Annotated in this window: 45 protein-coding genes, 13 tRNA genes and 6 pseudogenes (2 of these 64 running past the window's edge); 21 read left to right on the top strand and 43 right to left on the bottom strand. The window is 57.4% G+C overall.

Features of this window, described 5'->3' with window-relative positions; genetic code table 11:
• On the top strand, positions 1-433 hold the 3' portion of the coding sequence (locus M0R89_RS22550; protein ID WP_248653048.1) for a nucleotidyltransferase family protein. Its footprint begins 263 nt before the window's first position; only the last 433 of its 696 coding nucleotides appear in the window; its start codon lies beyond the left edge, outside the window; its stop codon occupies positions 431-433.
• An 84-nt stretch (positions 434-517) separates the two neighbouring features.
• Here M0R89_RS22550 and M0R89_RS22545 read toward each other — a convergent pair whose 3' ends face one another.
• The 5 genes from M0R89_RS22545 to M0R89_RS22525 all read right to left on the bottom strand — a co-directional run bounded on the left by M0R89_RS22545 (position 518) and on the right by M0R89_RS22525 (position 3,739).
• On the bottom strand, positions 518-871 hold the full coding sequence (locus tag M0R89_RS22545; protein WP_248653047.1) for a hypothetical protein: 354 nt from the start codon (positions 869-871) through the stop codon (positions 518-520).
• 76 nt (positions 872-947) lie between these two features.
• A complete protein-coding gene (locus tag M0R89_RS22540) occupies positions 948-1,382 on the bottom strand; it encodes a TRAM domain-containing protein (RefSeq protein ID WP_248653046.1) in 435 nt (144 codons plus the stop codon).
• Between the two features lie 58 nt (positions 1,383-1,440).
• Positions 1,441-2,007: a hypothetical protein gene (locus tag M0R89_RS22535; protein WP_248653045.1), complete on the bottom strand. Its 567-nt coding sequence runs from the start codon at positions 2,005-2,007 to the stop codon at positions 1,441-1,443.
• Between the two features lie 91 nt (positions 2,008-2,098).
• A complete protein-coding gene (locus M0R89_RS22530) occupies positions 2,099-2,731 on the bottom strand; it encodes a hypothetical protein (protein WP_248653044.1) in 633 nt (210 codons plus the stop codon).
• Between the two features lie 339 nt (positions 2,732-3,070).
• Complete coding sequence (locus M0R89_RS22525) at positions 3,071-3,739, bottom strand: hypothetical protein (RefSeq protein ID WP_248653043.1); 669 nt, start codon at positions 3,737-3,739, stop codon at positions 3,071-3,073.
• Positions 3,740-3,851: 112 nt separating this feature from the next.
• Between M0R89_RS22525 and M0R89_RS22520 the strand changes: the two genes are divergently transcribed.
• Positions 3,852-5,276: a hypothetical protein gene (locus tag M0R89_RS22520; protein ID WP_248653042.1), complete on the top strand. Its 1,425-nt coding sequence runs from the start codon at positions 3,852-3,854 to the stop codon at positions 5,274-5,276.
• On the top strand, positions 5,273-6,691 hold the full coding sequence (locus M0R89_RS22515; RefSeq protein ID WP_248653041.1) for an argonaute/piwi family protein: 1,419 nt from the start codon (positions 5,273-5,275) through the stop codon (positions 6,689-6,691). The genes M0R89_RS22520 and M0R89_RS22515 overlap by 4 nt, the downstream gene beginning before the upstream one ends.
• 17 nt (positions 6,692-6,708) lie before the next feature.
• Here the strand turns inward: M0R89_RS22515 and M0R89_RS22510 are convergent, their stop codons facing one another.
• Positions 6,709-7,272: a hypothetical protein gene (locus M0R89_RS22510; RefSeq protein ID WP_248653040.1), complete on the bottom strand. Its 564-nt coding sequence runs from the start codon at positions 7,270-7,272 to the stop codon at positions 6,709-6,711.
• Positions 7,273-7,490: 218 nt separating this feature from the next.
• Between M0R89_RS22510 and M0R89_RS23360 the strand changes: the two genes are divergently transcribed.
• From M0R89_RS23360 to M0R89_RS22485, 6 genes are all read left to right on the top strand, one after another.
• Positions 7,491-7,625, top strand: coding sequence for a hypothetical protein (locus tag M0R89_RS23360; RefSeq protein WP_006169676.1), 135 nt, complete (start codon positions 7,491-7,493; stop codon positions 7,623-7,625).
• Positions 7,622-10,912, top strand: coding sequence for an ATP-binding protein (locus M0R89_RS22505; RefSeq protein WP_248653039.1), 3,291 nt, complete (start codon positions 7,622-7,624; stop codon positions 10,910-10,912). Before M0R89_RS23360 ends, M0R89_RS22505 begins: the two co-directional genes overlap by 4 nt.
• A complete protein-coding gene (locus M0R89_RS22500; RefSeq protein ID WP_248653038.1) occupies positions 10,909-11,526 on the top strand; it encodes a DUF7680 family protein in 618 nt (205 codons plus the stop codon). Before M0R89_RS22505 ends, M0R89_RS22500 begins: the two co-directional genes overlap by 4 nt.
• Before the next feature lie 8 nt (positions 11,527-11,534).
• On the top strand, positions 11,535-14,390 hold the full coding sequence (locus M0R89_RS22495) for a DUF1156 domain-containing protein (RefSeq protein ID WP_248653037.1): 2,856 nt from the start codon (positions 11,535-11,537) through the stop codon (positions 14,388-14,390).
• Complete coding sequence (locus tag M0R89_RS22490) at positions 14,390-18,028, top strand: DEAD/DEAH box helicase (RefSeq protein WP_248653036.1); 3,639 nt, start codon at positions 14,390-14,392, stop codon at positions 18,026-18,028. Before M0R89_RS22495 ends, M0R89_RS22490 begins: the two co-directional genes overlap by 1 nt.
• A gap of 179 nt (positions 18,029-18,207) precedes the next feature.
• Positions 18,208-19,236 (top strand): Cdc6/Cdc18 family protein, encoded by a 1,029-nt coding sequence (locus M0R89_RS22485; RefSeq protein WP_248653035.1) that lies wholly within the window; start codon positions 18,208-18,210, stop codon positions 19,234-19,236.
• A gap of 18 nt (positions 19,237-19,254) precedes the next feature.
• Here M0R89_RS22485 and M0R89_RS22480 read toward each other — a convergent pair whose 3' ends face one another.
• Positions 19,255-19,941, bottom strand: coding sequence for an SOS response-associated peptidase (locus M0R89_RS22480; protein WP_248653034.1), 687 nt, complete (start codon positions 19,939-19,941; stop codon positions 19,255-19,257).
• 301 nt (positions 19,942-20,242) lie between these two features.
• Here M0R89_RS22480 and M0R89_RS22475 point away from each other — a divergent pair, with 301 nt between their 5' ends.
• The 5 genes from M0R89_RS22475 (at position 20,243) to M0R89_RS22455 (ending at position 28,326) form a co-directional block, all read left to right on the top strand.
• Positions 20,243-22,156 carry a DUF262 domain-containing protein gene (locus tag M0R89_RS22475; RefSeq protein ID WP_248653033.1) on the top strand — a complete coding sequence of 638 codons (1,914 nt, stop codon included), beginning with the start codon at positions 20,243-20,245 and terminating at the stop codon, positions 22,154-22,156.
• 279 nt (positions 22,157-22,435) lie between these two features.
• Entirely contained in the window at positions 22,436-23,386 is a 951-nt protein-coding gene (locus tag M0R89_RS22470; RefSeq protein ID WP_248653032.1) for a hypothetical protein, read from the top strand.
• Between the two features lie 2 nt (positions 23,387-23,388).
• Positions 23,389-23,694: a DUF8156 family protein gene (locus tag M0R89_RS22465; RefSeq protein WP_248653031.1), complete on the top strand. Its 306-nt coding sequence runs from the start codon at positions 23,389-23,391 to the stop codon at positions 23,692-23,694.
• 2 nt (positions 23,695-23,696) lie between these two features.
• Entirely contained in the window at positions 23,697-25,862 is a 2,166-nt protein-coding gene (locus tag M0R89_RS22460) for a type B DNA-directed DNA polymerase (RefSeq protein ID WP_248653030.1), read from the top strand.
• A 1,186-nt stretch (positions 25,863-27,048) separates the two neighbouring features.
• Positions 27,049-28,326, top strand: coding sequence for a Cdc6/Cdc18 family protein (locus M0R89_RS22455; RefSeq protein WP_092635370.1), 1,278 nt, complete (start codon positions 27,049-27,051; stop codon positions 28,324-28,326).
• Positions 28,327-28,680: 354 nt separating this feature from the next.
• Here the strand turns inward: M0R89_RS22455 and M0R89_RS22450 are convergent, their stop codons facing one another.
• The 18 genes from M0R89_RS22450 to M0R89_RS22365 form a co-directional block, all read right to left on the bottom strand.
• Complete coding sequence (locus M0R89_RS22450) at positions 28,681-29,004, bottom strand: DUF6788 family protein (protein ID WP_158832337.1); 324 nt, start codon at positions 29,002-29,004, stop codon at positions 28,681-28,683.
• A gap of 204 nt (positions 29,005-29,208) precedes the next feature.
• Positions 29,209-29,883, bottom strand: a complete 675-nt coding sequence (locus tag M0R89_RS22445) for a MarR family transcriptional regulator (protein WP_248653029.1) — start codon at positions 29,881-29,883, stop codon at positions 29,209-29,211.
• Between the two features lie 71 nt (positions 29,884-29,954).
• Complete coding sequence (locus tag M0R89_RS22440; protein ID WP_248653028.1) at positions 29,955-30,248, bottom strand: hypothetical protein; 294 nt, start codon at positions 30,246-30,248, stop codon at positions 29,955-29,957.
• Between the two features lie 59 nt (positions 30,249-30,307).
• Positions 30,308-30,380 (bottom strand) — tRNA-Gly (locus M0R89_RS22435).
• A 27-nt stretch (positions 30,381-30,407) separates the two neighbouring features.
• Entirely contained in the window at positions 30,408-31,937 is a 1,530-nt protein-coding gene (locus tag M0R89_RS22430; protein WP_248653027.1) for a TROVE domain-containing protein, read from the bottom strand.
• A 113-nt stretch (positions 31,938-32,050) separates the two neighbouring features.
• Positions 32,051-32,125 (bottom strand) — tRNA-Arg (locus M0R89_RS22425).
• A gap of 425 nt (positions 32,126-32,550) precedes the next feature.
• A tRNA-Glu gene (locus M0R89_RS22420) sits at positions 32,551-32,626 on the bottom strand.
• Positions 32,627-32,673: 47 nt separating this feature from the next.
• Positions 32,674-33,078, bottom strand: coding sequence for a hypothetical protein (locus M0R89_RS22415; RefSeq protein ID WP_158832329.1), 405 nt, complete (start codon positions 33,076-33,078; stop codon positions 32,674-32,676).
• A gap of 12 nt (positions 33,079-33,090) precedes the next feature.
• Positions 33,091-33,161, bottom strand: a tRNA-Met gene (locus M0R89_RS22410).
• 105 nt (positions 33,162-33,266) lie between these two features.
• Positions 33,267-33,339, bottom strand: a tRNA-Glu gene (locus tag M0R89_RS22405).
• Between the two features lie 34 nt (positions 33,340-33,373).
• Positions 33,374-33,500, bottom strand: a tRNA-Thr gene (locus M0R89_RS22400).
• Between the two features lie 4 nt (positions 33,501-33,504).
• A tRNA-Tyr gene (locus M0R89_RS22395) sits at positions 33,505-33,575 on the bottom strand.
• A 4-nt stretch (positions 33,576-33,579) separates the two neighbouring features.
• Positions 33,580-33,662, bottom strand: a tRNA-Leu gene (locus tag M0R89_RS22390).
• 42 nt (positions 33,663-33,704) lie between these two features.
• Positions 33,705-33,786, bottom strand: a tRNA-Leu gene (locus M0R89_RS22385).
• Between the two features lie 502 nt (positions 33,787-34,288).
• A tRNA-Ser gene (locus tag M0R89_RS22380) sits at positions 34,289-34,375 on the bottom strand.
• 4 nt (positions 34,376-34,379) lie between these two features.
• Positions 34,380-34,452: transfer RNA gene (locus M0R89_RS22375), tRNA-Pro, on the bottom strand.
• A gap of 250 nt (positions 34,453-34,702) precedes the next feature.
• Positions 34,703-34,776, bottom strand: a tRNA-Asp gene (locus M0R89_RS22370).
• Positions 34,777-34,779: 3 nt separating this feature from the next.
• Positions 34,780-34,855 (bottom strand) — tRNA-Gln (locus M0R89_RS22365).
• A 724-nt stretch (positions 34,856-35,579) separates the two neighbouring features.
• Between M0R89_RS22365 and M0R89_RS22360 the strand changes: the two genes are divergently transcribed.
• On the top strand, positions 35,580-36,200 hold the full coding sequence (locus M0R89_RS22360; RefSeq protein WP_248653026.1) for a hypothetical protein: 621 nt from the start codon (positions 35,580-35,582) through the stop codon (positions 36,198-36,200).
• A 390-nt stretch (positions 36,201-36,590) separates the two neighbouring features.
• Here M0R89_RS22360 and M0R89_RS22355 read toward each other — a convergent pair whose 3' ends face one another.
• From M0R89_RS22355 to M0R89_RS22340, 4 genes and pseudogenes are all read right to left on the bottom strand, one after another.
• Positions 36,591-37,379 carry a DUF8172 family protein gene (locus M0R89_RS22355; protein ID WP_465261930.1) on the bottom strand — a complete coding sequence of 263 codons (789 nt, stop codon included), beginning with the start codon at positions 37,377-37,379 and terminating at the stop codon, positions 36,591-36,593.
• A gap of 150 nt (positions 37,380-37,529) precedes the next feature.
• Positions 37,530-37,925: pseudogene (locus M0R89_RS22350) on the bottom strand (type IV toxin-antitoxin system AbiEi family antitoxin domain-containing protein); the annotation flags it as partial.
• Positions 37,926-38,025: 100 nt separating this feature from the next.
• Positions 38,026-38,433 carry a MarR family transcriptional regulator gene (locus M0R89_RS22345; RefSeq protein ID WP_248653024.1) on the bottom strand — a complete coding sequence of 136 codons (408 nt, stop codon included), beginning with the start codon at positions 38,431-38,433 and terminating at the stop codon, positions 38,026-38,028.
• A 110-nt stretch (positions 38,434-38,543) separates the two neighbouring features.
• Positions 38,544-39,338 (bottom strand): DUF8170 family protein, encoded by a 795-nt coding sequence (locus tag M0R89_RS22340; RefSeq protein ID WP_248653023.1) that lies wholly within the window; start codon positions 39,336-39,338, stop codon positions 38,544-38,546.
• Positions 39,339-39,453: 115 nt separating this feature from the next.
• On the opposite strand from M0R89_RS22340, the gene M0R89_RS22335 reads away from it, so the two are divergent.
• Positions 39,454-39,942 carry a helix-turn-helix domain-containing protein gene (locus tag M0R89_RS22335; RefSeq protein ID WP_248653022.1) on the top strand — a complete coding sequence of 163 codons (489 nt, stop codon included), beginning with the start codon at positions 39,454-39,456 and terminating at the stop codon, positions 39,940-39,942.
• Positions 39,943-40,006: 64 nt separating this feature from the next.
• On the opposite strand, the gene M0R89_RS22330 is transcribed toward M0R89_RS22335, so the two are convergent.
• On the bottom strand, positions 40,007-40,837 hold the full coding sequence (locus tag M0R89_RS22330) for a type IV toxin-antitoxin system AbiEi family antitoxin domain-containing protein (protein ID WP_248653021.1): 831 nt from the start codon (positions 40,835-40,837) through the stop codon (positions 40,007-40,009).
• A gap of 386 nt (positions 40,838-41,223) precedes the next feature.
• Between M0R89_RS22330 and M0R89_RS22325 the strand changes: the two genes are divergently transcribed.
• Positions 41,224-42,663, top strand: a complete 1,440-nt coding sequence (locus M0R89_RS22325) for a hypothetical protein (RefSeq protein ID WP_248653020.1) — start codon at positions 41,224-41,226, stop codon at positions 42,661-42,663.
• Positions 42,664-42,713: 50 nt separating this feature from the next.
• Here the strand turns inward: M0R89_RS22325 and M0R89_RS22320 are convergent, their stop codons facing one another.
• Entirely contained in the window at positions 42,714-43,337 is a 624-nt protein-coding gene (locus tag M0R89_RS22320; protein WP_248653019.1) for a hypothetical protein, read from the bottom strand.
• 223 nt (positions 43,338-43,560) lie between these two features.
• Between M0R89_RS22320 and M0R89_RS22315 the strand changes: the two genes are divergently transcribed.
• Positions 43,561-44,118, top strand: coding sequence for a hypothetical protein (locus M0R89_RS22315; RefSeq protein ID WP_248653018.1), 558 nt, complete (start codon positions 43,561-43,563; stop codon positions 44,116-44,118).
• Between the two features lie 145 nt (positions 44,119-44,263).
• Here M0R89_RS22315 and M0R89_RS22310 read toward each other — a convergent pair whose 3' ends face one another.
• The 5 genes and pseudogenes from M0R89_RS22310 to M0R89_RS22295 form a co-directional block, all read right to left on the bottom strand.
• The gene (locus M0R89_RS22310) at positions 44,264-45,343 is read right to left on the bottom strand and encodes a transcription initiation factor IIB (RefSeq protein WP_248653017.1); all 1,080 of its coding nucleotides are present in this window, start codon (positions 45,341-45,343) and stop codon (positions 44,264-44,266) included.
• Positions 45,344-46,006: 663 nt separating this feature from the next.
• A pseudogene (locus M0R89_RS23660) lies at positions 46,007-46,156 on the bottom strand (hypothetical protein); the annotation flags it as partial.
• A pseudogene (locus M0R89_RS22305) lies at positions 46,142-46,486 on the bottom strand (ribbon-helix-helix protein, CopG family); the annotation flags it as partial. The pseudogenes M0R89_RS23660 and M0R89_RS22305, both read right to left, overlap by 15 nt.
• Positions 46,487-46,577: 91 nt before the next feature.
• The gene (locus tag M0R89_RS22300; protein WP_248653016.1) at positions 46,578-46,907 is read right to left on the bottom strand and encodes a DUF8158 family protein; all 330 of its coding nucleotides are present in this window, start codon (positions 46,905-46,907) and stop codon (positions 46,578-46,580) included.
• Positions 46,908-46,912: 5 nt separating this feature from the next.
• Positions 46,913-47,266, bottom strand: a complete 354-nt coding sequence (locus M0R89_RS22295; RefSeq protein WP_248653015.1) for a DUF8105 family protein — start codon at positions 47,264-47,266, stop codon at positions 46,913-46,915.
• Positions 47,267-48,035: 769 nt separating this feature from the next.
• Here M0R89_RS22295 and M0R89_RS22290 point away from each other — a divergent pair.
• Both M0R89_RS22290 and M0R89_RS22285 read left to right on the top strand, forming a co-directional pair.
• Entirely contained in the window at positions 48,036-48,995 is a 960-nt protein-coding gene (locus M0R89_RS22290) for a hypothetical protein (RefSeq protein WP_248653014.1), read from the top strand.
• Positions 48,996-50,190: 1,195 nt separating this feature from the next.
• The gene (locus tag M0R89_RS22285; protein WP_248653013.1) at positions 50,191-51,690 is read left to right on the top strand and encodes a Cdc6/Cdc18 family protein; all 1,500 of its coding nucleotides are present in this window, start codon (positions 50,191-50,193) and stop codon (positions 51,688-51,690) included.
• 411 nt (positions 51,691-52,101) lie between these two features.
• Here M0R89_RS22285 and M0R89_RS22280 read toward each other — a convergent pair whose 3' ends face one another.
• A complete protein-coding gene (locus M0R89_RS22280; RefSeq protein WP_121564767.1) occupies positions 52,102-52,428 on the bottom strand; it encodes a DUF6788 family protein in 327 nt (108 codons plus the stop codon).
• Between the two features lie 139 nt (positions 52,429-52,567).
• Between M0R89_RS22280 and M0R89_RS22275 the strand changes: the two genes are divergently transcribed.
• Entirely contained in the window at positions 52,568-53,491 is a 924-nt protein-coding gene (locus M0R89_RS22275; protein ID WP_248653012.1) for a helix-turn-helix transcriptional regulator, read from the top strand.
• 37 nt (positions 53,492-53,528) lie between these two features.
• Here M0R89_RS22275 and M0R89_RS22270 read toward each other — a convergent pair whose 3' ends face one another.
• The 6 genes and pseudogenes from M0R89_RS22270 to M0R89_RS22245 form a co-directional block, all read right to left on the bottom strand.
• The gene (locus tag M0R89_RS22270) at positions 53,529-53,963 is read right to left on the bottom strand and encodes a PIN domain-containing protein (protein ID WP_248653011.1); all 435 of its coding nucleotides are present in this window, start codon (positions 53,961-53,963) and stop codon (positions 53,529-53,531) included.
• On the bottom strand, positions 53,964-54,215 hold the full coding sequence (locus M0R89_RS22265; protein ID WP_248653010.1) for an AbrB/MazE/SpoVT family DNA-binding domain-containing protein: 252 nt from the start codon (positions 54,213-54,215) through the stop codon (positions 53,964-53,966).
• Positions 54,216-54,289: 74 nt separating this feature from the next.
• Positions 54,290-54,697: pseudogene (locus tag M0R89_RS22260) on the bottom strand (hypothetical protein); the annotation flags it as partial.
• Between the two features lie 47 nt (positions 54,698-54,744).
• Positions 54,745-56,085, bottom strand: coding sequence for an RNA-guided endonuclease InsQ/TnpB family protein (locus tag M0R89_RS22255; protein ID WP_248653009.1), 1,341 nt, complete (start codon positions 56,083-56,085; stop codon positions 54,745-54,747).
• Between the two features lie 170 nt (positions 56,086-56,255).
• Positions 56,256-56,675: pseudogene (locus M0R89_RS22250) on the bottom strand (hypothetical protein); the annotation flags it as partial.
• Positions 56,676-56,949: 274 nt separating this feature from the next.
• A pseudogene (locus M0R89_RS22245) lies at positions 56,950-57,671 on the bottom strand (MFS transporter) (it continues 587 nt past the right edge of the window).

Genomic DNA, 57,671 nt, shown 5'->3' with positions numbered 1-57,671 from the left:
GCCGCAACAGCCGATCGGCTTCGATCTCCTGGTGAACGGACTCGGGTGTCGCCAGACGGAGGCACAGTGGTCGTTCGACTACCTGTACGACCACAGCCACCAACAGGAGGTGAGCGGAGGTACAGTGACGACCACAGCCAGAGTCATCGATGGGGCAGTCCTCGTCGCGGCAAAGCTCCATAGCGGCCGTGAAACAGACCTCCGGGATGTCCTGGCAGTAGCAGAAGAAATCGATCTCGACACTGTCACGCCTCACCTTCGGCGAGGGGACGACGATGCGCTACGGGAGCAGCTTGAGCGTGGACTGGAGATCATAGAGAGCGATGAACTCAAGCACGGGTATCGGAGTGACTTCGGGGCCTCAGCAGTCTCAGAAGAAACGGTCACCGCTCTCCAAGAGTATCTGTCTGTACAGATTAACCACCTGAGCTGAAGCGGTCGGGACCCCCTTGATCGGAAATGAAGATAGGGTCCTTCAGCGGTGTTTACAGTCAGTCAAAAAATTGGAGGGGCGGTGTCAGTCGACCGTCGCTAACACACGGACATCCGTAGCTGAGTGTCGTTCCCGTTCAGTACGAGCACCATGCTCGCGGAGGAACTCATCAATACGGTCGGCAAGGGACTCCGCGTCCTCTCTATCAACGTGGACGATCAGCGTCGGATGTTCCTCGTCGCTGTTCTCAATCACGAGCGAGACATCCTTGAATTCGTCCGGCTGTCTATACGCCTCAAACTCATCGGCGACCTGGTTGGCCAGGTCGTCGAGTACCTCAATCGGTTCCTTTGTCATAGATTGTATTTCGGCTTTGGAAGGTTGTGCCATCGCGAGCGCGTGAAGAAAACGTGACGTGACTTTCAGAACCACCTCCATCAGACAAACGCGAACGGAGCCTTCTCACACCGCTGGTTTACCGAGAAGAAGACCGATCCACAGAAGGGACAATGGGTTAGAGTGCTCGCGGATCGCTATCGACGATGCTCGCAAACGCGACGTTCTCCTGAACTTGTTCGATTTCGACTGTTGGCTCGTCGCCGGGTTGAGCGCCGGGAACGATCACGACGTAACCCCGTTCGACTTTCGCAATACCGTCTCCCTGATCACCGACGGTTTCGATTGTCACGTCGCGCACTTCTCCCTCATCAACAGGAGGACCAGATGAATCATGGCTCGTGCTCCCCTGAGAGGCGGGATGCCGTGGGCCCTGTGGAGATGTTGATTCAGCTTCGGAGGATGAATCAAGAAGAGCGATGCGGTACGTTTCATCAACAGTCAGCGCCCCATGCTTGATCTCACTCGGAGGAATCTCGATGACGAATGTGCCATCCTCCTCCTTAATTTTCGCAGTGAAAAGCGAACACAGGGAGTCTGAGATTTCTACCATAGCTGGGTTTTGATACTGGATACAATTAATCGGTCTCTTTGAGAAGGAGCGAACTAGATCAGCTGTCCTCAGTTGGTTCTTCCCAAGGAATGTCTCGCTTATGGACTACAGCGAGCTTCGAGTCGTCATCATCTTCTATTGCACTGAGACCACGCTGGACAAGAGTGTGAACCTGTCCAGCAGACTCCGGGAACGAAAATTGGTCATCCTCCGCGTCAGCACGGAGTTCCAGATAATGGAGGTACAACCTGAACCTCGTATCTGCTCCGATAGGCCACCAAATCGTCCCTATCTGCTCATCTACCTGATTGTCCCAATGCTCTATGAGTTCACGGATATCGTCGACGAGCTCCTCCCCGGAGGTGCGAAGGCGGAGGGAGTATTCCCGATCCCGCTCCATATCTTCGATTATATCCTGAAGGAAAGGCTCAGCCTCCAAGGCGGTAGGTGAGGTCTGATCCGCTTCTAGAAGGTGTTCTAACGCCCGAATTTCTTCACGCCGAGCGGCTACAGCGTATGCGACATTGTACTTGTCCTCGGGGAAGATTTCGTGCTGACTCGGTTGCTGTGCCTGAGGATCAGTATCCCCGGTGGATGAGCTAAATAAGGTCTCAAAGAGTCCCATACGCTTCGTCCGGACGGCACCCATAAGTACTTCCTGTCAGAGTGGACCTCAGCTCCGGCGACAGTGTACCTTCTAACCAGTCGTTGCGTAATCAGAAGATTTCGTGTGAATCCTGACCGACTTGGGAACGAGTATGAAACTCATCCAAAATATAGAGGATTGTAACATCAAATAATGACGTCAGTTGTTGCTGATATCGGACGATGTCTTTCTTATCTCCGGTCACAACACGGTGAAGCACATCGCGTTCTGCAAGCCCTATTGCGTCAAGAAGCCACTGAGAGTCTACAGGAGGAATCCGGGACTCTTGAATTCCGATGTGCTCCTTGACTAGACCGCGAGCGCGCTCCTGATCGTCATAAGTTGACGACATGACGTGGACAGCATCCATTAGTGCGTCTTTCCGCTCCTTTGCGTCGTGGAGAACACGATCTCGAAGATCTTCGACACACCGTTTTGCATTCCGTGGGGTGATTTCACGCGAGGAGAAGTAGTTCTGGAAGTGCCGAACAAAGTGTGGCTTGGCCTGACTTCGAACCTCAATATTATCGAAGAAAATCTCTAAGATACTCTCAAAGGAAAGCCCATCGTAGCGCTGTAAATCGATTTCTCGATTGTACATTGGGATATTATCCTCGACATTCTCTTGAAAGTCTTCAAGAACGGTCCCGAACACGCCATCGGTATCGTCAGGGTCAACTTGTAGCTGATCGGGGTCGGACACAACTCGAGGCGCTCCTTGTGGACGGCTGCAATACTCGTAGATTACAAACTCACTCGTGAAGAGCGTGTTATGACCGTCTAGGATACGCTCTGCTTCTACGGCCCACCGGTCGTGAGAAAACGTGAGTCCAATGAGGACGTTAGTGTCTACGAAGTATCGAGTCATTGGCCCGGATGGAGATCTTCGTGCGCAATTCCCCGGCGTTCAAGAATCGGAGCAACAAGTTCGTCAGCTGCACTCCGTTCAGATTCGAGTTCAGTCGCTAATCCAGAAAATTTCGCATCAAGGTCTTCCTCTTCGAATTCGTTAAGTTTCTGGATCGCAGAACTCCGAGCCTCCTCAAACGAGGATACCGAGGTTCCCACGGACCTCTTCCGGAGACATTCCCTGGGCATGCCGTTGAGCAAGCTCGAGTGCAAAGATACGCCAGAACGTTACATTCACCGTCATCAATCTGGAGGGATCAGGAGAATGCGAATGGAGTTCTCGAGTGACCGCGTTATACCACTTGATTAGTGGTCGATCGTACTCCGGAAATCGGTCGTTTGGAAATGATTCAAAAGTGTCGTGGACGGAGCTGAGTACCGATTCTCTGCTTGGGTCAACCTCAAAGAAATCGTGGTACTCCGTATGTAACGTTCGTATTTTCTTATCTAACTCCCGAAAATCCCGCTGGACCTGATACGGCGCATCATCATACATTCTGTCTGTGAGCCATTCTAACCCATGTTCGTAATATTCAGAGAGAGCGTCTGAGACAACAGAACGCAGGCGATCTTCAAGTTCGGGCTCATTAATACTGGCTGAGGGGACAGTCGAGGGCGTGGCTGGAGAGACGGTACCAAAGAGATACCAATAATACGGGATCGAGATATCCAGATTTCGCTCGGCAGATTTGACGTCAATACGATAGAGGAGCTTGTGAAGCGACTTTTTCGGTAACGCATCCGCGGTCCCACGTTCACGATTGAGGAGACGCAGAGTCGTTCCCAAGTCCTCGCGGTTCATTATCTCCATTATATACCGCTCGTTTTATAGAAGTACCGTCGGATCCCAGTAGACTATCCAACGACTGAGGGAAAAGTAATTCACACGAGACTTCCTTGTAACGAGATACAACGTGCCCATCTACAATCTATATAAAGAGCGGGAAGGGACGGCGAGACGCGGGGAGGACTATAAGGAAGTCGTCATCGAGTACATGGAAGGGCTGAATTACATGGTCGAACGGGATTCAGCCTTCCACTCTACGCTTGACGATATTCAGTTTGTGAACAAAGCTACGGGCGATAAAGTGGTAGCCGAGGCAAAAGCGTATTCCACAGGCCTCAGCCCGAACGATTTTAGAGACGAATTGGCCCGGTATTTCCTCGAATATATCAAACAACCCCAACCCCATCGGTTTGATTTCTATATTTTTACGGAGACACTTTCTAATGACCAGCTTTGGAAAGCCCTGTTCGATCGTGATGTCACCGATAATCAGAAACTGGTCGACTTCTACGAAAAACTCAAAGACAGCGTCAACGATGAGGTCGTAGATCGGCTAGATGATACTGATGTAGATGAGTTCCGAGATTTTGCTATCGATACCCATGTTTTCGTAGGTACATACGATGACCTCCGTCAACAAGCTCATCAACTCGAGAAAACAGAACGGTTCCAGTACGAACCATATCTTCATTCGTATGAACCGGTTTCTGAGGAAACAGAATATGCGACGAATCTGTTTCAGGTAACCCGCTACCCGGAGACACTGTACATCATAGAGACGACAGAGGAAGCCGAATCTACTCGCGTCTATAATTACAACAACGAAGCGTTCCCCATCAAGCTTCACGAGCGGAAATTATATTCACTCGTTCATCCGGACCATCTTCCGGGGTCTACTCGTCATTACATACACGAGGACCGTTTCGAAACACGAGAGTTCGAGGAGTTCCTCCGAACGCGGGCTCAAGAAGAGGAGCGTGAAAACATCGTAAGGTCCCTTCTCAGAGGGATTTTCACTCTCGTTGCAAGAGATAACGATTGTCTCATCGACCGTGAGAAGGGAACAACCGTATACCCGGAACTAGACCGCAGACAGCACGGTACCGAACGAAAACTAGGTCGATCATGGGTTGCAAAGGAGTTAGACTCCTACCCCGATGTCATCCACCGCGGTGTCAAAGTACGAGTACGGCGCTATGCGGGAGAATACTACTACGTTCTGCTACCCACACAGGTTTTCACTTCAGATGGTCGTCGACCTGTAACAGGCGAGCGTAAATCACGGCTCCAAAACGACTTCTCGCCAAATCGTTTCCACGCCCAGAATAGTAAGTACGACCGCCAGCTGCGTGTCTGGGAAGAGTTGCTGATGTCGGATCAGACCCAGCTTGACCGGTTTATGGGTGAAAAGATACCCGTCGTAAAGGAACTCGAAGTAACCAGAGTTGACTCGCTGTCCCTCAATGTCCGCCCGCCCAGAGACGGAGACGAACGTGATGAGCTCATCGAGTCAGCTTCTGATCTCGAAAACACAGGTGGAATTGAACAATGACGCCCCAAGATACCCCGTTCACGCTTCGTCACCTCGAGGAGCCAGAGATTCAGTTTGAAGGAGGTACTGAAACCTCTCCCAAACGAGGCCTTATCAGATATGGTCCACGGCTCTATGAGGAAGGACACCATACAATCAAACTCGGGATTATCGGCGATCGAGATTCGATCCGCCGGTTGACCGAACTACTTCATGATATGGAGGTCGGGATCCATCCAGGAACAAGTGATAATCCGTGGCAGGTTCCCTATCCCGGGCTAGGTAAGAGTTCCCCGCTCAATCTCTCTATTAATGCAAAAAAGGGCTGGAGACGCCAAATTCGTCGACGAGACATCCAATCTGTTACGAGTAAATCGACCCCCAGAGATCGGATGGAGCGATTCCTGAAGCTAGTGCGGAAAGACATCGAGATAATCGAACGGGATTCCGTTCAGCCGAACGCAATCATCGTCTGTATTCCGCAAGAAGTGATGGACGCGTGTACTCCTGAGAACCAGGACCATGCGCGAATCCAGTCGGAAGGTTCTGACCTGCGAAATCGAATCAAGCTGATTGGGATGGAGGCTCGAATCCCCACACAGCTGATTAAGCCATCCACACTTGCGATCCGTACTGGCCGACAGCGAGCATCTCGGGCCTGGAATCTCACAGTTGGACTTCTATACAAGTCTCAACGAGGGCATCCCTGGAAAACTCGGCAGATCGAAGATGGGCACTGCTACGCAGGGCTCTCGTTCTACAGAGAGCGAGACGAAGGAGATGATGTGATTCGAGCTGCTCTTGCTCACGTCTTTCACGGACGGGACCATATTATCCTTCAGAGCGATCCACTCCCGGATATCACCGAGGACGAGAATGGATCTCCCCACCTCTCATATGAGGCGGCTAGACAGGTAGGTGAGCAGATTCTGGAATACTACGAAGCTCAGAAAGGGACACGTCCCAGCCGGTTCGTCCTTCATAAGCCATCTGTCTTCTGGGAAGAAGAACGTGAAGGGTTGCTTGATGCCACAGACGGTGTTCGCGATTTAGATCTAGTCTGGGTTCGTAGGCGGCCAAAGGTCAGATTGTTCCCACCTACGGATTATCCCGCCATGCGGGGAACCCTCCTGAGCGTCCCTGATGACGACGTCCACTATCTCTACACATCCGGATATGTCCCGGAAGAGACGACCTATCAGGGGAGTGGAGTACCATCGCCGATTGAGATCCGACCTGACGAGATTTGTGAGACACCCTCGTTAGAGATCTGTAAGGAAATTCTCTTTTTCACAAAACTCGACTGGAATACATCGGACTACGCAATTCGGATGCCAGCAACCGTGAGTGTTGCAAAGCGTGTCGGTACAATCCTCTCTGAAGTAGATACTGAGTCCATTTCAGAGGTTCGGCCACAGTATTTCTACTATATGTGAATCGGTGAGTGAGAGACTTATTCGTCTGAATCAGAGATCGGATCTAGCTGATAACCAGCGGACCGCAGAAATTTGCGGATATGCTCAACTTCCTGCTTCTCCACAGGGGAACTCGTCCCGAGTAGTTCTTCAATTACCTGCTCTCCATCCTCACAGAGAGTAATTGATTCATTGAAGGGGGTGTTCTCAAGTGGATCTCGTCGCTCATCAATCACGATCGGCTGCCACCCGCCCTGGTACTGGTATCGGTAGAGGGTGATAGTGCGGACGGTGTCTTCGTCGACGAAGAAGCTCGTTTGTTCGCGTTTGCTGGCGACCGCGATCTTCCCGCTGTCGAGATCCGCAGCAAAGTCCTCGAAATTGTGGAACTCAGCAGGAACCGGCCCATCGACGACGTGAGTGATAACTCCCGGCCAAGTAAACCCATAGACACGCTCGAAGAAGCTGACACCATTGTCGTTGGGAGAATCAAACACGAGGAGAAGATCGCCCTGCTGGAGTTCTGTACCGTCTACGCTGATATGCGATGAATATGGATAAGCGTCGCCGTCGTCGAGGACTTCGATATCGGGCTTCGGCATATTGTCCGAGTCTGATCGGAGCTACAAAGAGATGGCTAATAGTTGGCGGATTGGATGTCAGATTGGCCAGAGGGGCATATCATAGTCGAACTCCAGACCTGTTACACTAAACTCCTCTTTAAAATACCAAATGACTAAGTCAACTGTCTGTATACACCCTGATAACCTACTATGCAGGAAACTCAGGGAAGTGGACATTTCGTGATACAATTATGCCGATGATACGGGTACAGGACTGGACGAAAGAACAGCTAGAGGAGATCAAGGACGAGGAAGACCACACGTCCCTCGATTCAGTAATCAAGACGCTCCTCAAAGAACGCGCCAACGAAACTACCTCTACAAACGAATGAGCGATACGCCCACAACCACCGGCACGACGAATCGACCGCCGAGTATTTTCGACTCTTGCGAACCTCGCCAGGACGTTCTCACCGGCGAACTCGCCGAGGACCAATTCGCGGCTAGCCTCGCGGACGTCGCCCACAGCGACGACGCTCCTAATGTCTACGCTGACCCTCGACTCTTCTTCGAGAAAACCTACCCCACTAGCGGTCTTCAGGAGCTTCTCACTCGTCTCGCAACCCGTTTCGTCGGCGCACATAACGACGACTACACCGGTACGAACGGCATTCTCCGACTCGACACGAGCTTCGGTGGCGGGAAAACCCACAACCAGATCGCCGCGTATCACCTCGCAGAATCGCCGAGTGCTGTCCCCGATCTGTCTGACTTCATCCTCGACCAAGACATCGCCGATGAGTATACTGACGCCGCTGCACTTGGTCTCGACGTCAACTCAGCCGTCTTCGTGGGCACACACGTCGACGCCGAGGACGCTCGCTCGAACTACGACGACCCTGACGCCCCCGCGACGAAGACGATGTGGGGCGAAATGGCCTACCAGCTGTTCGGGCGGGAAGGCTACGAGTTCCTGCGCGAAAACGACGAGAACCGAACGCCTCCAGGAACGACCAAACTCGAGCGGCTCTTCGAGCGGAACGATAATCCATCGCTCATCCTCATCGACGAGATCGCCGCATATCTCGAGCAAGCTGCCGCTGTCGAAATCGGAGATTCGACGCTCGCGAAGCAGACGAATACCTTCCTGATGTCGCTGCTGTCCGCGACGCAGAACAACGACAAGGTCACTGTTGTCCTCAGTATCGCGGACACCGCCTTCGCCGACCAAGCCGAAGACGTCCGTGGTCTCGTCTCCGAGACCATCTCTGAGTTCAACAGTATCAGCGACCGTGTCGAGGGCTCCATTACGCCGACGGAGGACAACGAAATTGCCGCTGTCCTGCGACACCGCTTGTTCGAGAGCGTCGCGGAAGATGGGCGCGATGCAACTGTTGATGCCTACATGTCCCTCTACACGGGTGATCGTGACTCCTTCCCCGACAGTGCGACGAACCCGGAACACCGAGACCGCCTCGAAGACAGCTACCCGATTCATCCGACGGTCATCGATACACTCACAGAGGAACTGGACTCCCTCCCGTCGTTCCAGCGCACTCGTGGTGCGCTCAAGCTCCTCTCCCGCGCAGTCTACCGCCTCTGGCAGCACCAGAGCGACTACCAAGAACGCCACTTCGTTCGTCTGTTCGATATGCATCCCTCCGATGGGGACGTTCGTTCGACGCTTCTCCGGCTGTTCTCGTCGGTCGACATGGACTTCGAGGCCGCGATCAAAGCCGACATCTTCTCGGAAGATGGCACGGCGAACGCAGAGGAAGAGGACCGGAATTGGGTCAAGAACGGACACCCCCCACTCGGAACACATCTGACGACGGCAATCCTCTGGAAAAGCATCGTGAAGGGCGCCGACGGGCGCGGCACTACACGCCGGCCTCTTCGACACGCGATCGCCAACACCGAAGTCGAGCTAGCGCACTACGACGACGCGCTCAATAACCTCCTTGGAGAGGGACGTCGGTCTGCGTGTTTCTACCTGCACGGAGACAACGGTGAGAAGATCCAGTTCAAGTCAGAGCCGAACCTCACGAAACTCATCGATTCCGTCGTCGAGCAACTGCAAGACGGGCTCGCCCGTCGGCATCTCGAGGAAGCCCTCGACGAGGCGCTCGGTCAGGGTAGTCTGAATGTAATTGTCGGGCCGGAAGAGCCACACGAAATCCCGGATACGGCCGACGAAGCGCATCTGTGCGTGATGGACTTCGATACGGTCACCATCACGGACTACGAGACCGTCCCCGAGGCAATCCAAACGCTGTTCAAGAATACAGCATCGTCGAGTGGCGGGCAGAAGACGCCACGGGTGTTCAAGAACAACGTCGTCTTCCTCGCCGCGAGCGCGAACGACGTGTCCGACGCAAAGCGGACCGCAGAGCGCGTCGCTGCCATCAAACACATCCAGAATAACCTCGGCGACCAGTACGAGCTCAACACCGAACAGCAGGACAAGCTCGGTGAACGCCTCGATAGCGCGAAGGGCACGCTCGATCAGGACATCAAAAAGGCGTATACGCATCTCTACTTCCCGACTGGAGATGGCCTGGCTCATCGGAACGTCACCACCGACAGCACCATCCATCAGAGTGTCATCGAGAAGCTCGATGAAGCAGGCGCGATCATCCCCGAAGGAGAGGACGCCTACGGTGTTGACTGGTTCGAGGCGACGATCTGGAACGTCGGCTCGGCCTCGATGACAACGAGAGCAATCGAAGAACAGTTCGGGAAACGCCAGGATGCTGAGATTCTCCTGTCACCTATCCCACTGCGAAAGACGATCGCCCAGCTCGTCCGTGAAGACGGGTACGCCTACTGGGACGAGGAGCAGAAGACCGGGTACTACACGCCCGAGACGACCCTCACGGCAACCGATCACGAGCTCGACGACGCGAAGAATCTGCACGCGGGGCTCAGCTATCAGGACGTGAAGCTCTCGCAGTCGCACACACTCTACACCTCGCTCGATGAGCTGGTCGACGACGTCGGGAGTGAAATCGACTGGGAGGAACCCGACGAAGACGAAGAGCAAGAGGACGAGACTACTGACGATGATGAGGAGACTGGCGGCAGTAGTGGCGGCGGTTCAGGTGGCGATGACGACCCTGAGCCGTTCAGTAAACTCATCGAAGTTCGCACCTCTGAGCCCGCACACGTCTCTCGGGCCCTGCAGGAAATGCGGGCTGACATCGCGGATGAGCTTACCAGCGCTCGCGAGGAATACGACGGACACCCTGACGAACTGACGCCCATCGTCGAAGGCGTCTGGATCCATCTGGACGGGGCTGATGCGTGGAAGGGCGCGTGGTTCACTGCGAACAAACTCAGCAACGATGAGGATTTCGCAGAGGACACGACGATGGACTTCGATTATGAGGCCAACGACGGAGCCGACTCGAAATCGGAGTTCGAAGTCGATTTCAATGGACGCCCAGAGGTCTTCGCAAGCCACCTCCGATTCAACATGGAGCCGGAAGATCTCGCGAATCCGGATGGCGGTCGTACCGCTGAAGCCGAGTTCGCGATTGAGTTCGACGAGGGCGATGATCGCCTCTATGGCGATACGTTCGACGCCCTGGACGAACTCCTCGCTGTCGACAACGCGTTCACCGTCACGATGCACACGCAAATCCGTCTGATCGAATCCAGCGAGGTGACCCAAGTATGAGTCAGGGGATCGCCGAGGGGAATTCGTTCGCCTTCACTACCGGCGCGTACGGGAATCGACCGACGTTCGTGTTGACGCGCGATCGGGTCGACGACCAGCACGAAATCACGCTCTACGAGCTGGCGCCCCGCGATATCGCGACGGCCCGACGAGAACGGTTTGAGAGAGCCCAAAAAGCAGTAAGCGTCTCAGTACGCGAACTGGAGGAGGCCATTATCGGCGACCGTTCCCCGTCCGAACTCCCCGGGGCAGATGACGCGGCGTACGATTGGGATGACTGGTGTGCGATTCATATCGCGACGTTACGCGGCGGGGCGTTCAACGAGGTGAGTTTCCTCATCGAATCCACCTTCCGGGAGCTGAGTCTTGATCCCGAGACCGTCTGTACAGGAGACCCAGCAAGCGTGAGTCTTCCCGAAGCGGCCGGTGTTCGGCTCTCGATCGCGTTCCGTGCGATGAAGCCGATGCGACGTCGAGACCGTCTCCGTGAAGTCGCAAAGGGAATCGACCAGATGAGTCTGGGTGAATGCTACTACTGGCACGCCAAGGCTCGCTCGCCGTCGTCACCCAGCGGTACGAAAGCACTTCGCGTCCTACTCGCCGACCACATCTAAAGCTACCAATGTCTGAGAAATCATTCCTGGACGAAGCAGAGGTTCCTGAGAACGTTGCAATCGAGTCGAAACTTCCCCTCAATGCAATCGACATTGAGAGTCAGAAAGATATGGAATCTGGGCGTTATCACGCGCTTCGGAGCCTCCACAAATGGTTTGCTGCCCGACCTACACCAGCAGTCAGGCTAGCTGTACTGGCCTCGGTGTACCCTGGTGAGATTGACTCTGATGAGCTCCTCCGTCTTATGAAAATAGGACCGAAGCAGCTGAACACCGGTATTGCCGACTATGTTGAGAAGAAATTCACGGAAAAGAAGGGCAGTGGCACTCTCGACGACCATTACGGGTATCCGAATCCAAATACACAGTCTCCGACGGACACCGAAATCGAGAAGCTCCAGTCTAAGCTTCGAGAAGGGTGGGGTGGAGAGCTCCCCACAATCCTTGATCCAACCGCAGGGCGGGGAATCATCCCGTTTGAGGCCATTCGATATGGGATTCCGGCGAAAGCGAACGAGCTGAATCCTGTTCCTTCACTTATTCTAAAAGCGGGACTAGAGTACGCACCCAAAGTCGGGTCACTTGACCCGGATATTCGCGAATGGCGGGACAAAATCCTCGAAACTGCCAGAGAGAATATTGAGCCCTACTATCCCACAGAAGAGCCCGGTCGCCAGATCCTCAATTCGGCGATGACGTATATCATTCAATGCGATTCATGTGGGGGGGAAATCCCGCTAGTCTCCAAATGGTGGTTGAATAAGGAATCGGACGGTGGGGATGCCATTAAGCCGATCTACGAGGATGGGACGGTGAAATACACCCACGTTCGAGTCGAGAACGAGCCGGAATATGACCCAGAAGAGGCCCCTCTAAGGGGACGGAGTGCCGAATGCCCTCACTGTGACGTCGTAAACGAAAAGGAAGACATTCGGAAGAAGATTCACGATGGCGAATTCGAGTACAGCATCTACGGAGTGAATTACGAGACAGAAAACGGAAAACGCGGCTACCGTGCTGGAGGAGAAGTTGATAAAAAAGGAATGCAGAAGGCCGCGGAAAGAGTCGAAAGTGACTTCGATCTTTTAACATTCCTAAGTGAACCGGTAGATGTGAGTAGTCGTACAAACGACCCAGCCATTTATGGGATGCACGAATGGCGGGATATATTCACCCCACGCCAACTGGTTGTCCAGTATGAATTCGTGAATGCGTTCCATAAGCAGAAGTCTGAAATCCAAGACAGTTACGATTCTGACCGTTCAGAAGCTATACTGACAGTTCTTGCCCTTGCCGGAAGTCGAGCAATGAATTATAATACAAGGCTCAACCAGTGGCGAGACTCGAGAGGCTACGGGAGCCACATCTTCACAGATAATACACTCATTCTAAAGCGGATGACTGTAGACAACAATCTATCCGCCCCTCGTAGAGGGTATCATAAGCACTCTGAGCACGTGTTTGACGCCTATGAGAAACTGGTCTCGTATCTTCCAGATTCGGAAGGTGCAGAAGTTTTATCGACTGATGCGGGGCAGCTAACTACCAAATTAGAACCTGGTTCGGTTGATGCAGCAATTGTTGATCCGCCGTATTACAGCAGTATTATGTACGCAGAACTTTCGGACGTCTTCTATGTCATCCAGAAGGAATATTTGGAAGACATCCACCCAGAGATCTACAGTTCTAATCTGACCGATAAAGATAATGAGGCAGTAGCTAACCCTTATCGATTTGAGGAGATTGCTGACGACGAACAGTCAAAGAAGGAACTTGCGGACGAACATTACGAGAACAAGATGGAGGAGATCTTCTCAGAGGTACAGGAGCTCCTCAATCCGGGTGGCGTTATGACTGTAATGTTCACTCATCGGGAGATGGACGCCTGGGACACTCTCACATCAGCTCTCATCAGTGCCGGGTTTACCATTACTGCAACACATCCAATCAAGACCGAGATGTCGGACAGGATTAGTATGCAGGGCCACGCAAGTGCAGACAGCTCTATCTTCCTTGTTGCCCGGAAACAAGTGAGTCAGTCGTCAGATCGGACACTTTGGGAAGATGTCCAAGAGGGTATTCGTGAAGCCGCACGAGACCAAGCGGAAGAAATCCTTGACTCGGGATACAATATCTCCAAAACGGATACGGCGATCGCCGCATACGGCCCCACCCTGCAAAAATACGCTGAAGCACACCCTGTCGTGAATAAGAAGGGCGAGGAAATCCGACCCCGAGAGGCACTGGGACAAGCAAGAAAAGCAGTGACTGGTGTTCTCGCTGAACGCTTCCTCAAGACTGAAGGTCTCGATCAGATCGACTCGCTCACCCGTTGGTACATTCTCTCATGGCTTATCTATGAGAACGATACTGTCCCCTATGACGAAGCACGACAACTGGGTGTTGCAGCAAACATAGACATCGATAATATCAAACGTTCAACGAAGATCTGGGGAAAGAGCCAGAAAGACATAATTCTGAAAGACCACGATGAACGAGTTCAGGACATTGTCCTTCTTAAAAGTGACAGTGCTGACAATCCCTCGTCACGAAAGTATCCCGTGAATCCGACCGATATGCGTTTTACCTATATGATCGACGCAGTACATGCAGCGATTCACGTGTACGAGCGGGAGGGTCCCCGTGCTGCTTGGGAATGGCTCTCCGACAGGGACCTCAAATCGAGTCGGGAGTTCGAAGCCACCGTTACAGCTCTTTTAGAGGTACTCCCTACCGAATCCGATATGCGAGAGACCCTCGTGAACCTCGTTTCCGGAGAAACAGGGGACTACCTAGACATAAACCTCGATCACATCGATATGTCGGGGGAAGACAGACAGACGGAGCTCGGTGAACATCAGTAATGACCCTCAGGGACGTCTCGTGGGAGCCGGTGTACGAGAGCGAGTTCCGGACCAACCGGACGCTCATGGAGACGTTCTACCGCCCATTCCTCAACGAGGTCATCCGCTACGACCGGCTCGCCGGCTATCTGAGTCTACGTAGTCTGGCGCACGCTCTCGAAGGGGTTGACTCCCTCCTCGAGACTGATGGAACAGTACGTGTCATCGCTGGAGCGGACCTCCAGAAGCGCGAGAAGGGAGCGATGTTCCCTGATGCAGATGAACCCCTCGAACCGTGGGTTGAGTCCCAGCTCACCATCATCGCGACCCTCCTCGACCGCGGCGACCTCCAAATCAAGGTCGGCGACCCCAAAGGCGGTGACGGACTCTTCCACCCGAAGCTCGGCATCGGTGTCGATCGCGAGGGCAACAAGATCAGCTTCGAGGGGAGTATCAACGAGACGCTCAGTGCGTGGCAGTACAACTACGAACGCTTCAAAGTTCATCGCTCCTGGAGCCGCGGCGAAGCGAAGTACGTCGAGGAAGACGTCTCGACGTTCAACGCACTCTGGAACGGCTTCCACCCCTCTGTCGATGTCTTCGAGCTCGACGAAGCTGCACGCCAGGACCTCATCGACTGGAAGGACACCGATGGAACGCTCGAGGAACACGTCGAGCGGGTCCAGAATCACGACCCCCAGACGACGGTGCCCGAAGACGATACCGCTGGTGTCGTCTCGGTCGCCGGACGAACACCGGGAGGAATCCATCTCGCAGAGGAAATCAGTACTGTCACACCCTGGCCGCATCAGCGAACGATCTCCGATACAGCAGTCAGTATCTACCCGAACAACCTCCTGTTCTGTGACGAGGTGGGACTCGGCAAAACCATCGAAGCAGGCCTGACCCTCTCACGGCTGATGCAGGTCGGAGAGGCTGAGCAGGCGCTGTTTCTGGTTCCTGCAGGGTTGGTTCAGCAGTGGCAGAACGAACTCCTCGACCGCTTCAATATCCACGCCTACTATCACGAACGGTCCTACGACGGTGATTACATGATCGGTCCTCTCGGAGACGGAGAGGACCACCGTATCCCCACATCCGGAGCGGTTGACGCCGATGCCTGGGAGAACACGCCGATTGGTTCGTTCGTTAGGGAGAGAGATGAGCCAACCGTCGTAATCGAGTCGTGGCATACCGCCCGCCGCGAAGGTAATCAGGCACACGTCGCTCCACGCACCGACGAGAGTGTGTGGGATCTCACGGTCGTCGACGAGGCACACAGTGCCCGCGAGGAGACAAAACTCTACGACCTGCTCGGACAAGCCGAGGAGGCCTCCCGGTGTCTCTACGCTCTCACGGCGACTCCCATGCAGCTGAATGTTGGCGAGCTCTACGATCTCCTTCGACTATGCGATCTCCCAGAGGGTTGGGACGACAAGGACCGATTCGTCGAGTTCTTCGAAACACGGCAGGCACTCGAGGACAGCCTCAGCACCGTCGGCTCTCGGTATCAGAATATAGCCGATGGACAGCAACAGGTTCTCCAACAGTTCCAGAAAGAGCTCGATCTGGAGGAGGACGAAGGCCGACCGAGAATTGAACGGGTCGGGAAACTCATTCACGAACATCTCACGTCGAATCCCGGCTACGACGAGCAGGCGAAGGCGCTAGTCGAGGCGACGGACACGGAGTCAATTCAACAGCGGAAAGCCCTCGAGAAACTCGTCGGCGTGCGCGAAACCTCCCCTCGCTTTGACGACCCTCGCTCGCTCATTTTCGACTGTGGGCCAACGGAGTGGAGCGCACTTGTGGAAGCTTCTCAGTGGGCGACACCGGTTCAGTCCCGCATCTTCCGGAATACTCGAGCGGTCTTGGAGCAGTGTCAGGATCTGGGGCTCCTCGACGATACGGTTCCGACTCGGGATGTCGAGACAAAACGTATCGAGCTGGGTGACGCAGCCCCGCTGTACGATCAGGTAGAGCAGTATATTGATGAGACGTATAAGCAATCGCAGAAAGTCCTGACGGGGAAGGAGAAGCTCGCGTTGGGCTTCGTGATGACCACGTATCGTCAGCGCCTGACGAGCAGTCTCCACGCCATCAAGCAGAGCCTCCAGCGCCGGATGGAGAAGCTCGACGAGAAGGTTGAGGACATGACCGAGGAGGTCTCCGAGCTTAGTAGGGACGCCGGAGTGACGGAAGCGACCATCGACGAGGCGATCGGCCAAGCATCCCTCGACGCCTATCAGCCAAGTAGTCGTGGTGCCGCCGACGTGATTCAGGCGGAGCGGACGGCCCTCCAAGAGTTCGTGGACGATCTCAGGCAAGCCCACACCGACCCGAAGGTAGCGCAGCTGCGCCGCGACATTCGCTCACTCCGTCAGAGCGCCCGTGATAACATTATCATCTTCACGCAGTATCACGACACCCTCGAGCATATCCGTGAGACGCTGACAGACACGCATCCAAACGTCGGTACGTACAGTGGTGGTGGCGGGATGCAGTACGACGAAACTACCGGAGAGTGGGTGAACGTCGGTAAAGAGGCGATCAAGCGCGATTTCACTGACGGCGATACCAATATCCTGATCTGTACAGACAGCGCGAGTGAGGGGCTGAACCTCCAAACTGCGGATGCGCTGATCAATTTCGATTTGCCGTGGAATCCGATGCGGGTTGAACAACGCATCGGTCGAATCGACCGTATTGGCCAGAAGAACGAGGTCGTGAAGATCATCAACTACGCCTACAAGGACAGCATCGACGGCGACATCTACGAGGAACTGGAGGGACGGTTACAGCTGTTCGAGAACGTGGTTGGGCCGATGCGTCCGGTACTGAACAGCATCGAGCAGGACATCAAAGACGCCGTTATGGGTAGTTCCGGGTCGGATGACACCAGAGAGCCAAGTGAGCAAGTCGTCGAAGAAGCGGACTCACGGGCAAAACGTGCCCAGGAGAAAGCCGAGGAGACCGGGCTAGCAGGTGAGCCAGAAGAGGTATCGACGAAAGAGGCGATAATCGAGAGTTCCGGACTTGACGGGTGGGAACCCTATTGCTATCCCGCATTCGATGAGATCGGGACCGGTGATCGGTCGTATGAACCGTTGGTGAGCTTAGAGACGATCGAGACACAGCTTACGCAAAGCGACCGACTCGAAGAGACAGAATGGTCGTTTACTGCCCTCCGGAACCATGACCGCGCCGACGACTTCGAAGATATCGTCGACGATGCATACGTTCTGGAACTGCCGGAGGAGGATGCAGTAGCAATGCCGGAGTCGCTCGGAGAGACAGCTCAGGCAGAGCTTGGAGGGGGTAGCGGTGTTGTTGTGACGTTCAACCCAGAGATTGCTGAGCAGTTCCCGTCGATTCGGCTGCTCCTACCTGGAGATCCACTATTCGAAGCGCTCGTCCGCGAAGCTGCCCCAGCAGAAGTCGATAATGTGGAGTTCGTCTGTGGTCAGCGTGGAGAGAGTGGATCGTCTGTTACCCGAAGTAGTCAGGTCGCCGAAGCCAAACAAGCGACTGTTGTAGAACCAGCTGTAACGATCGAGAGTGTGAAAAATCTCCTCGGTGGGACGAACTCGATCTCAGATATCGACGATGCTGAGCAAACTATCCTGACCTGGTTATCCCAACTTCCAGTTGCAGAGTAGAGGCACTTTCCAGAAGCAGAAGGCTTTCCGGAAGTTTCCGGAAGAACGAATTTTCCACAAACAAAACCGCCGGACATCACCGTGATGGAGGTGGCAATGAAGCCATCAAATGGGGTAATTCCGGAAGCAACCCGGTCACGTTTTTAGTACTAGCCAGAAAACCAGTCTATCAAGTAACGATGATCCGCGATGCTCGCGTTCTCCGCGCCGGGTTCGTCCCTCGGGAAGTTGAGCATCGCGACGCCGAAGTCAACCACCTCTCCAGCGTTCTTGAGCCCATCACGAACGGGGAACCCGCCGACACGGCCATCGTCACTGGACCCAGCGGCGCCGGCAAGACCTGCATCTCGAAGTTTGTCACCGAACGGCTCCGGGAAGAAGTCCTCGACGTCGAAACGACCTACGTCAACTGCTGGCGGAACTACACCCGATTTCGGACGCTCTACCAAATCCTCGACGATCTCGGCGCAACCATCGACATCCACCGCCAGTCGACACCCCACGACGAACTCGTTGATCGCCTCCAGCAGCATGACGGCCCGCGAACCGTCGTCATCCTCGATGAGGTCGACCAGCTCGAAGACCCCAGCGTCATCTACGACCTCCACAGCCTCCCGCAGTTCGCGATCATCTGCATCGCGAACAAGGAAGAGGAGCTGTTCAGCCGCGTCGACGACCGGCTCGTGAGCCGGCTGCGCTCCAGCGAACACGTCCGGATGGACAAGTACCACGACGAGCAGCTGTACGACATTCTGAGTTCGCGGGCGAAGTGGGGGCTCGACGAGGACATCATCACCGACGACCAGCTCTACCGGATCGCCGACGCGGCCGCTGGCGACGCCCGCCTCGCAATCGGCATCCTCCGAACGGCCGCCGGCAAGGCAGATCGCGAGAACCACGAGCGCATCACCGACGACATTCTCCTGGATGCCGCCGAGGATGCCCGGGCGCAGATTAAGCAGAAGAGCCTCGATTCACTCACCCCCCATCAGCGCGTCGTCTACGACATCGTTCGCGAGCACGGCCCGGTCGGGCCGAGCGAGATTCACGAGCGCTATACCGAGGACGTCGATGACCCACGGACGAAGCGGACTATCCGCACGTACCTCTCGAAGATGGAGCAGTACAACCTCCTCGAGGCGGAGGGGACGAGTCGGGATCGAGAGTACTCACCCGTCGATTCGGCAGCGGCGTCGCCGATGCAGTGACCGTAACCCCGCCACCGATCAGGAACTGAACTCGCCGAGGCCCGATTGCTCGTGGTCTAGCGGCTCGATGACCTGGGGATCGTCGTTGCCTGGGTTGTTGACCCGCGTCGAAATCTCGTAGGCGTCCAGATCGTCCTTCGGATACGGCTGGCACAGTTCCTTGCGAGTGTCCCGGTCTGCGGCGAGCCAGTCGGACTCAGCGTCCTTTGGGAGGACGACCGGCATCCGGTCGTGGATTGAGTTCATCAGGTCGTTTGGCTCCGTCGTAAGGATCGTGACGCACGAGATCGTCTCGTCGGCGCCCTCCCAGACGTCCCAGAGCCCCGCCATCGCGAAGGCAGGGTCGTCCTCGCGGTGAATCCGGTAGGGCTGTTTCGACCCGCCGTTTGGTGATTTCCACTCGTAGAACCCTGACGAGGGGACAAGGCATGGACGTGATTCCCACGCCCGCTCGAAGACGCGTTTCTCGTCGGCAGTCTCGGAGCGAGCGTTGATGATGCCCTCCTCGGGCTCCTCCGCCCAGAACGGAATCAGCCCCCAGTGGTAGGCGTCGATCTCGTCGGAATCCTCGTTCGTGATGATGTGGAGGTCGTCGCCAGGAGCGATGTTGTACCGGGGTGTGTACCCGCCGTCTGCGACGACCTCGGCGTCGAAGCGAGCCTCGAGGTCTGCTTGGTCGATGAAGAGCGAGTTCCGGCCACACATACTAGAGAGTTCAGAGGGAGGCATCTTCAACGTGGTCGCACAGGAACTTCGTGGAACCAACGTGCTTAACCAACATACGCCCCGCCATCCATAGAGTGTTGGTTAACGGAGGTAGTACTAGACAAGTCTGATTCTGGAAACTTCACGGAACCGGACGCACGATCCCAAAATTCGGCGACTAACTCACCCACACCGTAACTTAGCAGCTCAGCTAGGCCTTCGAGTTGATCCGGGGCAGGATACACCCGGAATTCGATGGGCGACGGCAGAGTATAAATACTCATCTTCCGTTCTGGTGACCATGTCCAGACAGGTCTCGGATTATTTGTCTGAAATAAACGACCATATCTTTCTTCCCGGCCTCCAGCGGGAGTTTGTCTGGAATCCCAGGCAGATTGAGGAACTGTTCGATTCATTGATTCGAGACTATCCAATCGGAGCCATAACTGAATGGAGAGTTCGAGCGGCCAATATCAGCGACTACAACTCGTATAATTTCCTGCGGATGTATGTCGCTGATGACTATCGGCCACCGGATCCAGTTTTGGCAGAATACGACCTCTACAATCAGGAGGTTGAAGACAAAGAACCGGAGATTCTGATTATAGACGGCCAGCAGCGCTTGAACTCGCTCTATATCGGTGTCGAGGGCGGGATTACCGTATACAATGGCGGACGAGGGAAGCCCAGTGATCAGCTCCAGTACTGGGAAGGCCAGCGGCTGTGCGTTGACCTATTCGGCCACCCAGAGTACGATCGCGACGATACAGCAGGCGACTACGAGTTTGAGTTCAAATCGACAGGGAAGTTTGGAGGAACGGACGAGACGGGCTATTCCATGACTGGCGACACGCGACACCTGTGGATGCCGGTCGGGGAGTTATGGAACGGAGGCGACGACGGGGGCTCCGGGAACTCCACGGTGCTTGAGGGAAGAGCACTTAGCGAAGTCGTCGATGAATACGTGGACACCGCCGAATTGAGGGCGGACAACGAAACCCGCTACCAGCTGCGCAGTATTTCGATAGCCGTCGCGAGAGACATTACGAGCAACGTTCTACAGGACGATCTCGAAACAGACAGTACGAACAAGGATAGGTCTGAAATTCCCGAGATATTCACGAGGCTGAACATGGAGGGCTCTGATCCGAAGCCCTACCAGCTCCTCCTCTCAAAACTAATGAGTTATTGGCCGTACGCGGAAGAGGAGGGGGAGCGAATCAATCCTCGGGAGGTCATCCAAGATTGGATTGACGAATTTAAACAGAAGTTCCCTGAGTATGAGCAAGAAATCGACCGGAAGCTGTTTCTCCGATATACAGCATACCTAGTCGGAACAGACCTCCTCCGCAGCAATCTTAGCAGTATCGATGAAGATAGAATGGACGAGATGCGCGAGCGGTGGCTGTATAATGAGCCCGTCGTCGCCGGACGGCGATTCGAGTGGTTTCGGTCATCGCTCGAGAAGGCTTTCCAGACAGTAATTGAGAGCGGGATTCGGAGCTCGGTTATGAACACGATGCCCATTTTCGCACTACTTGGCGTGTTCTATTACCAGAATCCGGATGCTGAGGTCTCCGACGCGAACCGCGAGAGTGTTTTCCAGTTCGTCGCAAGAGCCCTCTTGCTGAACAAGTACTACCAGGTTCTGACCTACGGCAAGTGCCGCAACTGGATGCGATACCTTCGCGAATGGGAACCAGAACCCAACGAGCCCATCGTTTTCCCAGGAGAGGAGCTATTTGAATCGGAGAACATCAGCCCATCTGCTGAAGATATCCGTCGAGTCGTAGCCAACGCTCGTTACGAGAGCAGCCCAGGAGAGCCTGTATTTACTGACACAGATGTCACGGCAGTACTCGGCCTCATTGAGGAATCATATACGCAATCGACGTCCACCAGTATTGGCGACTACTCGGTTGACCACATCTACCCGAAAAGCAGGGCAGAATCCGTATCTGAATCTATTGGAGAGACTGTTGATCTTAATCGAATCGGGAATCTACAGCTGTTGCCACACGAGATGAACGAAGAAATCAAAAGCGACCAGTGGCCCCACGACTGGTTGGACGACCTCGGCAACGCCGAGTCTGAGCGTATTCAACGTGTAAATCAGTATCCCGATATCGAGCCCACCCCGGAGAACGCACAGGCGTTTATCCAGGCTCGCGAAGAGCAGATTACCGACTACTTGATTGACAAATACGTGAAGTGAAGAGAGAATTGCACGTCGCAGTCCTATAGAATTTTCACAGAAATTAAACTGAGACAACGGGCTACTGAGCTCCTCACGTATTAACCAACAGACCAAGGGAGTATGCATCCAATTGTTGGTTAACGAAGGAGGCGTCTCATATCGGAATTGTTCTCGGAAGTGTACATTCTAACACGAAAACACGCAAACAACGACGCCACTTGTTGTATTCAGATCGGTTCCCTGAAACGCGGAAGTGACACGCCGCGGCTTATCGGAAAGGTGGGCATCTAGTTGAGTATGCCTAAGCACTCTACATCGACGTCGAACCGGTTGGCGGTCGACCAGCCGACACGGGGCGCTGACCGCAATCGGTCCCTCGCTGACCAGGCCGATCCGGCTACGGACGAGATGCTGTTACCGCAGCTCGACGACGGAATCACGCTGCTCGACGTCGAGAGTGGCCGCGGCGTCCCGATCCTGCAGTCGCTCGTGCTCGACCATCTCCTCCTGCACGACGGGCCCGCCTTCTGGGTCGACGCAAACGGCCACGCGACAACGACGACACTCGCCCAGATAGCCCCCAGTCAACGGTTGCTCAACCGAATCCACGTCGCACGCGGATTCACCGCCTACCAGCACTACGGCGCCGTCTGTGATCTCCCGACGGCAGTGAACAAGTCGATCCAAATGTCCACCACCGATGCCGGGGCGGCCGGTCGACGGGCACCAAGTCGCGACAAGGAAACGTCCCCCCACACACCCGCCCTCATCGTCGCGCCGGCCGTCGACGCCCAGTACCGCGCCGACGATACCCTCGGCGAGACTCACGCAAAAACCCTCCAAGCCCGCACCCTTGCCCGGTTAGCGACCTACGCCAAGGGGTACGACATCCCGGTGCTCGTTACGCGAAACGAACAAAACGAATTCACCGAGCCAGTCGCGACGGTCGCCGACCACTACCTCGAGTGCGAGCAGACGCGGATGGGCCCACGGGTCGTCGGCGAGGACTTCGAGACGCTCGTCTATCCCGTCGACGACGGCGCGTACTACCAGACGACGTTCGCGTACTGGCGGCAGCTGCTCGCGGCACGCGCCACGCAGGTCGGCGTGGAACCGACGACGCCGGCCGCGTCGACGCCGACCCCAGAGGGCGTCGGGACAGGCGTCACAGCTGACGGTGAGACGGTGGCGGCCACCGCGGACCCCTTGCTCGATGCGTGGACGGCGAGCGGTACAGGAGGCCGATAGCGATGGGGCGTACGAACCCAACCTACCGAGATGCGCTGCGGGCCATCGAAGAGCGCTGGGCAGAGTTCCGGCGGGCACTGCGGCGTCGCGACCAACCGCGCTTCGACCAGCTGTTCGAGTACGCCCGCAAGCACGCCGACGCGAGCGGGCTGTTGAACCACCAGAACCCGCTGCTGCCGGCGCTGCTCAGCATTGATCTCGAACAGGAGGGCCGCCTCGACGACCACGAGGAACGCCTCGAGGAACTCGAGGCCGCGGTCGCAGCACGTGATGACAAGGAGGCCGCTCCATCAGACTCGGACCCGTGACGATGCCGTTCAGCATCGACTTCCTGGACGACGGCCGCGTCCTGGAGTGGGAGGCAACCGCCGACGGCGCCGTCGCGACCGAGCGCGATGACTACACCCCACGCTTCTACGTGGCCGGTCGCGACCCTGATGCCGACCTCGACCTCACGACACTCCAGTCGGTGTACGACCAGCACCCGGACGTCGTCACGACCGAAATGGTTACGCGACGGCCGGGCTTTCGACGGGCCGAGGAGACCGTTCTCGCGGTCGACGTCGCCCACATCGACCGCGTCACCCCACTCGCCCGGAAAGCGCGTCAGCTGTCGGAGTATCCGGTCGGGGATCTCGCCTGCTTCAACGTCGACTTCTCGCGGGAGTTCCGATACTGTCTAGAGACCGGCGCCGATCCGACACCCGCGAGCGAGCTGTCGACGCTCCGGCTTAGCGTGCCGGTGACCGAAACGAGCAACGACGTCTACGGGGAACTGTCCGTCGCCGGCGACACCGTCACCGGCTCGCCGACGGATATCCTGACCGCCGTCCAGGGGGCGCTCGAAGCACACGATCCGGACGTCCTGGTCTGCTCGACGAGCGAGATCGTCCCTACTCTGTACGAGATGGCGACGGACGCCGGCGTCGACGACTTCTCGCTGAGTCGATGGCCGGACATCGACTTCCAGCAGCTCGCGAGCCGGTCGACGTACTCGAGCTACGGCCGCGTCGGTCACTCACCGGCGCGGTACAACGTGCCCGGCCGGGTGATTATCGACGAGTCGAACACGTTCTTCTACGGGGAGACGAACCTCGACGGCGTCCTCGACCTCGTGTCGCGCTCAAAGAAGCCCGTCCAGGAACTTGCGTGGGCGTCGATCGGGAACGTGCTGACGGCGATCCAGATTTGCGAGGCCCACGACCGTGGCGTCCTCGTGCCATGGAACTCCTGGCGCCACGAGTTCTACAAGCCGATGGGGACGCTCCATGACGCCGACCGCGGCGGGTTCATCTTCGCGCCCGAGGTCGGCCTCCACGAGAACGTCCACGAACTCGACTTCTCCTCGTTGTATCCGAACATCATCTGTACCCGGAACGTCTCACCGGACGTCATCCGGTGTGACTGCCACGGCGACCGCGACGACGTCCCCGGCCTCGGATACTCGATCTGCGACGACCAGGGCTACCTCGTCGACGTGCTACAGCCGATCATCGACGCTCGCGACGAGATCAAGGCGGCCATCCGTCACGAGAAAGAACGGGACGACCCCAACGAGGACCGGCTGGCGGAACTCGAGGGACGGTCGGGAGCGCTAAAGTGGATCCTCGTCGCCTGCTTCGGCTATCAAGGGTTCAGCAACGCGAAGTTCGGCCGCATCGAGTGCCACGAGGCGATCAACGCGTTTGCTCGCGAGATACTACTGACGGCGAAACAGCGGCTGGAAGCCGGCGGCTGGCGGGTCGTCCACGGCATCGTCGACTCCATCTGGGTGACCCCGCATCCCGACGTCGACGACGATGACCGCGAGGACCTCCAGACGCTCGCAACGGAGATCACCGACTGCGTCGAGATTCGACTCGAACACGAAGCTCAGTACGACTGGGTGGCGTTCGTGCCGCAGCGCGAGAGCGACGCCGGCGCGCTGACCAAGTACTTTGGGAAGGTCGCCGGCGACGACGACTTCAAGGTCAGAGGTATCGAAGCCCGACAGCGTTCGACCCCGCCGTTCATCGAGGACGTCCAGCGGGACTGTCTCGAACGGCTCGATGCCACGCGGTCACCGGACACCGTATTTGACTGTCTTCAGGACGCGATCAAGCGCCTCCACGCTGGAACGGTGCCGGTCGAGCAGCTCGTCGAACGGAATCGTGTCTCCAAGCCGCTGGAAGGGTACACGCAGAACACGCAGAACGTGGCGGCGCTGAAGCGGGCTCGGGACCAGGACCTCGCTATCCACCCGGGACAGGACATCGAGTACGTGGTCGTCGACGACGAGAAGAGTTCGCGAGAGCGGGTCGCGTTGGCCCACGAAGAGGTAGAGTCGTACGATGCGTCGTACTACGAGACGCAACTCGTCAGAGCGGTCGAGAGTGTGCTGGCACCGCTTGGCTGGGATCGGACGGAGATTCAACGCGAGATCGAGGAAACTCGGGAAACGGACTTGGCCGCCTTCACCGAGATTGAGAGAGGTTAACCAACACTATCGAGGTATCGGGAGGTTTGTTGGTTAATGCTGAGTGGAGACACGGAAGGGACCTGGAGAGAATACTTCGCCCACACACCCCTCGTCCAGAGTGAAAACCAATCAAGAGAGTGGGGTGAGGTCCACGGGAAACGGGGGTTCTCGTGGGAGAAGCTCAGCAAGAATCACGGTAAGACTGCCTGAGACGAGAGAACACGGAAGAAATGGAACAGCAAACACGAGCAGCGGTTCGAAACCACCCGGACGAATGCCGCCTTCGTCCTCTTTCCTGTGCTGAATGCACTTGGAGAGTGGTAGGGGGTAGGTAGTAATAAAACTTCTAGGTAATACTATGCAGGTTGGTATGTTTGGAGGATCTTCGACTGTGTGACGACTGCTGTTCGAGGGATACTCGTCTCACGTCTTGTGATTTCGGTACTTCCCAGCCGACTCGTCGTGTGGTTCCCGCCCGGTGAGCCGAGGGACTCTCGTAGCGTTTCACTCTGGACGAGGGGTGTGGGGGTTCGATTCCATCGTCCGCGTATTATGAGACGTTGAAGGAACAATCGTCATTCTGACTATTCACCAACCACCGAACCGGCATCAAAGCCAAAATCGGGATTGGTATTTCCCGATCTCCCTCATCAATCGGAATCAAGATACTCGATCCCGACAGTTCCGATTGTACCCTGCTTTACTTCGGCTGGAGATCTGACCTGCGTCTTCACTCTTGACTGGGGGTGCCGACGAACGCTCGTCACCATCATTCGAGATTCACACTCCACTCCAGCTCGTCACACCGGCGCTTTCACTCTGGACGAGGGGTGTCTGCCGTGCGTCAGACATCCAGTGCCGATGTGTCCTCTCATAGAAATGATTGATTCCCCAGTTCGGGAGATACACTCTGGACGGGGGGTGTCGTCTCAACCAAGTACGCTGCTCACCGGATGGAGGGCTATTCACTCTTGACCAGGGGTGTGTCAAACCCGCTCCGGTCCGGCGCTTTCACTCTGGATTGGGGGTGCCGGTTTGCGTCGGTAACTCTTGCTCCGAATCCGATTTCACTCGGGACCGACTCGAACCTTTGTGAGGATGATACGCCAGCGACGAAACATCAGAAGACGACCATAGCCCGATTTACACTCTGGTCGAGGTAGCCAAATCATTAAGTAGGTCCCATCCGCGATATCTGATATTGATGGCTGAGGAACCGTCCCAACTCTCTGACTTCGACGGACGCTACGAGGATCCCGCTGACGATCCCCTCTTTGACTTTGATGAAGACGACCCCGACCGAGCCAACATTTTCGCTCGAAAGGAACTGCTGAAGGTTGGCCACGTCCCTGAAAGCGGCCGTATCGTCGGCCGGGATGGCGAGATCAAGGCCGTTGCTGCTGAACTCAGGCCGATCGTTCGTGGCGATCCGCCCAACAACGTGATTATTTACGGCAAAACGGGAACCGGGAAGTCGCTCGTTGCCCGTCACGTCACCGAACGAGCCCGCCGAGCCGCGGAGTCGAACGGTGTGTCCGTCGGCACGGTCTACGTCGACTGCGCGCAGCACAACACACAGACACGCGTCGCGAGGACGGTAACTCGTTCACTCAACGAGACGGACGAGACTGACTTCGATATTCCACGCGCAGGGATTGGCAGCGGTGAATACTACGACTATCTCTGGGAGATTCTGGATACTGCCTACGAGTCAGTTATCATCATCCTCGACGAGGTGGACCGACTCGATGACGACGATATTCTTATGCAGTTGTCGCGGGCCCGCGAATCGGGGAAAGCTGATTGCCACTTGGGCGTCATCGCAGTCAGTAACAAGATCGAGTATCGCGACCAGCTGAACGAACGCGTCAAGTCCAGTCTTCGCGAGGAGGAGTTTGTCTTCCAACCCTACGACGCGAATCAACTGCGCGAGATTATGAAGCACCGACGGGACGCGTTCCACGATGGCGTTCTCTCGGATGATGTGATCCCGCTGACGGCGGCACTAGCCGCCCAAGAACACGGTGACGCCAGAAAGGCAATCGAAATTCTTCGTCACGCCGGGGAACTAGCCGAGCGAGAAAACGTCGAGACGGTCGTCGAGGAACACGTTCGCGATGCCCAGGAGTGGGCCGAAATCGATCGGTTCGAGGAGCTGCTACGTGGGTCGACGACCCAGGTCAAATTCATCCTCTATTCGCTCGCGCTGCTCACCGAAGAGAATCCGAACGAGGATGGATTCTCTACCAACCGGATTTACGAACGGTATCAGGCGACGACAGAGAAGGCTGACGCGAAGACTCTCAGCGAGCACCGCGTCTACGAACTGTTGAAAGAGCAGGCGTTCCTCGGTGTCGTTGAATCAACTCGGACTGGTGGTGGCCGGGGTGAAGGCAGTTATCTCGAGCACCGGCTGGTTCAGGACACCGGCATCGTGCTGAAATCTGTCCTCCGGGACAGCCGGTTGGAAGACTTGGCCTAGCTCCCGTTTCGGTCGCTGACCACACCCCTGATCACGAGTGTATCTCCCGATACGTCGGAAACGTGGGGTGGGTGATCCGAGGTCGTCTTGTCCTCCCAATAATCGACTTTGGGCGGGGTGACGAAACGACGGAAACGTGGGGGGTCTGACCCCCTCAATCGTGGCTGCGTTCCCTCCACCGACCTCCAGTTACGACGGAAACGTGGGGTGGGTCTGTTCTCTCCGAGTGTTACCTGTCTGGGCTGACCGGACACATTCACACTGTGGGGTGGGGTTGAATCCATTCACACTGTGGGGTGTGTCCTCTGCTACTAATTGCGCTTGACAAAACCCTCGGCTACGGTTCACCACCCTCTACTCGTCGGGATTGACGGGGCCTTTATACTGGGAACGAACTTTTTCGCCTTCTCGCCACTGCCAGTAGTAGTAGCGGTTGTCGTTAATCTCCTTGATCGTGATCGTGGCCTTCGCCGGGACGTCGTCCGGCAGATCGTCGGGACGTTCTTCGATTTCGCTTTCATCTGAGTCCTTTTCGAGACGTGCCTCGCGAGCTTTGTGCTCAGCTAGCTCTTCAACGTAGCGGGCAACGTGCTGGAGCTGCTCAGAAGAGGACCCGTTGAGCGTATTGACGAGGTCTGTCGGGAGTTCCGCCGGCGGCGTCGGTGGCTCGTAGGACATCAGCGGTCGCCTCGTGTTAACCAACAAAGCGCGCATCGGCATAGATTTGTTGGTTAATAAGATATCGTCCCGTCACGGGCTGAAGAGTATGAATAGCAAACTATTCAAAAATAGCAACCCGGGGACGCCGTCGATGTCAAACCAACGGCAATCAAATAAACCTCACCGTAGCGGAGGTCGAGAACTCAATTGGTGCTGTGAAGATCACGACCATTCTCTCTCTGACTCACGGTAGGAAACGTCGAGATCGAGATCGTCGTACATACGATTGAGCATAGCAAGTGCCGACTGAAACGTCGCATAATGCTCCCGCATGAACTCTATCGTCTCGCCCCGAGAAATGACTGGATATCCTTCGACGTGGTCGGGGTTGAGCACCGAACGCTCGTCGAGGACGACTTGGAGAGGGGCTTCAAACGAGTCCTCCGGTCGACGCTCAAATCCTGTCGGGATTCCAAATCGTTCGAAAAAACGCTGCCAGGCGTCGGCATCCTCCTCGAGGACGGTAAGAAAGAGCGGGTAGTCGTCAGGGTCGCGACCGACCTGGTAGCCGCCCTGAGTCCACACGTAGACGGCGTCCACCTGTGTAAAGGCGAAGGGCCAGTCACCGAACTGTGGGAGTACGTACGCCTCTTCGATGGACGGTGGATTCACGCCGGCACTTGTGACTAGCAGGTCTCGTGCCGCCTTACGGACGCGATCGTCGGTCACGAACAGTCCATCATCATATCGAAGATACCCCCTATCCTCTAGTTGATTGACTGCTTGTCGAACCGTTTCGTAGGGGGTGTGGAGATGTTGGGCTACCGTTCGGATCGAATCCCCAGGATTGACTGCGAGCAACACTCTAGCAGCAGTCTCATCAAACGGTTCGTACATCTATCAGGTGCCAATATTTTGGTAAGAGTCAAATAAATTACTACACTTTCGGCTATGCCGTTCTGAACGGCCTATGCAATCCGTCTGACTGACTCAAGTCCCGAGACACCAGCCAGTCTGTCTCTGACCTCTTCCTCGCCAATCGCCGTAGCCCATAGGACCGTAATTTCGACGGTGATGTGTGTGGCTGACAGCTGTGGCTCGATACTATCCAGTTCGTCAATCGTGACGTTATCGATAGTTTCGGGCCGCGAGAGACGCTTCTCAGCGTCAGTGACGAGGTCCCCATCCGCGCCGCAGGGGATTCGAATCGTCACGACGGCAATTGTCGTCGAGTCTAGGTCGGTGGTATTGGATACTGCCATATTATCATCTCCGTTGAGGCGCGTCTCACGGGCCAGATGTTCGACAACTGTACTCTGAGTGCACGAGGGACGATTCGAACGCCCGTCTCGGTCGTGGCACGACCGCGTGTTTCCGAACTCCACCACTCGCGCATCCTCAAAGAAAAGATCCGAACAGGGCTAGGTCAGTTCGAACGCCTCGATCTCATCGATGATCTGCTTCGGATTCTCGGCGTGTTCGATGAACGAGAGGACGTTCTCCGACCATCCCGAGATGTTGTAGACGTTCTCGTAGCCTTCTGGCGTCACCAGGTCGCCGTAGGCCGCGAGATCGACGAGATACAGCGCGGTGTCCGCAGACACCTCGTCCCGATACGTATCGAACGCGTCTTTGACCGTCTGGGAATCGCGGGCCGTGAACGGCGTGTTGGCCCAGATCTGCATATCGGTGAAGACGACGATCCGTTCAACAGCATCCCCTCGGTCGTGGAGGTGCTTGATCGCCTTCCAGCCGTTCGTCGAGTTCCCGACGTCCTCGTCGAATGCCAACACCGCCGCTTGGCGCTGCAGTACTGGCGTGTCGACGTGCATCGGAACGGTCTGGAAGTCGTCGCCGAACCCGCCGACGTCGGCACCCTGGTCGGCCAGGATCGCACCGAACAACGCACCGATCTCCTTCAATCGGAGCGTGCTGTTCGCGGACAGCGGCTGATCCATCGATCCCGACAGGTCGACCGCGACAAAGGTATCGCCGAATCCGCCAGGCACCGTCTCGACCGCGACATCAATTGCGTCTTCGAGCCACTGCTCGACCGTCGGTGCCTGGACATCCGCGTCTTGCAGCGCGGTGTAGGCCTGGTAGTACCGGAACGGGTACAGCGGCGCGTGTCGGACTGCCTCCAGGTCGAGGTGATCCACGACGGTGTCCTCCGGAACGCCGGCTTCGAGCATGTTCCGGAGGTTCCGGATCGATGCGAAGATGGGCAACGTGTACTCGTCGTCCTCGATGAGCAGTTCCCAGGCGGCTTGGGTGTTGCCGCGCTCGGAGATAACCGTCTCCCAGGTGTTGGGCGCCGGCAACGGGTCGACGTCGGGATAGTTGTCGAGGCCGCCGCGCATGAACCGCTCGAAGAGCGCTTCCTGCTCGGCGTCGACGGGCGTGGGGTGGACGCGGTTGAAGACGTCGTATAGCGTCACCTCGCGCCGCGACAGCTCGTACTTGCCCAGCGTGTAGGCGTCGGCCATCTCCACCAGCGCGTCCTCGATCCCGCGTCGAAGCGGCCACGGCGCAGTCCCGCCAAACAGCTGATCGTGGACCGCGAGCGCGGTGGCCGTCTCGTCCATCCGCTGGATGATCGCCGGCGCCCATTCGCGGATGAGCGACTCGGGGGAGTCGTCCTTGAACCGGTCGTCGTTGGCCGCCAGTACGAGTAGCACTTGTGGGATGTCCCGCAAGTAGAGCTCCTGGCGCGCATAGGCTGCGAGCTTCAGGACGAACTCCGGATCCTCGTTTGCGGCGGCATCGAACTGGTGAACGACAGCAGCCAGCTGCTCGTCATCGGTCTCGTAGAACGAGCCCTCCAGCAGTTGGTTGATCGTGCGCTTGTACAGTGCGAGTCGGGGGTCGGCAGGCTCGAACGCTTCTCCACCTTCATAGTTGGTGGTCCGCGTTGCCTCCGCGACCGTTTGCTTTGGCGTGTTGAATTCCATCCTATCACCCGGAGCCGCAACAGGCGACTCCGATCGCAGCTGCCCACACGCTCTGTGAGCAGCGAGTATCGGGAGAGAAACTTCCCGAACCAGCCTCGCTTCGCTCGGCTGGACGTTCCCGGCACGATTCGAACGTGCGACACCCGGCTTCGAAGGCCGGTGCTCTGTCCTGACTGAGCTACGGGAACACGAGTGGCCGGACAATTTCTGGAGCGAACGACGGGATTCGAACCCGTAATGTGCCATCGACGTAGCGCTCCAGATCGACGGCCACTGGCGACACGGCGACCGGAAAACTGTCGGAGCGGGACCGGTGTCGAGCGTCCTCTCGTACGCTCTTTGTCCGGGATGTTCTCGATGGACTGCGCCACCGACAGGATTTGAACCTGCGAGTTCCTAGCGAAGCAATGCTCCGACTCGACGGTCGCCACGTGCGGTCGGGCAACCGGTGGCGCGACGGGCTATGACTCCCGTTGGTGTGCTTTGCAGGCGAAGAAACGCACCACCTCGACGACCACACGCTTGGGGAAAGCCGACCGTGACAGCGTCACGGATCCGTGGCTGCCCGCTATGTCAGACACGGAAAAAACGCTGTCAGGGCCAGCCCCCCGAGTGCTCCCGAGGGGAATCGAACCCCCGACCTCCACCTTGAAAGGGTGGCGTCTCTCGCCAACGGAGACTCCGGGAGCGCAGTAGGGACGAAATCAAGCGCTGAGGTGCGGCGGATACGCACGGATTATCGCAGGCGTTCGAACCCCTCGAGTTGCCCGTGCGTGAACGTCACTTGATACGTGACGAGTGTATCGAGATTCTCGAAGGAGTGTTTGAGCTCGAAGCGGCCGTGGTAGTCGTCTCGTTCGATCCAGCCGTCGTGGACTCGGTTCCGACAGCCGGCCATGTAGAGGAGATCTTCCTCGTCGACGTCGTCACGGCTCGCGTATGGCCGGTCTTCCGGCGGGACCGCTTCGGTGTGCCACTCCTCTTCGAGGAGCCGACCGTCCGCCGTAATCCGAAATGTGGCCATGGTCGGTCGATCGATGCCTTTCGTCTGCCAGTCGACGTCCTCGGCAGGAGTAATCCCTTCGGGGTACTCTGGCAGGTGGACATCGTCGTAGAGTTCGACTGTATCGAATAGTCCCATTGTTGTCCTCCATTGCGGGACCAGGAGTCGAACCTGGGCCTCGGGGATATGAGCCCCGTGGACTGCCATTATCCTATCCCGCAGCACACAATTCGGAACTCACTCATGGGCATCTCTTAGTTCTCCACAGCTGTCCGTGTCCCTCAGTCTCGTCGGCTGGAAGTGAGAGGTCTCGGACTGTTGGAGAATGCTCCAGCCCGGATTCGAACCGGGGGCTCGGCCGTGAGAGGGCCGTGAGTTTGGCCGCTACTCCACTGGAGCGGGTTGGTCTCGTCTGGAACGAGTCGTCGGCCAGTGGGACGGGCAGGATTCGAACCTGCGTGTTCTCATTACAGGTGAGACGAAGGAACTCTCACCGTCGCACCGGCTCTCCGGTGAAAACTCGGTGAGAGTGTGTGAATGCCAGGCTCTTCCACCGTCCCGCAGTCTCCCCGGCACGACTCGAACGTGCGTCTCCTCCTCTACAGGGAGGCATCGTACCGCTAGACCACAGGGAGAAAATGTCGCCGCGAGGATTCGAACCTCGGAAGGACCTACGCCAGCGGGTCTGAACCGCTTCTCGTTGACCACTTGAGTACGGCGACGTAACGGTGAAGCGAGAATTGTCTACAGGCACGATGGCCGGATGCCGCCACCAGGATTCGAACCTGGGAAGGACTAACCACACGGGTCTCGACCGTGTCCGTTTGACCACTCTGGCATGGCGGCGCAATTCGAGAATTGCCAGCGACTCTGCGAATCACTTCGGCACGCAGCGGCGGGAGAGCCATTTGAACACTCGTGTCCTTGCGGACGCTGCGGTTCCAACGCAGTCCCTTGACCAAGCTACGGAAATCCCGCCAACGGTGAGACGGAGAGTCGAACTCCGAAGCCTCGCGGCTCTCGGTTTCACACCGAGCGCGGTCGCCTATCCGCATGTCTCACCATCTCCGTCGGAACTTGCTCCGACAAGCCCGCCTCGCGTTTCTCACCGGGACACCGGAAGACGCGCATTACTCAGCTTCTGACCCTCTCTACCGAGGCGAATGTGCTCATCAGCACCCAGTCACGGCAGGGATGGATGGCGGTCACCTTGTTCCGTGGAAGTATGCGCCGTCCTCGGTGACGCAGATTTCCACGCTTCCAATCGTGTCGATAGACGTTGTTTCACCGATCGGGACGTGACGGAACGCTTCCTCCTCGCAGGCAGGGCAGACATTCGTTGTCATGACGCCGCGACCCGGATTCGAACCGGGAGACCGATAGCAGACGGCCACGGCATAGCAGGCCGCTGGGTTCCCCAATACCCAGTCGCGGCACAGTGAGCCGACGCGGATTCGAACCTCGATCCTGTGCGCCCAAGGCACAGATCGTCGTCCGCTGGACCATCGGCTTACCGGACTGCCGAGCGTTCGGCAGTTGATTATCTATCTGTACGACTTTCCAACTGCGCAACCGCGACCGAGTAGTCGTGGTTGCGCGTCTCATCGCGGGGGCGTACTTCGGGAGGTTCCCGGGAATACCACACCGGCTCATGTAGGTTGCGGACCCTGCTGGGCCCAGCATCGTCGGAACGATCCAGCTGATCGCACCAACGGGCTGCCTACCTCGATGGGTATCCCCACGTGGCCACGCCACGCATCCACGCCGACGCCGGGGTTTGAACCCGGATCACGACCGCGACAGGGCCGTATGCTCGCCGGGTTACACCACGTCGGCATGTCGCCCCGGCCGGAATCGAACCGGCGACCTCCGGATTCAAAGTCCGGCGTCCCTCGCCAGCGGAGACTCCGGGGCTCTACGTAGCCGCAGCTCTCGCTGCGGGGCTGTTGGCTAACGACTTCCGTGCGCTCAGCGCGGACGGAGCCCGTTCGACCCTGTATCGAAACGAACGGAAACCAATCAGCCGCGAGCCTGGCATCCCGCACTCGTATTAGGCTGTGTCCTGAGCGAGTACTGGGCACAGGCAGGCGGCAATCCCGTGTTCCCCGACCCGTGACGGGTAGTCCGTATGGGGGCCGAGTTATGCGGGTGAGAGTGTCCGGCCGTCGCCGGATTGCGTCGAACTCTCGTATTCGAAGTCGACGTGGATCCGGCGGTTTGCGCCCGGGCTCTTCGCACGCTGATCTTGTAGGCACTCGCCGAACACGGGACCCGCGGCTAAGCGAGAACGAGCACGCCGCGGGGTGAGGCGAGTGATGATCATCGTGTTGAACTCTCTCGGTTTGAGGAGTGTATCGAACGTCAGCAGAAAATATCGTGGCAATTGTATTAAAATTAGTTTGGGTGTGTTACTCACAGGCACGGCAGTCACACTTCGAGATACGGTTACATATGACGTTCATCGTCTAGGATCGGCTGTCGTCGATAGCCGGGTGCTGGCCGGTGTCCTCGATTGGATTCACAGAAACTATTTACACCAACCTGCTCTCTGTGACGATAGATGAGTGGCCGATCGTCGGTTCGGTTCTAGCCGGGAGCCCAGTCACACGGCGTGACTGACGGTTCTCGGTTGGATACCAATGACCGAGAATACCGACTCAAACGAATCTCAGAAGCCAGAGAGTGCAAACAGCGGGTATTCCAACCACACCGAACAGCGATCATCCCCCGGATGCCAGTGCAGTGGTGCTTCCCCTCCGTGCGATGCGTGTAACACCACCCAGTCCGACAAACTCCACGAAATCTCCCTTGGTGAGCGGGCGTATGATGTGTGTGGTGATTGCCTCCAGCTCCTCGTTGACGACGTCGAGGAGTACCACTGGTGGGACCGCCTGACTGAAGCGCACTACAATCGCGCTGCCGAGTTTCTCCGCTCCCTTGATGCAGTCTGGTGTGTCAAAGATCAGGCGTACGCTGGCGGGGAACTGTGGGTCCACACGCCCTATTGCGATGCTGCAGTCGTCAGAGATGTGTGTGACCACTTTGGGTTCCAGATTCGCTGGTTTAGCGTTGTATACCCCGTTGACGATGGCTTCGAGTGCGTCTCCGAGCACGGACCCTGTATCGAGATCAACCTCACGTTTACAGCCCACCGTTCGGATCCACTCCCGCTTGAATACGACATTCAGAACGACGTGACGTACCACGAGATCGAGTGGCTCGATGAGTATCGGCGCCTGTTCACGTCGCCTCTCGAGTAGTTCGGACTCGCAGATCGAATTGCCTCTCCGAAATCCGTTTGTACAAACGCCTCACCATTTGACGCCCCGACCTGAGTGCCAAGAGCCTGTATTCCATCCTCACCGATATACGTATACATAAATCGGAGAGATTGGAATCTATGAGGGGAGTGGAGCTACGGGTTATCGACTGTTTGCGGGATCGGTCCTACTCGGTTGGCGAGTTAGCCGATGCTATGATAAACGCAAATCGTGCGAGACTTTATACGTTGGCAGAGCCAAGATTTGCTTGACTAATGGATCTGGACGACGCGGTTGAGGAGGCTCTCGCAACATACGGGATGTCGCGGAGCGAAGAGGCCGAGGAGACGGGCCGAACAGTCGCGATGCTCCAAGACTAGCGCACGCCGTTCACTCGAGGTTCCGAATTTTCTCTGCGAACTCCGCCTTGGATAGCCCAGGGGTCTCCATCAGCTCGGGGTTGTCGGTGCGCTCTACTGCCTCTTCGACGAATTCGATCCAGAGTTCCTCGTGCGCTGTCGCGTAGACAGCTTTCGCTTCTGAGGGATACATATCCAGCTCGTATGCCGTCAGGTCGATCTGGACCTCGTGTTTCCGCTCAAGCGTTGTCGCTCCGAAGTCAGAGAGATGTTTGAGTAGAACATTCTTCCGACGAACCGTCAAGAGTCGTTTTGACTCGTTAATATACTCGTTTACCCACTCCCGCCAGTCGTATGTCTCTGAGTCGATTTCCACGGAGGTCTCTGGCATCGAGAAATCGGAAGCAATCCGACGGAGGTAGAACTGAATCAGGGCAACTGCAGTCCGATGGTTCCCATTCGGAAGCGCGTGTTTGAGAATGATATTTGAGGCGAGACGGCCTGCAACATCAGTCGCGCTGCCCTCCCACGATGTCCGGTTGAGCGCGTCTGGGAGTGCATCGATGTCGATGTTCTTGTACGCTTCAACGGGAACTCCTTCTTCTTCCTCGTTCTGGGCTATGAGTGCTTGATAGATCTCGAGGAGCCGGGCAACGATGGTACCGTTATCAGCACCCATCTCTGAGAGTGCCTCGCCAAGATCGAATTCGAGATCGCCGACGTCCCCACCACCGACGCGGAAGGTATAGATACCGAAGTACTCGCTGTCAAGATCGTACTTGCGAACCTTCACCGCCACGTCATCGTCGTACTCGACAATCCTGGCAACGATCTCTGATGGAGCCTCGTGGACAAAATCAAGAGAGAACTGATTGTCGCCGGTTGGTGATAATAGACGTGACCCATCTACCTGATTCGCTGTACTTGGAGGAGCATCTTAATTCACGCTACCTTTCGGACCGACCTGGCATCAGGATTCCATCGAACCGAGTCTCTCCCAGTCGACGTTGATTCGGAGATGATACTCACTGTCGTAGCTTCCCTGTTCGGATCGCATTGGGTCGAGGAGCGGACACCCGCTCGTGAATGACTTGAGGAGCGTCTCACGCGCCGGGAGGTCAATGCCGAGCTGGTCGGCGAGGTAGACGATCCGCTTGGTCGCAGCGCCGTTGTCGGGTCGCTGGAGGCACTCAACGACCGTCGCCCACGAATAGTCTCGATCCTCCGCGACGACTATCGCCTGTACGAATTCTCGGATGCCACCACAGAGTTCGGGATGGTCGGTACAGTCAACGGTCGTCTTTTCCACATCTGCGACGTTCACGGCGGTGCCCTCGATGAGCCTCGACTCGTAGCCGAAGAATTTGATCTTGAGCGGAGCGACTACGTCCGTGAAGTCGGTCAGTCAGTGGCTGATCTCCGGGACTAACGACAGACTATCGCTCCCTATTCTCTGACAATCACTCCTAATCCGGACGGGGTGTGTTCTCGTATTTGACCATCTTCTCGGGCTTATCGGCGATGGTGTCGTAGATCTGCTGAAGTGTCTCCTCCGCGGCGAGCAGATTGTGCGTCTCCAAGAACTCGCGGCCGTCTTCGGTGAGGCCGTAGAACTTCCAGGGATACCCCTGCCGGCGCTGGTCGTCGTCCAGGGCGACCTCTGTGACGATGCCGGCGTCGATCAGCTTCTGGATGTGCTTGTAGACGGTCGCATCGCTCACACTGGGATTCAGCTCTTCGAGTTCGTACATCGATGGGAGCTGTTGGGGGTGAGCGAGAATATCGCTGATAAGCGAAAATCGTGTCTGCTGTGTAATGAAGTGGACGAGTTCGCGTGGTGTCGTGTCGTCGCCGACACCCGAACCAGCATCCATAACGATGTGTTCGACCGGGCGTAGTAAAGTAGTTTACCCGAGAGTAAACTACCGGGCCAACTCACTCTGATGAGTGTACCGCCAAGCGAGTAGGGCAGGATAATTCACTGTTACCCACTCTCTTCCCACTCCGGACGTGGCGTCGGGGACGGGAGTTCGTCAACCACAGTTCGGAGTTCGTCCTCTGTCGTCCACGGGAAGCACCGCTCGTGGAGTTCGAATTTGCGGAACTTGTTGAGATGGACCCAACTGTACGCTGCCGGCTCTTCGCCCTCATCTGCCCGGTCGTCGATCACATCCCACACCTCCTGTTCGTCGATGTCGAGACTGCTCTCTTGGGCGCGATCAACGAGCGACTCGACTTTTGATTGGACTTCATCCGCCGACAAATCGTCTGCGAACGCGATCTCGAGGGCGGCCTGAATGACGTGCTGTGTCGAGTCAAGGTTCTCGTCAGTCACCCACGCGTAATCACGTGGGAACACGTACGACTTGTCGAAATACGGCGGGTCATCGATTTCGCCCAATTCAGGCGCCTCCCCACCACTCTCCTTCTCGAAGACCCCAACGATGTAGTCGCTGTATGTCGCGAGCAACGAAAACATGATATCGAACGTATTGAGGCGGTCAGTCGGAAGTTCGAGGAGATCACCCATGATGAACGGATAGGCACCGAGCTGCTTCGTGAGTTCGTTTTGGACGGCGTGAAGCCGGCGGATATAGGGGTCGCGATAGCTCCCCAAGATGAAATACGATGTCCGCTGACTCCAGAGATACGGCAATTCACGCTGGGTGAACCGCCAGATTTCCCGTTTCTCTGCAGGCTCAAGTTCGATGCCCCCGACGGCCTCGTGAACAACGGTCATAATCTCCCCAGCGTCCGGCGGCGGGCTTGAGTCAGTCATTAGCTGCTGATTCAAACCACACCACCTTATTCCTTCTGAATCACTTTGGTTTTTTCTGAGTTAACCAACTTGGACAACCCTAACTGTTATAGCGTCCTATCTCGTACCATCACGTATGAGCGAAACCGACACTGGCGCGGCCGATGCAGGGCCGTTCGCGGAACAGCAGCGGCTGTTCAAGCTGCTGTCCCAGGATACGCGCCATCTCATCATCCAGGAGCTGCTGGGCCACCCCGCCCATCTGATGTCGCTCGCCGAACTCGAGTATATGACGGGAAAGAGCCAGGCGGCCATCAAAGACCAGTTGGAGACGTTGATCGACGCCGGGCTCCTCGCACGCTACACGTACGAACCAAGCGAGGGAAAACGTGATCTCCCCTCCCAGTTCTACGGATTCACGGAGCGGGGCGTCGAGGTCCTCCACGACTACAAGTATCTCCGTGGGCTTCCGGTCGCACGCGCTCTCTACGAAAGCACGCGGAAGACCGAGAAAATCGAACGCCACGAATCGGCGCCCCGTCCGGAGCTTCCTGAAGCTGTCGCGGAAGCACTCGAGTTCGACGAACCCGATCTCGACGCCGTCGATGGTGGTACAACCCGATAGTTCGTCGTAGAACAGCCCCGTTCTCAGTGCCGGAGACTGAAGGTATGCTGACTTCGCACCCTGGTCAGGACTCCGTCGGCTCTAGCGTGGCTGGCTCGACGTTGATTCGAAGGCGATACGTGCTGTCGGTCGATCCGGTTTCGGGCCGCGTCGGATCCAGCAGCGAGTACCCACTCGTGAACGACGCGACGAGTTCCTCACGGGCGGGGAGGTTGATGCCGAGCTGGTCGGCGAGGTAGACGATTCGCTTGGTCGCAGCACCGTTGTCGAGGCGTCCGAGGTACTCACCGACCGTGTCCCAGTCGCAGCCCCGTTCGTCGGCAGTTCGCATCGCGGTCGCAAGTTCCCGAAGGCCACCACAGAACTCGGGGTGGTCCGCACAGTCGACCAGCGTCTTCTCCAGGTCGCTGACCTGAACGGTCGTGCCCTCGATCGATGTCGACTCAAAGCCGAAGAATTTCCGCTCGGTGACTGTCGTGACGCGGTACGGGACGCCGTGGATCTCTCGGCTTTGCGCCCGGGTCGGCGTGACGACGTACACCGTCCGGGGGACCTGTTCGGTCAGCCCGTGGTGGCTGAGGGCGCTATAGTAGCCGATGTACATCGGCTCGGCGACGTGGGCGGCGATGAGGTACTCGTGGGTTGTGTACACGGCTTCCTCGCCGGCAGTGAGTGGAATGATGAGATACGTGCCCGGGAAGAGCTGGTCGAGCCAGCCCTTTTCGGTGAGCCGGGAGGCGATCTCGCGGGCGGTGTTCGGGGGGACCTCCAGCGTCGTCTCGATGTCGTCGACGGAGATGATCTGGTGACCCGCGCCAGCGAGTCGTGTAAGGAGTCGACTTTCTCGAGTCGAGAGACTCTGGCGTATATTTTGCAATCGTTCTATAGTACTCATACCTGCGTTTCCTACATAGAGTATAAACACGGGCCTGCTTTAGCCTTGCCCCATCCCTCTTAGCTTCCTTAACCAACACAAATCACTCGATAGATATGTGTTGGTTATAATCCGTGAAGACTGTGGATGGATAAATCGGATGTGGTAAGTACTCACGTCTTCCTGTGGACGTATTCTACAAGGTGTATCAGGTGACAGACTGGAAAAATGATTCTGTCGGCAGTATCTTCCAACCCCGTCTTCTGGCTGGCCCAACTATTGATGGGACATTGGATCGAGTAAGAATTAGTCATTCGATACGAAATCCCGATCGTAATCAAAAACAAGGTGGAGGGGCTTGTTGACGTGCCCATAGCGTTGACTTGCCGGCACTACGAGACACAGGTATGAACCCACGCGATATCATCCGGCGAGACTATGATTCACGCGACGGCGAGGACCCGCTGCGCGTACTGGTGGATACCGCGTCACTGAACGAGCAGCTCGCCGATGGTAATGATGCCGCCCAGCGGGTACTCGGCTATGCAGCGAACCGCGAGTTCGAATTCATTCGGTCGCCCGACACGCCCCGGCACGAGGAGCTTGAGTGTATCCCACCGTATACAATTGAGACGGCAGAGAACGGGGCTCGAATTGTCCGGAGCGATGATGATGGACACCAAACGACCGCGTCATTCTCGTATCTGTTCGGATATCAGGAACGGGCGATTCGACGGACTACAGCACGGATCTTCTCCGATAACGTTGACGCGTATGCGACCGAAGTAGAGGACGTCACCGATCGAGAGCTGGCGACAGTTCGGCAGGTGTTCGTCCACGCCGCGCTCAACAATCGTGATGAGGGACACCTGTTCATCACGAACCGAGCAGTGCTCCTTACCAACCGACGGTGGTTCGAGGCGCACTTCCCCGGGGGACAGCTGAATATCATGAGCCTCAGCGAGGCAGTCGAGTATCTCGGGCTCTACCTCCGGTACCGGGAGCAGTTCTACGCTAGTCCGAACCTCACCGTCGGAATGTTTGGCTGGTACTGGCATCTCTTCCGGTCGTTGGTTCCTCGGTATCATGTGGAGGCCGACGCGGATGACGACTATTTACGGGGATTTAGCATCCGATTTCAGAACTTGCTTATCGCCGTCGATGAGATCGGGTATCAGTTTTTCCAGGAGCCAGATAACCGGACACAGCTCAACGTCCAGTACCATTTCGACAATGCGATCTCCCTGATCACCGGCGTGTTCGATACATTAGCCCTCAAGACCGCGGAGAAGTACGCTATCGACGATCTTCGAAAAGAATTCATCTCGCTCTCGAACAACCGGGGACGGGACTTTCTGAATGAAGTACGGGAGGCAAACACCGATCTTCGTGATCATATCGCGGACCACATGGCGTACATCAATCTGACCTATGTTCTCCGACCGCTCGTAGTTCATCGCGGGGGATATCAGGACAGCCTGCTTGAGGATACAGACCAGAGGTGGACAGCGGGAGTTATCCCACTTGACCGATTCAATGAGGCAGATCGGGATGCCTTCGAGCGGTACTACCGCGAGATAGATGACGATCCCTTACCCTATGATCCGCTCACTGAGTGGGGCTTGTATCAGGCAGACTGGGCTGATGCGGGCTACATCGAACCATACCACTTCATGAAGGCCGCAGTGAAGACGCTCATCCAGTTTGCTAATGCGTACCTCCAATTGCTCGGCTATCCGGATTTCATCGAGCAACACAGAGAGGACGATGAGGGAGCGACGTTCATCGATACCTGTGATCGAATCCGTCAAAACGGCTTGACCGGCTTCTATCAGGCGTTCCCGTAGCTATCTCCGACAGTCAAGGGAACTGGCTGAAAGAGACTGTAATAGGCTCTTCAGCTCTTCCTGAATGGTGTGGGAATCCCGCCCGCGGTAAAGCGAGCGACTGTTCCGCAGCTGGGACACTCGTCGACAAACGCACAGACTCGAAGCGAGGTTTCTAACTGACGCACGCTGCTGCACACGGAGCACTCGTACGCGGTGCGATACCTGACTGACGGACGGTGATGTTGCCGTCGTGTACGGGGGTTCGATGCCGGTGTCGTCTTGTCGTGAGACGTTGCTGTCGAGGATTGTTCCCGGTTCGTCGTGGACTGATCGTGATCGAGCTGCCAGGCTGAATCGGGAAGCGTGTCGTAGATACGATCTGGCTTGCTGATGCCCATATCGAGAGCATCAGGCTCGGCTGGTTCGTTTGCGTCATCTGATCGGGATTCATCGACTGGGCTCCCGCTGACGTGTGATGTATCTCGGTGACTTGGAGAAACCGCCTGTGCCCATGCACCGAGTTCGACGGCCTCTGCCTGCTCGTAGAGCACGCCATCGATGGCGGCCGCCAGTTCAGCGAGTGGCTCGAAGATCTCGGACTCGCCATGTTTCTCGACAGCGTTCTCGAACAGCCATTCGCGGAGCGTCGCTGCAGTCTCTCTATCGACAGTATATGATGGAACTGTCTTCATTCGTTTCTCACTCCGCTCCTCGTGGGTACGACAAACCTACAGAATTCGCAGATCCCGTTGAGAGTGGCTCTTACGGATGAATCGCCCTTTCAAACTCGAGACAGTCGAACTCTGGCAGTTCAGAATTGGGAGCTCGGGCCCGGAACCACCTAATACAAAGCGGCTGGTAGAAGGACGGAGAAAGTAGAGACCGATGGTTACGTACGATTTGTCGAGGATGGATGTGGGATTGATTGCAGAGATGATTGCAGGGCGATACGGTGGTTTCCCAGAGCCGCTTGAGGAGGTGATTACTACACATGTGATAGACCGGCCTGAGGGGAAGGAGTATAGCAGAGACGACATCCGAATTCATTCGAAGAGTCGGAATCTGACGGAGGAAGTCCATCTAGGGGTATTGGAGGGTGTTACGTTGCCGGAAGATGGTGACTGGGGGTATTCGCAAGGGTGGATACCTGACGATATTCTTATGGTGCAGGCACTGACACCAGTGGAGGGCACGCCGAGCCCGCCGCATTCGCGAGAGGAGGTAGACCCGACGACGGATCTGTTGGCGTACTATGCGGTGGAGGTGAAAGCGGTATCGAGTGGGAACCGGGTTAGGTTGACAGAAAATCAGCAGGAGAGTTTAGCAACTGTAAGCAAGGAAGTGGAACGAGTCCATCCGGTTATCGTAATAGTCGACGTAGGTGACCTCCCGGAGTCGGCGGAGGTTGAGGTTGATATTTATGAGGAGTCAGTTTGGGCGGACGGTCAGATGTCGAAAACCGTCCGGGGCTAATTCCAGATCTAGTCTCACTAGTTGCGTGACACGGCTGTCAGCGAGGTTGTGGCTGCGCGCGCAGCGAAGCGAGCACGGAGCGGTGGGTGGGGCGGCGGGGCGTCCACGGGCGGAGGTCGCCACTGAAAACGGGGGAGCGCCCCGCTCAGCGCAGGGTGTCCCGTTCCTCCTCGAGGCCGACACCCGGGTCGTCGGTGCCGTGTTCGGCTTCGTAGGCGTCGACAAGCTCCCGACTGTACCGCGCGATCCGGTTTCGGGACGTTGGCACGATCGTGCTCGCCGCCGCGGCGACCTGCTCCTGGGTGAGGTGCTTGCGCGAGAGCAGGCGATCCGCCGCGTACAGCGCCGACGCCGCGACGGTGCACCGTGGCGTTCCCGGCCCGACCGGCACCTGGTCGCCGAGTTTCATCAGGTGTTGGGCCAGCCGCCACGTCCGCACGGCTCGCGCCCCGGGGATGGCGTCGTCATCGAGCGCGTCGACGACCCTCATCACGGCGTTGGGCCTGATGAGTGGTGCGTCGAACCCGCATTCGCACCGGATCTTCCGCGCCGCAGCGCACACCCGCTCGTGGGGCGCTTTGGTGTGCGTCGCGACCGCAATGTCGATGTCGTCCCGGTCGACCGATGAGGCCCGTGCGGCTAGGAGGACGGCGCCGCCGGCGAGTGCCTCCCAGGCCATCCGGCCGCCCGGCAGCCGCGCTTCCGAGGCGCTCCGGAGGAACTGTGCCGCCATCTTGACGACGTGGTCTGGTAGGTCCAGGTTACCGCCGATCATCTCGACGTCCCGGAGCCCCTCGTTGAGCCGCTTCGTCCGCTTGCGCTTCTCGCCGAACTGCATCCGCTTGTGCCACTTCCGGAGGCGCTGGACCTTCTCCCACTGCTCGTTACTGAGGGGATTGCCGTGACCGTCGGTGTTCCTCCCGATTTTCGTGTGCAGGCCCTTGTCCGTCCGCAGCGGGTCCACCGTCTCGATGCTCTGGTCGGCGTTTCCGACCAGGCCCAGGTCGTTCAGCGTCGGGCTCAGGTCGACCCACTCGTCGGCGACGATCAGCCCGCAGTCCGTGCAGAACGACTGCTCGTCTTCGGTGATCACCTGGCCCTCACACTCAGGACAGGTGGATCGTCCTGACGGCTCGTGTTCGACCGTCGGCTCGTGACCGCGTTCTTCGGTGGTCGTACTCTGTACGTCCGAAACCGTCTTTTCGCTCGCGTTGTTACTCGACATTGGTGTGCTAGCACCTGAAGGCGCTCACTACAGCGCCCGACACCCCCGTGTTCCAGCACGGGGATTTCCCCGACGTCACGACCGACAGAGCCGTCTGCGCGCTCTCGCTCGCGCCTTCGCGAGCGCCCTACCGGGCGCGAGCGAGAGCGCGCCCGCACGGAGGGACCACAACCAGCGCCGCGCGCCGACCCGCCCGGAGCGAGCTGCCAGCGCATTCCCCGTTCGCCGCGACGCAACCACGTCCGTCGCGGTCGGCTGTGCCGAGGTCCGCAGGACCCGAACGGGTGAAGCGCTGGCGTCGAGGGCACATCCACTTTAGCCCGGCAGTCCGCCCGCTACTGCAGGCAGACCGCCCGGAATGGTCGGTCGCGAGCGACGCGGAGGGCGGCAGCGGCGAGCGGCGCGAGCTGGTACGTACACACCCGTCCAGCCGGCCACGTCGCTCGGTGAACCATTCATCGCCCTAGCGGACTCAGAAAGAGCGAGGCGGCCGGTGGCTTTCTAATAGCTCGCTCTGATACCACGCGAGCAGGGAGCAGTATCTCGCGAGCAAACTCGACGGACGTGACCCTGATGGCAAAGGGAGTTAGCTGTCGAGATTCCTCTAGTGTCGATGAGCCGGCCAGTCACGCAGGACTCCGTCGCTGATATGGCAAAAACTCGTTACTCGTCCTGGAGTGCAGCGTAGATCTCCGCGTGCCGCCGGCCGTCGAAGGCCCCCATCTTGAGGGCAATCTTGCGACGCTCGGCGTCGGTCTCGGCCGCCTGATACTGCTCGTACAGCCGCCGGACCTCGGCGTCAACCGCCGTCGCGTCGCCATCGTAGACGTCGACGTCGTCAGGGGCAGCGAGATCGAGTGGCTCGTCCTCGAGAACCGCTTTGAGGAGGCGGAACCGCTGAGCGGGCTCGGCGCCGACCAGCTGCGTGACCGTCTCGAAGTCGAGCTGGTCGTCGTAGTATGTCGTCGCGACGAGCTCCTGGAACGGTTCACTGTCCGCGGTCTTGTCGAGATACTCGCGGAGAGCCTCGACGAGCAGGTCTGATCGGTTCGTGTCGTAGACCTCCGCAATGGCGTCGAGGCGCTCGACGAGAGACGCCGGCGAGTGAAAATGAACTCGCTGCAGCTCGTCGCTTGGGTCCATACGATGCGTACGTTTCGGACAGACGCTCGTAACGGTTTCGGGGCTTGCGCAGAGCACACGCTCTGAGCGTCAGGAATCGGAGGCGTCGAACTCAATCGTCACGCTGTGCGGGCAGCTCTGCCAGGAACCGGGTGGCTGCTGTCCCGATTCGAACGCCGTCGATGTTGTCGACGTCGAGGTCCACCGTAGCAGTTCGAAACGGCTCGTCGTCGACGAGCACGCGCTGGATAATGGTCCGGACAGTCTCTGAGCCATATCTGTCGACGACAGTCGCCAACGCTTCGTCCAGGTGAGCGTCTTGGTGATCCGCTCGTGGGTGCTCTGCTCGCTCGAGGACGGAGTCGACGACGTCATCGACCGATGGGTGCGCAGGGTTGTCGGTTCGCTTACGAACGTCATAGAGAGGCTCAGCGTCGGTCATCATACTTACTCCGTCGCGTTCTCGTTCGTGTCTTCCACGGCTGGCTTCAGCCGTCGCTGTCGACGAACCTCCGTGAGCGTGTCCTCCAGCGTCCCGAGAGCCTCGATAGCCGCGAGTTCATCGGTGATCTTCTCCAGAAGGCGGGCTCGCTCGATCGCGTCCGCATCGCCGGCGGTCGTATCGATTGCCTCGACGCGGAGCCGATGCTCCTCTTGCCACCCACAGTCCCAGCACGTCCGGACGACGTCGAGACGCTCGTCTTCAGCAGCATCGAGAACCGCATTGGACAGTGACGTCGACGGCGGTCGGTCCGGCCCGACCTCGAGCGTGACCGGGCCACCGCACGCAGGACAGTCCATATCCTACAGGATGCGCGCCGCGGTCATCAACATCAGGGCTCCATGAGACGGACTCACAGACAGGGCTCTCGAGGAGGCAAACCTGATACCTCAGGCTGGTCGTTGGGACGACGAACGTTCCGGTGACTCAGTAGACGATACTGTGCTCTCAAGCTGATACATTTCGGAAAGCAGGACCCCAGAGATGGCCCCTCGGCCTAAGAGAGCCGGCGACCTTCGCACACTGCATATCGCCTCTTTCTTTGGACGAAACCCGCGATATGCAAGGCGAAATAACGGCCTCAAATTGCAGAAGAATCTCGTCGGGCCGATTTGAGAGCGTAGAAAGTACCTCGACGAGCTGCCGACTCACCACTATTTCGCTAAAATTGCTCGACCACGGGGTAAGCGGGTGAAATTCGGGGAGTACCGATGTGAGCCACGAATGGCTCTGTGTCAAGAACGCCTCGCTGGATGGCTGCGCTCTCTCGGACCACACCGAAAGAAACCCCGATTCCGGCGAATTCAAGGCGTTAATCCCACTCAAAATTGCCCGACGGGATTTCGATATAAGAGAGACAGCACTACAATTCATCCTATCGATATCCTAAGAGGACACTCGTTCACAGTCCAAACTCGGTAGTAGACACGTACGGTGTGTTAACCAACAATTCGAATCAGAAACAGATTTTGTTGGTTAATAATTCACCCACTCTACTGTTTCCGAAGCTTTGGCTGTCTTTGTCCGTCCGACACAAGGCTTTTCGAGCGTCTCCGAGGAATCACGACTATGCGCCGCCGTGCCCTCCTCGCGACCGCCGCCACGTCCCTCCCCGCAGTAATCGCTGGCTGTACCAGCCCCGGTGGGTTGGGGGGAAGCAACGCCGCTGCAGAGGCCCCTACAGCACGCCTCGAACTGACACCGATTGCCGACGCGAAACTCCCAACGAAGGTCCTCTATACAGTCCGCCCCGCTGAAGGCAACGACGAAACGGCGCAACTGTTCGATCGGATTCTCGACGGTGGCGCGACAACGAAGGCGACACGGCCGCCACTCCCCGAACAGCAACACATCGCCTACCAAGACGACGTCTACGAGTTGGCATACGAGGTGATCGAGGAAACGCCGTCTACCAGGTACTCCGTGAAGGTGGATATCGTCACCGGCACGGTGACCGAGTCAGAGGCGATCCAGTTCGCTGCTCTCCCCGAAGCTGATCAAGAAGAATTTGCCGCCCACGGGCTCGCCGATGGTGATCCGGTGGGAATCGGGACGACGTTCCTCTATACGGACGCCGAACGCGAACAATCCGTCCTCGTCCCCGAGTCGGAGTACTCGTATATCACCTGGGACGACGGGGCTGAAGCCGAATGGGTCGTCGACGACGCGTACGACACGACGCTAAACACCTATCGTTACACGGCCGACCAGGTGGCGACGGCCGCCGAGTACGGCCAACAGATGCGCGAGCGGTTTACATTCGAACTTTCGGACCTTCCAGACGCCCAGCGAGAGATCGTCGAGACGACGATCGCAGATGGACCGTATGTTGTCGGGCCCGATGAGACACCGTCTGATGCGCTTGTGGCGCTCGCAGACCGGTTTCGCGGACACGAACAGGCCCACGGGCTCGACGAGGAGGGTGAAGGTGACCTGAGCGGCACGTATCTGGTTCGGTACCAAGGGGACGTGTATTGGACAACGCTCGTCGTCCAGCATAATGCGTTCCAGACGACATCAGCAAGCTGATTCGGACTATTTTACGGGCATCTTCATTTGACAGATGAGTTGATAGACACGATTTCATGGTAGTCCGATATGTACGGGGAACTCGGTCGGAGCACTGAAGTGGATCCTCGTCGCCTGCTTCGGGCATCAAGGGCTTAGCGACGCGATGCTTGGCGAATCGAATGCCAAGAGGAAATCGAGTCGTACTACGAGTCGCAGTTGGTCCGAGCCGTCGAGAGCATACTGGCACCTATTGACTGGGATCGGAACGACATCCGACGAGAACTCAACGGAACACATATAGTCGGTATCACGGACTGGACCTGACGACCCCTCCCCCCTTTTTCGAGTTGTAAACTCGTGACGGCGGGGAGGGGTGAACAGCAGGAGGGACTGCAAAACAGCCGATTGTGGCGGATATACGCGATAGAGTGGCTGAGTGCCTCATTTTCTAACTAGGAACTAGAAATGCGAAAGTTTATATCACACATTGCCTTACCATAACCGCACTAGAGACATAGAAAATATATCATCTAGCTCAGCTAGACGATTGATGTCTCGGGATGTAGAGGACAACTTCAGCGCATTCGTGGTTCTCATCCCGTGTATTATTGCGTCTCACCGCCTCTACACCAACTTTAGTCACCTCACCTCTCGTTACGCAACGGCTTGGATGGCCTGTTCCCCCGCGACTTACAACTCGAAAAAGGGGGGAGGGGGTGAAACATTCGAGATCACCAACGCGGCTTCCCCAGCAATCATGTCCGAATTCCGGCATTCCTCTCACTCGTGAACGGATTCTACGAGCGTCGTTCTTTCGCAACTATTCTGGCGCTTACTACTCGAAAACGGGGAGTGTGAGAAACACTGTATCACCCTGGGCATCATTCACAAAATCCGGATTATGTGGATTTTGCTCCGAGACCTACCTCGACTCACTTCTCCTTACAACGTGAGGGTGGGAGCATCGAACCAGGTGTATTACCGCCCCACATCTTACAACTCGAAAACGGGGGGTCCGGGTCATCGAGGAAGATCGACGACAGCGAGCTTCGTCGAACTGTTACAACTCGACAACGGAGGGTGATAGATTCCGAAGACGGTATCTGACTCATCCAGAGGATACGGGGCTGTAGTCGTTAGATAGCCTGTTTTCGCCCGGTTACAACTCCACAAGGGTCCATATTTTTATACCCAGAGTTCGAGGGGGTTCATAATGGGACGAGAGGGACGTAGAGCAGGATCGAATAATCCGGAAGGTGAGGAGGATCGTCAATCTTCTGCTGCTGATCCTGAAACTCCTGAATCGACGGATGAGGAGGTGGCGTCTTCTGGCACGTCACAAACGACCTTCGAAAACGGATCAGATCCCGCCGATTCGTCTCAAGATGCAACTAATGGCGACGGTGGCGGCATCTCAATTCGTGATCGGCTCCAAACCGAGTCGTCCGGCGGGGTCTTCGCGAACAAAGACCTCGTCCGGTCAGATACCATCATCGACGAGGACCGTATCGTCGGTCGTGACGACCAGCTAGGCCGTGTCGTCGACAACCTAAAACCGGTCCTCCAGAATGAAGGGATCCCGGATATGCTTCTGAGTGGTCCTTCTGGAACTGGGAAGTCGCTCATCATTCATGCGGTCTGCAAACAGATCGTCGAACTGTGTGAATCCCAAGGCAAGACCTTCGGGGTCATCTCAATCAACTGCGAGGGGCCGAAGACAGCAGATCGGGCTGTCTATCGGTTAGTCAAAGCTGCTGCCGACGACCTCGGCGTTGATCCTGGTGTTCCCCAAACCGGTGTCTCAACGGATCAGAAGCTGGAGCGACTGTACGAACTCATGCGAGAGTATTATGACGGTGTCATCTTCATTCTTGATGAGATCGATATGCTCGAGGGGCCGTATCAGGAAGCAGAGTACAATTCTCTCATCTACCAGCTTTCACGGGCTCGCAAACTCGCCGACTTTGATGGTCCCATCTCGCTCACGACGATCACGAACTACGCCGACTTTATGAAGGACCTCAACAGCCGCGCACAGAGTTCTTACAACCCTGACGACATCTTCTTTGATGATTACGATGCGAACCAACTCCGTAGTATTCTCCGCAACCGGCGGGACGCCTTCAAGCCAGACTCACTTGCAGATGACGTTGTTCCGCTTGTTGCTGCGTTCGGCTCCCAAACGCACGGGGATGCGCGGAAAGCGATTGATCTCCTCAGATGGGCTGGTGAATTAGCCGAGCGGCGTGGGGCTGACACGGTTATCGAGACTGATGTCCGTGATGCTCAGGAAAAATACACCGAAAATCGAAAACTTCGCCATATTAGTGGGATCTCCACTCAAAAGAAACTCTCCATCTACGCTGTGGCGGCCACTGCCCACTACGCAAGAGAACATCCTGAGTGGATCCCTGCTGGACCTGCGTTCAAGACGTATCAATTCATTGCCGATACGATGGATGCGGACCAGTACAGCCGCGAGACGTTCGTAAATCACGTCACAGAGCAGAGTACGTACGGTGTACTGGACTTCGAGCGTCGGGGCAAGGGGCGAGGCAGAGGAGTGCATATGTATTTCTCCCTCTCCGAGGATCCGGAAACGATCATGGAGACGATCCGTGAGGATTCCCGGTTCGAAGATCTAGCTCACGAGGAGGCGACTATCAGAGCGGTTGTCCGCGAACGGCTGAAGCAGTTCCGAAGTAAAAACTAATCTCGCCCGTATTCTCCTCACACTTACTTCTCGAAAACGGGGGGTGTTCGTATCCCGCGCGGTGCGTTACAACTCGAAAATGGGGGGTGTCATTCGTCGGAATGTCTCGTTACTACTCGAAAACGGGGGGTGAGTGAGCCAAGAGATTTGACGTGCCGGTCGATGTACTGTACTTTCCCTTTTCCCTCTCCCATTTACAACTCGAAAACGGGGGGTGTGTCCTACGATTTCTTTGTCGTCGGTACCATCGATGATGCGGAAACGGTGGAGAAACGACGGAAACGTGGGGTGGATGTCCTCTCCCTTCGAGTTTCAGTCCGGGTTGACCGGACCCATTCACACTCTGGGGGGTGTCGTCTGCGACGTCTCTAATGGTACTGAAAAGAACACCGGACTACAGTTCAATCTCATCTACTTGTCGGGATTCACCGGCCCCTTGTACTTCGACGTCACTGAATCGCCTTCCCGCCACTGCCAGTAGTAGTAGCGGTTGTCGTTGATCTCCTTGATCGTGATCGTCGCCTTCGCTGGCACGTCGTCCGGGAGGTCATCGGGGCGCTCCTCGATGTCGGCGTCGTCCGCCTCTTTCTCCTCGAGACGAGCTTCACGCTCCTTGTATTCGGCCAACGCCTCGGCGTAGCTGGCAACGTCCCGAAGATGCTCCGATGAGGCTTCGTTGAGAGTGTTGACGATCTCCGTTGGGAGGTTCGCCGGTGGGGTCGGGGGTTCGTAGGACATCGACTCTCTCCGTGTTAACCAACACGGACTCTCTATCCATAGTTTTGTTGGTTAAGGCGATGGGGAAAGCTCTTGTTCCTCTCTGTCTGTAACACTCCTCGAAACTTCTTTATATACAAGTTTCGTACTATGTTACACCGTGCTCCGGCGTATCGAACTCGAGGCCCTCGCCACGGTCGACCGCGGCGACACGATCTCCGAACTCGCGACGAAGCTCGACCACAGCGAGAGTTACCTCTCTCGTGCCGTCGCCGACCTCGTCGAGAAGGGGCTCGTCTACACTGAACGCGATGGCCGGCGAAAACGAGTCGTCCCGTCGGATGCTCGCGCCGTCGAACTCTATCGGGACCTCGTCCGCCAGCACTCCCACATCGAGTTCCCCGAGCTGCTGACCGGGAAGGCACTCGAGGTGCTGTACTACCTCGACCAGCCGCGAACCGTCTCCGAGATCGCCGACCGGAGCGACAACTACCGCAACACGGTCAACCGCATCCTCAAGCGGTTTCGCGACCGTGGGCTCGTCGGGACGGACGACGGCCGCTACGAGTTCAACGCCGACTTCGACCGCCTCCACGAGTTCGCCCGTGAACTCACACACCATCTCCATCGCCATCGCCTCGAAGCCGTTGCCCCGAAGGGCACGATTCTCTGGGAGGACTACGACGAATTCCTCCTCCAGGCCGAGATGGAGATCGACGCGGAGGCGTTCCACGAAACCGGCCTCGCTCGGTTCGCGGCCTTCGACCTCCAGTTCCTGCTCACCGGCCACCGCTACTACGTCTACTCCGAGGAACTCGACGCAGTCTCGCCGGCGGAGCTGTGTTGTCACACGCTGCTAATCGACGACGGCAGCCGCCACCGCTCGTACTGTCTCCTCCTGCTCAGCAACGTCGACGTCGACGATGAGGACCTCCGAGAGCAGGCGGCGAAGTATGGCCTCGAAGACGGAATCGACGCCTTGCTCCGCTACCTCGAGACGCACGGCGAGGTCGACGATGACCGGCTCCCGGAGTGGGACGAGTTCCAGAAGCTGGCGGCTGACTACGAGGTGCGACTATCCTGAGACCGAACTCCGTCGCCAGCCGTGGCGTCTGCCAGCGTCAGTTCGGGTCGTAGGGATTCGTTGCTGTATCGAGCCGATAGACATCCTCGATGGCGTCAAAATCGTCGTCAAACGTATACAGGTAACCGAGCCCTTCGGTTTGCATATACGCGACAATGCAGGCGTCGACGAAGGAGAGGGGTTCGTGTTGACGAAAGAGGGCCTTCCCTGTCGCGAGGGCGTCGGTAGTGAGCGAGTCAATGTGGAAGCGGGCGTTTTCTTCGATTCGATCGAGGAGATCGACGGCTGCGTCGTGGCCGGCGTGGGTCGTGAGGCCGTTGAGCGTTTCCGCGAGCACGTAGTCGAGGACGACAGCTTCCGGGAGCGTTCCATCGTCGATGCCGTGGAGCACGGGAAGCGCGGCATCGTGGGATCCATCCCGCCGATATGCGGCGGCAAAGAGGACTGTCGTATCGATGAGTGCCCGCGGCATTTACTCGACGTCGACGCCCCAGGCGTCGTGATCGCTCGTGACATCGGTCGGCTCCTCACCAGCGTAGCCGTCGAAGTCGGCGAATGTGCCCGGTTGCTGTTGGATCACGTGGACCCGAATGCTCCCGTCGTCCTCGAGATGCCAACGGAGCTGATCGCCATCGTCGATATCAAGTTCACGCCGAATCCGGGCGGGGATGTTTGCCTGGTTTCCGGACACCTTGCTTTCGGCGTCGATTCTGTCGCTGCTCATATCTCCCGGTACGTGACCGGCCGTGAAAAGTCTAGTGTGCCGCCACACTACCACGCACTCCAGAAGATATCGTTCTAGTTCGAGGGTGCTGGAAGGCGCCCATCCGGACGTGGAACACGACCCTGTTTTATTTCGTGATCGACGCGACGCAGATGCTTACAGCCGCCTTCGGGTGAGCGCTGCTCCCAGTCAGGACAGGTACACGACTCATCGATGACGTCGACTTCGTACCGGTTGCCGGACGCGGACTGCACCTCGTAGCGGCCACCTTTCGAGAGGAGCGAGACGTCCATCGCTTCGGCGACGGCACGCTTCGTGCGGGGCTCGAGATCGTCCTTCGACTGTGCGTTCTCGTCGACGACCAGTCGGTCGCGAACGTCGCCCGTTCGGCCACCGTCCGGAGCGACGGCTTCCGCAGGGCCACTGAGCCGCTCGTGGAGCACTTCCTCCACCGGATGGCCTTCCGGCCACAGATGACATCCTCCCCGGCGTTTACGCCGGGGTTTCCTCCGTGGGAGTCTCAGCCGGTCTACGACTCGCCGGAGGCAACATTCCCGTCACGGTGGACGGTACTCGGGTCTGTGCGCTGTTCTTTGGGACTTTCGTGAGGGTGTGGTGTCCCCGACCAGTTGTGGTCGTCCCACTCGAACCGCACGGGCCGTGCCATCGACCTGACTGCCTTCTCTGTGTGCCGCTTCAAGAACGTCTCTGACGCTGTGAGGTCGGCGTGCCCCTCGAATCCACACGGACACGTTAGTGTGTCCTGATGTCGTTTCGTTCGGTCTGTTGAACCGCACTGCGGGCACTCCTGGCTTGTCCACGCTTCCGACCGGACTTCCACCGAGATACCGTATTCCTCAGCAGTACATGCCAGCCGCTCAGTAAACTGCTTGAACGCCCAGAAGTTGTGGGTCTTGGCATTGGTTTCGACCGACCAATGCGTGTCCAGCACGTCGGTCAATCCACCGATATACACCGTGTCTACGCCGTCCTCGTACAGCCGTTCGATTAGGTCACGACACAACGCTTCCTGTGCGTGGTCGCGGCGGCGGGTTCGCTTCCGATACAGCCGCCGGATACGCTCGCTACTGTATCGGCCTTCCTGTAGCTTGGACTGTAACCGGGCGATTTCTCGCGTTGTCTCACGGAAGCGGTTGAACAGGTCCCGACCTTCGTACAGGTATTGGTCGCCGGTCGTGGTGGTACAGGCGACGAGATTGTTTGCACCAATATCCAGAGCGGCCTTCTCTGCGGCCAGTGGAGTCGCCCGTGCATTAGTAATAGTCACGGGTTGCGAAGCTCGGAAGGTGCAATCAGTCTCATCGTACCACAGGTCCAACCGGCCCTGCTTCTGGTAGTTGGGCCAATTCGGGTCGCCAACGATTTCCAGCCGGAGCCGCCCGGTATGGTCGTATCTGTCTTTCAACTCGCTCCCGACCAGTATCTCAAGTCGGGACCGCTCGCCCCACTCAACAGTGTATGCGTCGTTGCGAATGACGCCTTTGAGGACACGCCCATCGTCTTTGTTACCACGGAAGCCCGGCGGTTCCGGGTGTTCCGTAACGGATGTGTTCGACTCGTCGTGATACGCCTTCTTTGTATCGAAGAACCCGCGCCACGCTTCGCCATTTTTGCGTATTACCTGTTGGGTGGTGGACGCGCCAAGTACACCTTTGTACTTGCCTTCGAGACTGCCGGTGTCGGCGTTCCACACGTCCTCGTCCTCAAAGCCGTCTTCGTCGTTGTAGCGCATAAGGCGCTGATAATTGACCTCGTTCCAGAGAGCGGCGGAAGCGTCCAACAGGTCCCGTAGTAGTTGCTCTCCCGTATCGGAGAGGGGACGCACGGCGAACGTGTTGGTGCGCTTCATCAGCCATTTCCAGATATGCTCGTTTGGAACTTGAACGTCAGCCAACCACGGTGAAAGTAGAACCCAATCATCTCGTTGGAGACTCAAGACCAGCATTGACGCAATGGTTCTCATCGGAGCTTACGCGATTCACGCCCGCCGTGAACGGCAGGATTCTCTCGCTGTCAAAGATTGACCTCACGGCGCTCGCGATGGTCGTAGGAGCCGCACGCGGCTGCACTCCCGGTCCAAACCCGCCAGGTACCGAGCGCGGTCATCATGTCGACGATGTCGCGGGGAACCGTCTGGTGGTTGTCCGGGAAGAACACCCGGAACCGGGTACACGCCTCCTGCGGCGGGACAGTCTCCCACCAGTCTTCGCTGGAGCCCCAGCTGTCGAACATCGCCTCGTCGCTCCCGTAGCCGACGGTCACACCGTCGATCGGCGTCCAGTCTGCTGGGAGGTGTTCTGCCTCGCCTTCAAGCACCCGGAGGACGGCGTATCGGAGGTACTCGTGGGCTTGGTTGTCTGTCGTTCGAGCGATCTGGTTGTGCTGCTCGGCAACGTGCTCGGCTTCCTCGAGGACTGTCGTGAGATAGCGGTCAGTCATCATTCGACGGAGGTCAGAACGCGCCTCCGCCCCTCCGGGGGCGCTGAAAAACTTTCAGTAGCTGGTAGCTCGATTTCTTTATTTAGAATTGACTGTGGAACCGCTGATAGATACCTAGGCGTTGTACATATCGGGGGTAACAATCTCTTTTCAGCCCGATGACTTTCCTTTCAGTCCAGTGGATTCATGGCTAGGGAAATCATGAGCATATTCCCTTACTCACTCGTTCTCGTGCGACTCATAGCCGACGGCTCTGGGCCGACTCCTAACTGACTTATGACGCCGGGGGACCGGACTCTCCCCCGACGGTGGCCTCTGTCTCGGGTGCTACCTCGCCGAGCAGCCATACTGCGCCGCCGGCTGCGAGGAACAGGCCGCCGAGCGCGGCAATTGCCGTGGTCGCCGTGGTCGCATCGGCCATCATCCCGGCCCCAAGCGCCAGCGGCGTCCGGAGCGTCATGTAGAACATCGACACCGCGGAGAGCAGTGTCGCCCGTCCGACCCCCTTCGATGTGGTCGTTGATGTACCCGTTGGCAATGGGCTGTACCAGCGGCATCCCGGTTCGCATCGCCGCGAATGCCGGGAGCGCCAACAGCGCAACCCACAGCGGCACCACGAGCGCGACGGCCGTCACGGCCGGCACGACCAACACGGCCTTGCGGACGCCAATGCGGTCCTCGATCGTGCCGGCGTAGTAGCCACCCGACGACGATACTGCGGTGAGGGCGGCGTACATCACGCCAAGGCCAAGCGCCAGCGCCGCGCCCGCTTCGCCAGAGCGCGCCGCCGCGGTCGCACCATCTGCGGGGATCCGGACGCCGAACCCGGCGGCGTAGGGGGCGAGCGTCTCGACCGCCATCGGTTGGACGTAGGTGTGAGCGACGCCGACGACGGCGTAGAACAGCCCGACGTACAACACCAGTGACCGCAGTGGCGGTCGAGCCAAATGCTTGCGGATGACGGTGAGGGCTTCCAGCGGGCCGAGCCGGTCTGCT

The sequence above is a fragment of the Halorussus limi genome (assembly GCF_023238205.1).
Lineage (GTDB): Archaea > Halobacteriota > Halobacteria > Halobacteriales > Haladaptataceae > Halorussus > Halorussus limi.
Note: the sequence above shows the minus strand (reverse complement) of the source record. Positions and strands in the feature narration are given on the sequence as shown.

Bases quoted from the DNA above. Each gene is read 5' to 3' on its own strand.
- M0R89_RS23360 (WP_006169676.1), top strand. From the start codon at position 7,491: ATGATACGGGTACAGGACTGGACGAAAGAACAGCTAGAGGAGATCAAG.
- M0R89_RS22415 (WP_158832329.1), bottom strand. From the start codon at position 33,078: ATGGGACTATTCGATACAGTCGAACTCTACGACGATGTCCACCTGCCA.
- M0R89_RS22430 (WP_248653027.1), bottom strand. From the start codon at position 31,937: ATGGAATTCAACACGCCAAAGCAAACGGTCGCGGAGGCAACGCGGACC.
- M0R89_RS22285 (WP_248653013.1), top strand. From the start codon at position 50,191: ATGGGACGAGAGGGACGTAGAGCAGGATCGAATAATCCGGAAGGTGAG.
- M0R89_RS22345 (WP_248653024.1), bottom strand. From the start codon at position 38,433: ATGGATGCTGGTTCGGGTGTCGGCGACGACACGACACCACGCGAACTC.
- M0R89_RS22495 (WP_248653037.1), top strand. From the start codon at position 11,535: ATGTCTGAGAAATCATTCCTGGACGAAGCAGAGGTTCCTGAGAACGTT.
- M0R89_RS22360 (WP_248653026.1), top strand. From the start codon at position 35,580: ATGACCGAGAATACCGACTCAAACGAATCTCAGAAGCCAGAGAGTGCA.
- M0R89_RS22255 (WP_248653009.1), bottom strand. From the start codon at position 56,085: ATGAAGCGCACCAACACGTTCGCCGTGCGTCCCCTCTCCGATACGGGA.
- M0R89_RS22265 (WP_248653010.1), bottom strand. From the start codon at position 54,215: ATGAGCAGCGACAGAATCGACGCCGAAAGCAAGGTGTCCGGAAACCAG.
- M0R89_RS22440 (WP_248653028.1), bottom strand. From the start codon at position 30,248: ATGGCAGTATCCAATACCACCGACCTAGACTCGACGACAATTGCCGTC.
- M0R89_RS22335 (WP_248653022.1), top strand. From the start codon at position 39,454: ATGAGCGAAACCGACACTGGCGCGGCCGATGCAGGGCCGTTCGCGGAA.
- M0R89_RS22535 (WP_248653045.1), bottom strand. From the start codon at position 2,007: ATGGGACTCTTTGAGACCTTATTTAGCTCATCCACCGGGGATACTGAT.
- M0R89_RS22445 (WP_248653029.1), bottom strand. From the start codon at position 29,883: ATGTACGAACCGTTTGATGAGACTGCTGCTAGAGTGTTGCTCGCAGTC.
- M0R89_RS22320 (WP_248653019.1), bottom strand. From the start codon at position 43,337: ATGAAGACAGTTCCATCATATACTGTCGATAGAGAGACTGCAGCGACG.
- M0R89_RS22505 (WP_248653039.1), top strand. From the start codon at position 7,622: ATGAGCGATACGCCCACAACCACCGGCACGACGAATCGACCGCCGAGT.
- M0R89_RS22310 (WP_248653017.1), bottom strand. From the start codon at position 45,343: ATGTCGAGTAACAACGCGAGCGAAAAGACGGTTTCGGACGTACAGAGT.
- M0R89_RS22475 (WP_248653033.1), top strand. From the start codon at position 20,243: ATGTCCAGACAGGTCTCGGATTATTTGTCTGAAATAAACGACCATATC.
- M0R89_RS22470 (WP_248653032.1), top strand. From the start codon at position 22,436: ATGCCTAAGCACTCTACATCGACGTCGAACCGGTTGGCGGTCGACCAG.
- M0R89_RS22480 (WP_248653034.1), bottom strand. From the start codon at position 19,941: ATGTGTGGCCGGAACTCGCTCTTCATCGACCAAGCAGACCTCGAGGCT.
- M0R89_RS22540 (WP_248653046.1), bottom strand. From the start codon at position 1,382: ATGGTAGAAATCTCAGACTCCCTGTGTTCGCTTTTCACTGCGAAAATT.
- M0R89_RS22295 (WP_248653015.1), bottom strand. From the start codon at position 47,266: ATGGACTGTCCTGCGTGCGGTGGCCCGGTCACGCTCGAGGTCGGGCCG.
- M0R89_RS22455 (WP_092635370.1), top strand. From the start codon at position 27,049: ATGGCTGAGGAACCGTCCCAACTCTCTGACTTCGACGGACGCTACGAG.
- M0R89_RS22280 (WP_121564767.1), bottom strand. From the start codon at position 52,428: ATGTCCTACGAACCCCCGACCCCACCGGCGAACCTCCCAACGGAGATC.
- M0R89_RS22485 (WP_248653035.1), top strand. From the start codon at position 18,208: ATGATCCGCGATGCTCGCGTTCTCCGCGCCGGGTTCGTCCCTCGGGAA.
- M0R89_RS22490 (WP_248653036.1), top strand. From the start codon at position 14,390: ATGACCCTCAGGGACGTCTCGTGGGAGCCGGTGTACGAGAGCGAGTTC.
- M0R89_RS22300 (WP_248653016.1), bottom strand. From the start codon at position 46,907: ATGACCGACGCTGAGCCTCTCTATGACGTTCGTAAGCGAACCGACAAC.
- M0R89_RS22510 (WP_248653040.1), bottom strand. From the start codon at position 7,272: ATGCCGAAGCCCGATATCGAAGTCCTCGACGACGGCGACGCTTATCCA.
- M0R89_RS22340 (WP_248653023.1), bottom strand. From the start codon at position 39,338: ATGACTGACTCAAGCCCGCCGCCGGACGCTGGGGAGATTATGACCGTT.
- M0R89_RS22290 (WP_248653014.1), top strand. From the start codon at position 48,036: ATGCGCCGCCGTGCCCTCCTCGCGACCGCCGCCACGTCCCTCCCCGCA.
- M0R89_RS22500 (WP_248653038.1), top strand. From the start codon at position 10,909: ATGAGTCAGGGGATCGCCGAGGGGAATTCGTTCGCCTTCACTACCGGC.
- M0R89_RS22515 (WP_248653041.1), top strand. From the start codon at position 5,273: ATGACGCCCCAAGATACCCCGTTCACGCTTCGTCACCTCGAGGAGCCA.
- M0R89_RS22460 (WP_248653030.1), top strand. From the start codon at position 23,697: ATGCCGTTCAGCATCGACTTCCTGGACGACGGCCGCGTCCTGGAGTGG.
- M0R89_RS22465 (WP_248653031.1), top strand. From the start codon at position 23,389: ATGGGGCGTACGAACCCAACCTACCGAGATGCGCTGCGGGCCATCGAA.
- M0R89_RS22545 (WP_248653047.1), bottom strand. From the start codon at position 871: ATGGAGGTGGTTCTGAAAGTCACGTCACGTTTTCTTCACGCGCTCGCG.
- M0R89_RS22450 (WP_158832337.1), bottom strand. From the start codon at position 29,004: ATGTCCTACGAGCCACCGACGCCGCCGGCGGAACTCCCGACAGACCTC.
- M0R89_RS22525 (WP_248653043.1), bottom strand. From the start codon at position 3,739: ATGAACCGCGAGGACTTGGGAACGACTCTGCGTCTCCTCAATCGTGAA.
- M0R89_RS22330 (WP_248653021.1), bottom strand. From the start codon at position 40,837: ATGAGTACTATAGAACGATTGCAAAATATACGCCAGAGTCTCTCGACT.
- M0R89_RS22325 (WP_248653020.1), top strand. From the start codon at position 41,224: ATGAACCCACGCGATATCATCCGGCGAGACTATGATTCACGCGACGGC.
- M0R89_RS22270 (WP_248653011.1), bottom strand. From the start codon at position 53,963: ATGCCGCGGGCACTCATCGATACGACAGTCCTCTTTGCCGCCGCATAT.